Genomic DNA, 54,458 nt, shown 5'->3' on the forward strand with positions numbered 1-54,458 from the left:
AGTTAATGCTGACGCATTAGTGGCCGGATAATATACGCCGCCGCCACGACGGGCCGTTTCGGCCAGCAAGTTACCGGCGCCACTGATTGCCTCATCCCCAAAACCTACAGTAAAGGTGGTAACTGTTTGGGTTCCGGGGGAAACTGAATTAACATCCTTATGTTTCATATAGCCAGCCAGTGCGGCCAGATAGCTGGTTGGCTTGGTTCTGCCAGATCCATAGGCTACTGTCGTACCGTAAGCGGCCTTTTCATCAGTCGACAGTGTATTAATCAGTCCCTGTACAAAGGTATCTGACGCAGAGTCCTGAGTCGGCTCGCCATCGGTAATATAGATGACATAGCCATTATTTGAGCAATTATCGTAGGGAGCCTGATAGGTACCACTCGGGCTCTCGGCTGTTGTATCTCTCGGGCTGCCTTGCAAACCATAAACAACGGCTTTGTTGCCGAAGAACTGGTATGCTTCCCGCAATGTCTCACAGAGTGGCGTATTAGTACTGGCCGTTAATCCTTCGACTCTGTCCAATAGATCTTGCTCCCCTGTTTTACCATTGCTCAATGTAATTTCACTGCCAAGGATATCCCTGATAATACGCCCGCCATTGTTATTCGTATCATCATTTCGGTTGAATATAGCCAAACCAAAATCTACTCCAGGGGTGGAGGAGATCAAGCCTTTTACTGCATCCTTGGCAATACGAAGCCGAGACTGTACTGAATAGCCGGTTGGACCATAATACCAACGAACATAATTAGCTGAATAAAGAGTCACAGCCGTATTACTTGCATTGACCGCGTCTTTCGTAGCAGCGGTATAAAACCATGTTCCTTGGTTATTACTGGTTTTGTCCACTGGGTATCCTGTACCTACGGACCATGAACCTGTATAAGGGTTAGCAGAATTACTCGCTGTCACATCTTGTTTGCAATCAACAAGAGCTATGTTACTTTCTTGGTACCCACTTAGAGAATACCAAGCTCCACGTCCCCTTCCAGGAGGGGTACCATTATTAACTTCATAACTCCATACTTGAGACTGAAAATATCCAATATTTGACAATGGTGTTTTTGAGGTAGCGCAGGCGTTCAACTTATCGGAAAAACGTTTGGTACTGTTGATGGCAGGGATGCTACCGTCTGTGGAAAAATAAATATATTTTTTACTATTTCCAGAGTCAGGATCATTACTCAATGCAGGATAGACGGTGGCAGGATTATAGACCTCTTTAATCTGTTCCATTGTATCAGCCATACTGCCTGAATTATCAAAAATCAGCAAAACCTTGGGTCTAAAATCCCCTGCTTTGTTGAAGTCATAAATAAAAAGCTCGGTATCATCGGCTTTTACCATCGTCGCAGCCAGCACCATGCCGAACCAGCCGAGTGTCATTCCAAGTTGACGTAACCACATATCCTTCGCTCCTATTTGGTGAGCAGTGGCTGTTCTACACCCGCAGCCCAATTCAAGGGACGGGAATATTTTCCATAATTCACATTTGCCTGCAGCTCGACATATTTACAAACAGGAATCACATTGTTACTACTGGCATCGACCTTGCGTTTGCAAATAGTTTCGGTGCGATTCGTGAGGGCTACGGCTGCAGAGACATTGCTGCTATTGACGTTGATAGCTGCACTGGCCCCCATATTGGCGATCAGTGTCGAGAAATTGTTGCTCTGCATCGCCGCCTCAATAATGCCCTCGAGCCGGTGCTCTGCCTGCCGAAAGCTGGCTGCCGCCCCCGCCATCTTGAGATCCTGTCCCGATGATTGCATCACCACCACGGCAATCAGGGTCAGGGGGACCAGAATGATCAAGGCGACAATCAGGGCGACACCACGCTGACTTCTCATGCCCCACCCCCAGCCATCACTGCTAGGTTGCGTAGTGACACACTAGTTTCCAGTAACAAGCGCCGAAAACCATCCCCATTGCCCGATACGCTAGTACTGCCAACCTGATAGACGTTGTTATTCACATAGCTGCTGGATGGTTGTAGAGAACGCACCAAGATAAAGACCCGAGCAGCTACGACCCGCCCCTCACTCCATTCCTGTTCAGTGACATTGTTGGTAGCAACATAACGATCAATGACTCCATCCGGCACCAAGCTGTCGTCAACGCCAAACAAAACCGTCATTCTTTCAATTCCCTCGGCCATGGGGCCGGAAATCAGTACAGAGCCACCATTTGCGGTCAAATAACGTTTCCTCAATTCAGGATTACCGGCAGCATTAGGGGACAGGTAATAGATAAAATGCTGGTATTCCCAGAGTTGACGCTCCGACGGCATAGTGGGTATCGTTTCTCCGCCCTTGAACATCTGGGCAGTCTGTGTCGTCGTGGCGAGATAAAAGCGATTGGCAGTAGCGGCTGCATCGGCCAGAGGAAGACCAATCAGCCGTTTGATGCTGATGACATCCGTATTGGCGATTCGTGAGGTCACAGGAATACAGGAAAATGCACCTCCGACAATCGCTTTATTGTTGTCAATTCGTGTTACCCAGATCGATCTATTTGTCCTATTTGTTCCTACACTGGGCGGTAGACTACCCTGCCCCAAATTATCTAGACAGTCATTCGATGCTGTCACAGCAGATCCACTGCTCAAGGTAACTCCTTGTCCTTCCGCCATAGGCGAACCGGTATAGTCCCCCCAGAAGCCGGCCCATTTCAGGTCCTGGGTGAGCAGGCGCATGGCGATACGGCCATTTTCCTGCAATTCACTTTGATCGAAGGAGTCCTCGGTGGTCGCACGGGACGCCACGAAGATGCTCAGGCCGCCCCCCACCAGAAACACACCGATCAACATGGCGATCAGCCACTCGATCAGGGTAAAGCCATGGGCTTTCATAATGTGGTCGTCAGTACAAACTGACGCCTCTGACGATCTGTTACCGTACTCAGTCCACAGCTGTTTTGCACTGCAGCTGCTGCGCTTGCCCCATCAAACAGGGACTGACGGCCACGCCAGAAAATCCCCACCGTCAGGCTGTTATTAACCCCCCGGATCACGCAACCGGTGGGGGCTTGCAGGGAGGATACCGAGCCGGAGACAGCGGTCCCCAGCAGGGAGCGTTGCCAATAGTAGAGATCGAGCGCTTGTCGATCGCTGCGACTGCAACCCGACATGGTGCCATCGACGTTGGCGCAGTTCGGCATACTCAATATCGCGTTACCGGATACGACGGTCGTTCCTTGGGCAGACCAGCTGTCTTTGTTGATCCGGGCACGCTCCACCAGATCGTTGGCCAGCCAGCTGGCAATGGTGCGCTGGCGTGCCTCATAACCAGCAAACTTGGCCGTCGCCTGCATAGCCACCAGGCCAAGCAGACCAAAGGAGAGCACCACCGCCGCGATCATTACTTCCAGCAGGCTGAATCCAGTTTGATTAAAACGGCGATTCAGTTTCATTGGTTAATCCCAGCAGGCGTTGTTGGTGGTATTGCCAAGCCGGGTGGCACTGCGGGTTCCGTTCTGATCGATGGAGAAAATAATGCAATCGCTATCAGAACCTTGTGCTCCTGAGGCCGTTGCAAACATGGTAAATGTATTGCCGGCAGCCGAGATCACCAGATGATAAAAACCAGAATCTGAGTTATCGGAGATATTCAGCGCAGCACTAGATGCAGCATATTGGTTGAAGTCCATAAAAAAGGTTTCTTGTCTGTTGGCAGCATCCAACAGCATTTTTTTGGCTTCAACACGGTGACTGGTCAGCAGATAGCGTTGATAGGAGGGATAGGCAATAGCACCAAGAATCGCCACAATTGCGACGACAATCATCAATTCAATAAGAGAAAAGCCTCGATAGAGCCCAATCATATCCCATCCTTGGTGACTGGTTGTCTTGACAGTCTAATGCCGGATAGGTCGCAACAACAAATCCGGCATCAGAAACATCGCACTTTATTCTTAGGCCATCCTGGCCACATTTAAATAATTCTAAGCTCGGGCGGTACCTCGAACACGACGTTTTCTTCACGCCCCGGGTGCTCTGTCACTATCTTGCCGCCCAGCTCACGCAGGCGGGCGATGACGTTCTGTACCAGGATGTCGGGGGCAGAAGCGCCTGCCGTCACGCCAATGCGCAGAACCCCTTCCAACCACTGCGGCTCTATCATGGAGGCGTCGTCGATAAGGTAAGCACGCGCTCCCACCTTCTCGGCCAGCTCCCGCAGGCGATTGGAGTTGGAGGAGTTGCGCGAACCGACCACCAGCATGGCATCCACCAGTCCCGCCATCTCCCGTACCGCATCCTGACGGTTCTGGGTGGCGTAGCAGATGTCGTCCTTGCGCGGCCCCTGGATCCTGGGGAAGTGCTTGCGCAGGGCATCGATGACGTCCGAGGTTTCATCCACGCTCAGGGTAGTCTGGGTGACGAAGCAGAGGTCGTCCGGGTTCTTCACGCTGAGCTTGGCCACGTCCTCCGGCGTCTCCACCAGATACATCCCCCCCTCGCGGTTCTCGTACTGACCCATGGTGCCGATCACCTCAGGGTGGCCGGCGTGGCCGATGAGCACGGCCTCGGATCCCTTGCGGCTGGCACGGTGGACTTCCATATGCACCTTGGTCACCAGCGGGCAGGTGGCATCGAACACCTTGAGGGCGCGGGACTTGGCCATCTCACGCACCGACTTGGCGACGCCGTGAGCGGAGAAGATAACGATGCTGTCGTCCGGCACCTCGTCCAACTCCTCGACGAACACGGCGCCCGCTTCTTTGAGCTTGTTCACCACATAGCGGTTGTGCACTACTTCGTGGCGCACATAGATGGGGGCACCAAACTTCTCCAACGCGCTCTCGACGATGCTGATGGCACGATCGACACCAGCACAAAAGCCGCGTGGATTGGCGAGTAGAATATCCATCAGATCACCTCGCTCATATTAATGACACGATCGATGCCAACACGACAGAAGCCACGGGGGTAAGCCTGCAGGATATCCATCAGTGCACCTTCTCCTCGTCATCGACGGCCAAGATCTCCACCTCGAAGGTGACGGTATGACCGGCCAGTGGGTGATTGAAATCGACAGTCACCGACATGCCTTCCACCGCCCGGATGATGCCGGGCAGCTCGCTGCCATTGGGCTGATCGAAGACCATGATGGTGCCGACCTTGGGTTCCACATCGGCGCCGAACTTGGCGCGATCCAGATGGTAGATGTTGTCCGGATTGGAGAGGCCGAAGGCCTGCTCCGGGCTCAAGGTGAAACTCTTGGCTTCACCCTGCTGCAGGCCCAGCAAGCACTGTTCGAAGCTGTCGGTCAGGCTACCATCCCCCATCCGCAGGCGGGCCGGCTTGCCGTGCAGCGCCGTGCTGTCGGCAACCGAACCATCTTCCAGCTTGATAGAAAAGTGAAACAGCACGCTGCTGTCAGCGCCGATGATCTGGCTCATGCCGTCTCTTCCTTCTTTTTCTCACTGCGAAAGCCTTCCAGCACTATCATGGCGGCGCCGATGAAGATGAAGCTGTCGGCCAGGTTGAACGCCGGCCAATGGGCGCGCTGCCAGTAGAAGTCGAGGAAGTCGACCACGTGGCCAAGCACCAGCCGATCGAACACGTTACCAAGGGCCCCGCCGATGATCAGGGAGTAGGCGATGCCACTCCAGCGCTGGGTGACAGACTGCTTGCGCAACCAGTGAATCAGCAGGCCACAGATGGCAAACGCCAGCACCGCGAAGAACCAGCGCTGCCAGCCCCCCTGATCGGCCAGGAAGCTGAATGCCGCCCCCTTGTTGTAGACGTGCACCAGGTTGAAGAAGGGGGTGATCTCCACCCCCGGGTAGCCAAACGGCAGCAGCTTGACCACGGCGAGCTTGCTCCCCTGATCCAGCACGAAGGTCAGCACCGCCAGCCACAGCCAACGCAGGCCCGTTTTGTTATGAATAGCGTTATGAGTCATGTTCATCAGGCAAATTGACGCGTTTCGCCGTCACCCTCGACGTTGGTGACGCAGCGGCCACAGATCTCTTCGTGACCCTTGATGGTGCCCACGTCTTCCACATGGTGCCAGCAACGATCGCACTTGGCGGCGGCAGACTGAGCCACGCTCAGCCACAGATCGTCGCGCTCGGTGGCGACGGCGCCTTCCGGCGCCGCATCAGCGACCACCACCTTGGCCTTGGAGGTGAGCAGCACGAAGCGCAGCTCATCGGCCAGGGCGTTCAGGCGGGTCGCCAGTGCCGGTTTGGCGAACAGGGTCAGCTCGGCCTGCAGGGAGCCGCCGATGCGCTTCTCACCACGGGCCGCTTCCAGCGCCTTGTTGACCTCACCCCGGACTTCCAGGATCTCGGCCCAGAAGGCATCGCCCATCTGCTCGCCGGCATCCAGCCCGAACAGGCCGTCATACCACTCCTCGGTGAACACGAACTCGCCGCGCTCGCCCGGCAACAGGGCCCAGATCTCGTCGGCGGTAAAGCTCATGATGGGTGCCATCCAGCGCACCATGGCCTCGACGATGTGATACAGAGCGGTCTGGCAGGAGCGACGGGCCAGGCTGTCGGCCTTGGCGGTGTACTGACGGTCCTTGATCACGTCCAGGTAGAAGGAGCCCATCTCGATGGAGCAGAACTGCATCAGCTTCTGGGTCACACCGTGGAAGTTGTACTCGTCGAACGCGGTCACGATCTCGGCCTGTACCGCCTTGGCACGACCCACGGCCCAACGATCCACCACCACCATGTCGGCCGGAGCCACCATGTCGGTCGCCGGATTGAAGCCGTTCAGGTTCGCCAGCAGGAAGCGGGCGGTGTTGCGGATGCGACGATAGGCATCGGCGGAGCGCTTGAGGATCTCGTCGGAGACGGTCATCTCACCGGTGTAGTCGGTGCTGGCAACCCACAGCCGCAGGATGTCGGCGCCGAGCTTGTTCATCACGTCCTGCGGGCTGACCACGTTGCCGATGGACTTGGACATCTTGCGGCCCTGACCATCCACGGTGAAACCGTGGGTCAGCACCTGGTTGTAGGGGGCCTTGTTCTTCATGGCCACGCCGATCATCAGGGAGGACATGAACCAGCCACGGTGCTGGTCGGAGCCTTCCAGATACATGTCGGCCGACTTGCCGTTGAACTCGGGGCGGGCATCCACTACTGAGGAGTGGGTCGAACCTGAGTCGAACCAGACGTCCAGGGTATCGGGCACCTTGTCGTACAAGTCGGCGTCGCTGCCAAGCAGCTCGGCCTTGTCCAGATCCCACCAGGCCTGGATGCCAGACTGCTCGACCCGCTTGGCGACTTCGTGCATCAGGCGCACGGATTCCGGGTGCAACTGCTGGGTCTCCTTGTGAACGAACAGGGAGATGGGCACACCCCAGGTGCGCTGACGGGAGATGCACCAGTCAGGGCGGTTCTCGACCATGGCCTGGATACGGTTCTTGCCCCAGGCCGGCACCCAGCCGCTCTGGCCATGCTGGGCGATGCCATCGGTCTCGATGCGCTCGATCTCGGCAAGAGCCTGCTTGCGAAGCCCCTTCTGCTCCATGCTGATGAACCACTGCGGGGTGGCACGGAAGATGATGGGGGTCTTGTGACGCCAGCAATGCGGATAGGAGTGGTTGAACACCTTGTGGTGCAGCAGGGCACCGCGCTCGGTCAACACCTCGACGACAGAGGCATTGGCCTTGAATACGTGCTGGCCGGCGAACAGCTCGGTATCCGGCAGGTAAACGCCGTTGCTGCCCACCGGGTTGGCGACTTCCAGACCGTACTTCTGGCCGACCACGAAGTCTTCCTGACCGTGACCAGGGGCCGTGTGCACGGCGCCGGTACCGGCATCCAGGGTGACATGATCACCCAGCACAACGGGCACATCGAAGTGGTAGAAGGGGTGGTTGAAGCGCAGCAGCTCGAGCGCTGCCCCCTTGGCATAACCCAGATTGTGGTACTTCTCGATGCCAGCGCGGTCCATCACATCCTTGACCAGCTCGGCGGCCAGGATCAGGCGCTCGGGGTTATCCCCTTCCACCTGCACCAGGGCATAGTCCAAGTCGGCGTGCATGGCGATGGCGCGGTTGGCCGGCAGGGTCCAGGGGGTGGTAGTCCAGATCACGGCAGAGAGCGGGCCACGGCCGGTGTGACCTTCAGGGCAGTCAAACTTGGCAGCCACAGTCGCCTCATCGACGGCCTTGAAGCGCACGTCGATGGAGGGGGAGTTCTTGTCGTAATACTCCACCTCGGCTTCCGCCAGGGCGGAGCCGCAGTCGGTACACCAGTGCACCGGCTTGGAGCCTTTGTGCAGGTGGCCGTTCTCGACGATCTTGGCCATGGAGCGGATGATGTTCGCTTCGGTGCCAAAGTCCATGGTCAGGTAGGGATGTTCCCAGTCACCCAGCACGCCCAGACGGATGAAGTCGGTCTTCTGCGCTTCGATCTGGGTCTTGGCATATTTGCGGCACTCGGCGCGGAATTCGGCGGCAGAGACCTTCACACCAGGCTTGCCGACGAGCCCCTCGACCTTAAGCTCGATGGGCAGACCATGGCAATCCCAGCCCGGCACATAGGGGGAATCGAAACCGGAGAGGCCCTTGGACTTGATGATGATGTCTTTGAGGATCTTGTTGACCGAGTGACCGATGTGAATGCTGCCGTTCGCGTAGGGAGGGCCGTCATGCAGAATGAACGAAGGCTTGCCCGCTTTGGCGCGGCGAATAGCGCCGTAAAGATCCTGATCGTACCAACGCTTCAGCATGTTGGGTTCGCGCTTGGCCAGATCGCCACGCATCGGAAACTCGGTTTCCGGCAGATTCAGGGTGTGTTTATAGTCGCTCATCAGTCCTGGGTTCCCTTCTTTGCTAAAAGAGTGCTGGGTAAATTGAATGGTGGCAGCCCGAACCAGGCTCGGGCCGCCAGGGCATCTCGTTCGATCTGCTCTTTCAAGGCGGTGAAAGAGGCAAATTTCTGCTCTTCGCGCAGCTTGTGGCGAAGCAGCACCTTGACCTGCTGACCATATAGATCACCAGAAAAATCAAATAAATGTACTTCCAATCTGGCTTGTGTGCCGCTCAAGGTCGGCCGTACGCCCACGTTGGCAACGCCGGGGAAGGTCTTGCCGGAACATAACACTTCCACCGCGAACACGCCACCGACCGGGATCACCTGCCGCTTGAGGGCCAGATTGGCAGTGGGAAAACCTATGGTACGGCCCAGCTTGTCGCCGTGGGCGACCCGACCGCTGATGGCGTAGGGGCGGCCAAGCATCAGCTCCACCTCCGCCATCCGGCCCGCCTTCAGGGCCTCGCGCACCAAGGTGCTGCTGATCCGCTGACGTTCGATCTGGAAGCTTTGAGTGCTGATTACCTCGAAACCGTAGCGGCGTCCCGCCGCTTCCAGCAGGTGGAAGTCCCCTTCCCGGCCGCGGCCGAAGCGAAAATCATCCCCCACCACCAGATAGTGCACGCCGAGTTTTTCCACCAACAGCTGCTCGATGAAGGCGTTGGCCGTCTGCTCGGCGAAACGATGGGTGAAGTGCACGCACAGCATGCGATCGATCCGCATCCCCCTGAGCGCCTCGTACTTCTCACGCCAGCGGCTGAGGCGAGCAGGGGCATCAGCCCCGGCAAACAGCTCAAGGGGCTGGGGTTCGAACAGCATGACGCAGGCGGGCAGGCCCAGCTCGGTGGCTTTTTCCTGCAGCCGAGCCAGCACAGCGTGGTGCCCCTGATGAACCCCATCGAAGTTACCTATGGTCAATACACAGCCCCGATGACGGGGCTTGATATTGTGAATGCCGCGAATAAGCTCCATCAGTGCCTTGTGCGTTGCTGCCGGGAAATCGGCGGATTATATATCAGGCGGCAGGCAGGGTCAGCCCTCCCCGCCCGATTTCAGGTATCTTGCTCAAATGCTGACGCCAGCGATCCCGCACGAAACAGCAGGATCAGTCCTGCTGCTGACCCGATTTCAGGTGCCTCGGTCGAATGCCGAGCACCAGCAGGACTATCCCGTACAGGGCCCCGCCGAGGCAGAGCAGCAGAGTCAGCTCCAGGCTGGCCTTGCCCATGCTCCAAGCCCCCCATTGGGCGAGATCCGGCGAGAGGTACGCAAGCAGGCCCCCCATCAGCAGGGTCGCCGCCAGCAACTTGAGGCAAAACACCCCGGTCTCGCGGGACGGCCGGTAGACCTTCTGCTCATAGAGTCCCTTGAACAGCAGGGCCGCGTTCAGGGTGCCGGAGCAGGCGGTGGCGAGCGCCAGCCCCACATAGCCGAGCGGATAGATGAAGATGAGGTTGCACACCATGTTGGCCACCATGGCCATCACCCCGATCCGCACCGGGGTTCGGGTGTCCTGGCGGGCGTAGTAACCGGGGGCCAGCACCTTGATCAACATCAGGGAGAGCAGGCCCGTGGTGGAGGCCAGCAGGCTGGCGCTGGACATGCTGACCTCGTGCAGGCCGAACTCCCCGCGCATGAACAGCACCCGCAGGATGGGCTCGCGCAACACGGCGATCCCCACCATGGCGGGCAGGCCCAGCAGCATCACCATCCGCACCCCCCAGTCCATGGTGCGGGAGAAGTCGGCGAGATCCGCATCCACGTGCTTCTTCGCCAGTGCCGGCAGGATCACCGTGCTGATGGCGACCGCAAACAGGCCTAGCGGGAACTCCAGCAGCCGATCCGAGTAATAGAGGTAGCTGATAGCACCGGTCGCCAGGAAAGAGGCGAGCATGGTGTTGATCAGCAAGTTGATCTGGCTGACCGAAACGCCAAACAGCGCCGGGATCATCAGTGTGCGGATCTTGACGACCCCGGGGTGATGCCAACCCCACTTGGGCCACACCAGCATGTTCATCTGGCGCAGGAAAGGATACTGGAACAGGAACTGCACCAGCCCCCCGAGGAAGACCCCGATCGCCAGCGCGATTTCGGGATTGTCCATCAAGGGCGCTATCCACCAGGCGGCCGCAATCATGGTGAGGTTGAGGAACACCGGAGTAAAGGAAGAGACGGCGAAGCGGCCGTAGGTGTTGAGGATGGCCCCCGCCATGGCGGTAAAGGTAATGAACCAGAGATAGGGGAAGGTGATCTTGAGCATCAGGCTGGCCAGCTCGAACTTCTCGGCCGCCGGGCCGCCATGCAGCCAGTCCCAGAACCAGCCCCAGCCAAACAGGGCGGTCAATACCCCCGAGCCCAGTACCCCGAGCAGGGTGACGACGGTGACTATGCCACCCAGGGTCCCCGCCACCGCAGCCAGCAATTCACGCACCTCATCCTCATTACCCTTCTTCTTGTACTCCGTCATCACCGGCACGAAAGCCTGGTTGAAGGCCCCTTCGGCGAACAGGCGACGCAGGAAGTTGGGAATGCGGTTGGCGAAAAAGAAGACGTCTGCGGCCATCCCGGCGCCGAGCAGGTTGGCGATGACCACATCGCGAACCAGGCCCATCACACGGGACGCCAGCGTCATTGCGGACACTATCATGCCGGATTTGATCAATTTCTTACTCAAGACGAAGCCTCTGGAACTGTCAGAATGGAAAGAATGCTGGTAGAATCGGCCGACAGTTTAACCGCCTCCCAACTGACACACCACCGGGGGGCGGTGTTTATTTGCACAAATCATTTGACAATATGTGGTTGGAAGGGCATATTTCCGGGCCTTTTCAATACACTCGCTAAGACAGTTTTAGGAGTTTTACCTTGGCTAATATCAAATCTGCTAAGAAGCGCGCGATTCAGTCAGAGAAACGTCGTCAACACAACGCCAGCCGTCGTTCCATGACCCGTACCTATCTGAAGAAAGTAATTGCTGCCATCGCTTCTGGCGACAAGGCTGCTGCCACTGCCGCTTTCGCTGTTGCCCAGCCGATCATGGATCGTATGGCTACCAAAGGCCTGATCCACAAGAACAAAGCTGCTCGTCACAAGAGCCGCCTGTCTGCCCAGATCAAAGCTATGGCTTAAGCAGCTTCGGCTGTATAAAGCTCAAAAAACCGGCCCTAGGGCCGGTTTTTTATTTCTCTGCGCTGCAGTAAAGCCTGTGCAGCAGCCCTATCATTTCGCGCACCTCATGGCTGCGCAGCGAATAGTAGACCGTCTGGGCCTCCTTTCGCGTCGTCACCAGCTCATCGCGCCGCAGCACCGCCAAATGTTGTGACAGGGCCGATTGGCTCAACCTGAGCACCTCGTTAATTTCCCCCACCGAGAGCTCCCGCTCCAGCAACTGACACAGAATGAACAAGCGCCGTTCATTGGCCAGCGCCTTGAGCAGAGTCACCGCGCGCCCGGCATTCGCCTCCATCTCTTCCAGCTGCATCTCATTCCCTCTCCTGCAAGGCAGGCATAATACCCCCTTGCCCCTTCCATTTAAAACGACAGGGGCGCCGGCTGGATAGCGGTAAAATCCTCCTGCCCGGCAAACAAGAAGGAGAAATCGCTCTCGCACACCCGTTTCACCGCAGGATGTTGGATCATGCGCTCGGCAAAGATGACGTAATACTCTTCCATCAGATCCTGGGTTTCCCCCAGCAGCATGACTCCCTCTCCCTCCAAGATCTCCTCCCGATAGATGGTCGGCGCCATGAAGATGCCCTGATTGAAGAAGCCGAATGCCTTCATCAGCGCCGCATCGTCGAACTCCCCCAGGATGCTGGGAGAGATACCCTGCTGCTCGAACCAGTGGGTCAGCTGGCGGCCCATGGCGGTGCGGCGGCCGGGAATGAGCAGCTTGCGCTCCTCCAGACAGGCGGGGAACGGCAGCGAAGGCAGGGGCGCTTTGCAGAAGAAGCTGACACCGCAGCCACCGAGCCGCTTGGAGAGCAGGCCCGCATGCTGGCTGGAATCCACCGGGCAGTCGGAGAGGATCATGTCGAGCTTGTGCTCGCTCAGTTGCTCCAGCAGCAGCTCGTGGGTCGATTCGAAGCAGCGCAGGTGGATGGAACCGTCGTTGGGGATGACCGAGAGCAATACCCGGCTGGCGAGGCGTTTGGAGAGCGCATCGGCGATGCCGACGTCGAACAGAATCTGGCTCTCCTTGCGGTAGTTGACGATATCCAGCATCTCGTAGGAGAGGCTGAACATCTTGTCGGCATAGCGGAATACCAACTGGCCGAGCTCGGTGGCCTCGAGAGAACGCCCCTTGCGCATCAGCAACTTGCCACCGAGCCGCTGCTCCAGCAGCTTGATCTGGCCGGTGACCGTCTGCGGAGTCAAGAAGAGGGCTTCCGCCGCTTGCGTGACGGAGCCCTTCTTCTGCGTCATCCAAAAGTAATAGAGATGATTGTAATTAAGGTGTGACATCCGATGGGGTTCCCGCGCCAGGCGGGCTCCGGTAGCAGCTGAGTTCAACCGCCAGAATGTCATACATGTCGCTGATCGAGTCAACCTTGTTCGCATCGAACTGCGCCTGCAGGCTGAGCTTGAGTGCAGCCGGCTCCGGCATCCGCTCCCCGCAATAGCGCTTGTTGGACTTCTTGACCCGCTCCCCGGCCCGGCTGCTCAGGGCCCGCTCGGCAAAGGTCTCACCGAACCTGGCCTTGGCTTGTTGCTCCCCCAGCATCAGGGCACCGTCGACCACCCCGTTGAGATAAGCCGAGCAGCCGACCGAGGCCGCATCCTGCTGGCAATCCGTCAGGCTGCCCGCCCAGAGTGTCGGGCTCGCCAGCATGATCAACCATCCCAGTCCTCTCATAACCCCTCCGTGCTCTGATCCGCCTCCCGGTTGGGCAGCGACATCCGCAGGGCGAGATAACCGACCACGGCCGCCAGGCTGGATCCCACCAGGATCCCGAGGCGTGAGTAACTGCCGTAATCCAATCCGCCATGCTCGAACGCCAGCGATGCGATGAACATCGACATGGTAAAGCCGATGCCGCACAGGATGCTGACCGCAAAGATCTGCTTGAAGTTGACCCCGCTCGGCAGCTGGGCGATGCCCAGCTTCACCGCCAGCCAGCTGATGGTGAATACCCCGAGCGGCTTGCCGATGAAGAGCCCCAGCATGATGCCGAGCGGCACCGGGCTTAGCAGGGCCGACAGACCGATCCCGTCCAGCGACACCCCGGCGTTGGCAAAGGCAAACAGCGGCAGGATCAGGTAGGCACACCAGGGATGCAGCACATGCTCCAGATGCTTGAGCGGCGAGGCATAGCGCTTGCCGTTAAGCGGGATCATGAAACCCAGTACCACGCCCGCCAGGGTCGCATGGACACCGGATTTGAGCACCGCCACCCAGAGCACCAGGCCGACCAGCATGTAGAGACCGATCCTGTCCTCGCCACGGCGATTCATCCACAGCAGGGTCAGGATCGCCAGGATGCCGACCGCCAGTGCCGTCAGCGACAGCTGCTGGGTATAGAAGAGGGCGATGATGATGATGACCCCGAGGTCATCCATGATGGCCAGCGCCAGCAGGAACACCTTCAGGCTCACCGGTACCCGCTTGCCCAGCAGCGCCATCACCCCGAGGGCGAAGGCGATGTCGGTCGCGGCCGGAATGGCCCAACCAGCGCGGGCGACATCGTCCGAGTAGTTGAAGAAGGCGTAGATCAGCGCCGGTGCCAGCATGCCGCCCACCGCGGCAATGGCCGGGAAGGTCGCCTGCACCCGGGACGAGAGCGCCCCCTCCAGCATCTCACGCTTGACCTCCAGCCCGACTAGCAGGAAGAAGATCGCCATGAAGCCATCGTTGATCCAGAGCAGCAACGGCTTGTCGATGTCGAGGGCGGCGATGCGCACCTGCACGGGCGTATCCAGGAAGGCCCGATAGTGATCAGCCAGGGCCGAGTTGGCCAAGCCAATGGCCAACAAGGCCGCCAGGATCAGAATAATTCCGGAGGCTGACTCCAGCTTGAGAAATCTCTTGATTACGTCGCTCATGATCTGACTACCCATAAAATTGCATTTTTTTCAGTCTAGAGCGGGAGTGAGTTAATGAAAAATCGTTTCTAACTGCCATTAACAACGAGAAAACCGAAAGCAAAAATAGCCGAGTCTGCTATACCCCGTTTTTACTCGCTTTTTCAAGCCACAGCGGCATTCATAAATTTGAATGGAAATTCATATTTTGGCTGAGTGAATCCCCTCAGTTCTGTTGCCTGGAGGGGGTCACACCACGGTCTGATGGGGATGAGCCACAAATGAGAAAGGCACCCGAGGGTGCCTGTCGATAAGGTGCTGTCGTACCCTATCTTGATGCCGGCGAGGGCCCCGACCTGAGTCAGATGGCGACCGGTGCCTTGATGCCGGGGTGCGGATCGTAGCCCTGGATCTCGAAGTCCTCGAAGCGATAGTCGAAGATGGAGTCAGGCCGGCGCTTGATCACCAACTGCGGCAAGGGGCGCGGCTCGCGGGAGAGCTGCAGCGCGGTCTGCTCCATGTGGTTCGAATAGAGATGCACGTCGCCGCCGGTCCAGACGAAGTCACCCACCGCCAGATCACACTGCTGGGCCACCATGTGGGTCAGCAGTGCGTAGCTCGCGATGTTGAACGGCAGGCCGAGGAAGACGTCACAGCTGCGCTGGTAGAGCTGGCAGGAGAGCTTGCCATCCGCCACGTAGAACTGGAAAAAGGCGTGGCAAGGGGCCAGCGCCATCTTGTCCAGCTCACCCACGTTCCAGGCCGAGACGATGATGCGGCGTGAATCCGGGTTGTGCTTGACGTCCTCCACAGCCCGCTGGATCTGGTCGATGACGGCGCCATCGGCCGCCGGCCAGGAGCGCCACTGGGCACCGTAGACCGGGCCCAGATCGCCGTGCTCGTCGGCCCACTCATCCCAGATGCTGACGCCGTGTTCCTTCAGGTAGGCGGTATTGGTGTCGCCATTGAGGAACCAGAGCAGCTCGTGAATGATAGAGCGCAGGTGACACTTCTTGGTGGTGACCAGCGGGAAACCCTCGGCCAGGTTGAAGCGCATCTGATGGCCGAACAGAGAGACGGTCCCGGTGCCGGTACGGTCGGACTTGACGGTGCCCTCATCCAGGATCTTCTGCATCAGATCGAGATAAGCCCTCATGACTTTGCCTCCTTCGCCACATTACCGAACAGCTGTGGCCGCTTGTAGGCGACCCAGATCATGATGGCACCGATGATGATCATCGGGGTAGAGAGGATCTGGCCCATGCTGATCTCCTGGAAGTAGAGACCGAGCTGGCTGTCCGGCTGGCGCACAAACTCCACCAGGAAGCGGAACAGGCCGTAGAACAGCAGGAACATGCCCGAGATGGCGCCTCGTGGCGGATTTTTACGCCAGAACAGGTTGAGGATGATGAACAGCACTACCCCTTCCAGGGCGAACTGATAGAGCTGGGAGGGATGGCGCGGCTCCGGGCCGGCTTCCGGGAAGATGATGGCCCAGGGCACGTCGGTCACCCGGCCCCACAACTCGCCATTCATGAAGTTGCCGATGCGACCCACCCCCAGCCCGAACGGGATCAGGGGTGCCACGAAGTCGGCCACGGTAAAGAAGTGGCGCTTGGTCTTGTGGGCAAACCAGCACATGGCCGTGATGACCCCGATCAAGCCACCGTGGAACGACATGCCGCCGGTCCAGATCTTGAACAGATAGAGGGGGTCTGCCAGGAAGAGATCGAAGTTATAGAACAGCACATAGCCAATGCGGCCGCCCAGGATCACCCCGAGGAAGCCGTAGAACAGCAGATCCGACACCTCTTCACGGGTCCAGCCGCTGTTCGGCGCATCGGCACGACGCCCCGCAAGCCACATGGCGAAGGCGAAACCAAACAGGTACATGAGACCATACCAGCGTACCGATAGTGGTCCCAAACTGAATGCTACGGGATCAATCTGCGAGAAAACCCAATATCCATCGTGCTGCATGTGCGGCCCCAATCATAAGAAAAGCCGCATTCTCCGATCATTCGTCAGCAGGAACAAGACTGAATATCAATCTGGCAGCTTGGCCTTGTGGCCGGCCCGCAGCAAACCGCCGAGGCCGTGCTCCTCCAGATAGCGCGCAAACAGGCCGCGCAGCACATGAGGGTTGTCGTGCTTGAGGCCATCGGCCAGTATCTTGGTCAATTCGCCGAGATGGGATTGGCGCAGCACGTATTTGATGCGGGAAATGTTGTGGGTATTCATGCTGAAGCGGCGATAGCCCATGGCCAGCAGCAACAGCACACCCACCGGATCCCCGGCCAGTTCGCCGCACACCGAGACCGGCTTCTGGTAGCGATGGGAGGCATCGACCAGCAGTTGCAGGGCGCGGATCACCGCTGGATGGAAGGCGTCGTAGATGTTGGCGACCCGGGCGTTATTGCGATCCACCGCCAGCAAATACTGGGTCAGATCGTTGCTGCCCACCGACCAGAAATCGATGAGGGGGGCCATCTCCGGCAGGATATAGAGGGCGGAGGGCACCTCTATCATCACCCCGAGGCTGGGGTAACGGATCAATGCATTACGGCTGGCCGCCTCTTCCGATACTTCCCGCCAGGCCTGATCCAGCAAGCGGCGGGAGGCTCGGATCTCGCCCACGCTGCTGATCATCGGCAGCATGATGGCCAGGTTGTCCAATCCCTCGCTCGCCCTCAGCATGGCCTTGAGCTGCACCAGGAAGAGCTCAGGGTGATCCAGGGTGAGCCGGATCCCCCGCCAGCCAAGGAAAGGATTTTCTTCGACGATGGGGAAATAAGGCAGTTGTTTATCCCCCCCCACATCCAGGGTGCGCATGCACACCGGCCGATCGCGATAGGTCTCCAGGATGCCTCGGTAGCGGGCAGTCTGCTCCCATTCTGAGGGGAAGCTGTCTTGCAGCATGAAGGGGATCTCGGTGCGATAGAGCCCGACCCCGTCCGCCAAATGGTTGAGGGATATCTCGGTGTCGGCACTGAGGCCGGCGTTCAGCAACAGCGACACCGGCGTGCCGTCGGCCGTCTCGGAGGGCAGGTTGTCGACGCTGCGCACCAGGGTATCGAGTTCCCGCTCCTCATTGAGCAGCTGCCGATACTCGGTCAGGATCACCTGATTGGGTTCGATGAAAAGATCGCCGCTGTAGCCATCGACCACCAGGGTGCGGCCACCGATATCGCCGAGCGGCAGATCCACCCCCATGATGGCGGCCACCCCCATGGCCCGTGCCAGGATGGCGGCATGGGAGTTGGTGCCGCCCTTGAGGGACACCACCCCGCTCAGAAACTCCCGCGGGATCTCGGCCAGTATGGTCGCAGTCACCTCATCGGCGACCAGTACCACGGGCTCCCCTACGGTGAGTTGTTCGGGCTCATCCTGCACCAGGCGGCTGATGAGCCGCTGGGCGATGTCCTTCACATCGGCGGAACGCTCCCGCAGGTAGGGATCCTTCATCCCCTTGAACTGCTCGATCAGGCGATCGCTGATGAGCTTGACCGCAGAGATCGCGGTCCAGTGCTCCTTGCTGACCTTGTTGCGGATCGGCTTGATGTAACCGGGATCGTTGAGCAGGTGCAGATAGATGTCGAAGATGGCGACCGAGTCCTGGCTGTAGCTCTCGCGAAAACGCAGCGCCAGGCTCTCCAGATCGTGGCGCACCTCTTCTACCGCGAGCTCGAGGCGCGCCAGCTGCTTGCCATGCTCTTCGTCTTTGCGCGGGGTGATGCTATTGAGCGCCTTGCGCGGACGCCACACCCAGGCCTTGGCGATGGCGATGCCGCTGGCGCCGGCAATGCCGCGCAGGGGCTTGCTCCAGTCAGTCTTCTGCAACCAGCCCTTGGCCTGGGCCTGGGCGATGCGGGCCGCCAGCTGCGCCGCCAGCGTGACCATGAAGGACTCTTCCCCCTCATCGAACAGCCGACTCTCTTTCTGCTGTACCACCAGGATGCCCACCACCTGGCGTTGATGCATGATGGGGGCGCCGAGGAAGGAGCGAAATGCCTCTTCGGCCACGTCGGGCAGGAACTTGAAGCTGGGGTGGGAAGGCGCATCGGCCAGGTTGATCAACTCTTCGCGCTGACCCACCAGACCGACGATGCCCTGCTCGAACGGCAGCGTGGCCTTGCCCACCGCCGACTCGGCCAGGCCATCGGTGGCCGCCAGTCGATAACGCCGCAGTTCGGGTTCGGCGACGTAAACGGAGCAGCAGTCGACCGTCATGGCGAGCCGGGTCTGGCTCACCAATGCCTGCAAGGCCTGCTCGAGGGTATTGGCCTCGGCCATGCTCTCGACGATGCGTCTGAGTTCCGTCAGCAACTAGTTGTGCTCCTTAGCGCGAGCGGTTACGCCGCCCATCCTTCCGATTAGCCTGCCCCGCCTGCACCAACACAGGCACCGGCATGGCCAGTGGGGCAAACTCCTTCATCACCCGGCGGTAGACTTCCCGCTTGAAGGAGACGACCTGACGAACCGGGTACCAGAAGCTGACCCAACGCCAATCATCGAATTCCGGGTGACCATGACAACCGAACTGGATCCTGGACTCTTTGCCCGGATCGAGTTGTAACAAAAACCATTTCTGCTTTTGGCCAATACAGACCGGTGAACTGTCCCAGCGAACGAGTCGTTTGGGTAAGCGGTACTTCAGCCAGTTGCGACTGATCGCCAAGATGGTCACGTCTTCGGGCTTGAGGCCTATCTCCTCGTATAGCTCACGATACATGGCCTGTTCCGGCGACTCACCATCATCAACCCCCCCCTGCGGAAACTGCCAGGAGTGCTGCCCATAGCGCTTAGCCCACAATACTTGTCCGTCACGGTTACAGATCACGATGCCGACATTGGGACGAAATCCGTCACCATCTATCACGTGATCACCTTATAAAGGCTGAATCTATAAAGAGATTGTTCCACATTCACCCCGTGGCGGCAAACAAGGACTGTCATCTTCCATTCATGAATAACTTGCCATTTCAAGCTAAGTTATAAACAAACGCTAGGATCAGCCGCCATGAGTTGCCCACCCAGACTGTGCATAAGCCTGTGATCAAACGGGTATATACAGTAGTTTCATACCGGGGTACCAAATTATTCCTTATCATACCGCATTCGCCATTAAACAAAATATTCATTTAAATACATGTAGTTAATATTTAAATGCTGGATCAAGATCCATGTCTTTTGCCACCGAGGATCCTCCCCCCGGATTGTGAACAAGTTCGACTGCTCAAAGATCCATCACGGCTGATTTATCCACAAGCTTGGCGCATTATCTGCACCGATATGGCGGGAAAAATCGGTGCACTCTCACATTTTTTTCCGGTGAAGGGGCCACTATGATCACTTTATGCCAGTTATCCAAGATTTCTGTGGATAACTATGTGCAACAGCCAGGCCAAACCCTTGGACAACTCGTTTCAGCGAGGATCCTCCGATCCCAACGGCTGGCATAAAAAGTCAAATTCCTTTAAAATCATCACCATAGATGATTATTGGCAATCTCCCCTCCCCTGTGCACAGTTGGCCAGTGATCGGTTATAAAAACAGCGATCCTCAGCGAAAAGCAGATTTGCTAGACTCATTCATCTCACAGGAGTCCTTCATGCCCACCAGTCCCCAGTCAGAGCAAGAATTATTGGCGCGCGCCTATGCCATGGCGGGGCTTCCCCTGGCCCAGCTCGCCGCCGATGCGAGTATCCCGGTGCCACGGGATCTGCGGCGGGACAAGGGCTGGATCGGCCAGTTGATCGAATGGCAACTGGGCGCCAGCGCGGGCAGCAGGCCGGAGCAGGACTTCCCGGAATTGGGGATAGAGCTCAAGACGATCCCGGTGGATCCTCAGGGCAAGCCGCTGGAGACCACCTTCGTCTGCGTCGCGCCGTTGATCGGTGTCAGCGGCCAGCGCTGGGAAGAGTCGAACGTGCGCAACAAGCTCTCCCGGGTACTCTGGATCCCGGTGGAGGGCAGCCGCGAGATCCCGATCGGCGAGCGCCGGGTCGGCATGCCGCTGCTGTGGAGCCCAAACGAGGAAGAAGATCGGTTGCTGCGTCAGGACTGGGAAGAGTTGATGGACATGATAGTGCTGGGGGAAGTGGAGCAGATCAGCGCCCGCCATGGCCAGGTGATGCAGCTAAGGCCCAAGGCGGCGAACAGCAAGGCCCTGACCCGCGCCATCGGCCGCAACGGCCAGCCGATCCAGACCCTGCCACGGGGTTTTTATCTCAAGATTGAGTTCACCCATCGGCTGCTGCAACGCCACTTCGCCCTGCCCGTTTGATCTTCACTATCAACATTCCTGTCATAAAGTGGTATAAAAATAACCAACACCATTTTCTTCGCAGTCAGTGACAAGGAGGCTACATGCCGATAAACAAGCAGTTTCTCAAGTCGCGTCCCGAGGTCAAGGTGACCTTTGCAGTGGAAAAAGAGGCCGCGGGCGAGGCCGAGCAGATCTTGCTACTGGGGGAGTTCAGCCAGTGGCAACCCATCGAACTCAAACGAATGAAGAACGGGGAATTCAAGACGACCCTCAATCTGCCCACCGATGGTCCCAACCATTTCGAGTACTGTTACCAGCTGGTGCAACCCGGGGGAGAGACCCATTACGACAACGACTGGGCGGCAGATGACTATGTGCCCGGCCCCTTCGGACGTGACAACTCAGTGGTGCGGGTCAGTCAGTAGGCGACGACCAGAACACTGGCGCGTCTGGCCGGTACCCGAATTGCGGACACAAAAAAGGCTCGCCATTGGCGAGCCTTTTCACTACCTGTCGAGCTTTTCGCCGACATGTCGACACCAATTCGAATCGAATTAGTTGAGCTTCTCTTTGATACGAGCAGCTTTGCCGGACAGGTTGCGCAGGTAGTACAGTTTGGCGCGGCGAACATCACCACGACGCTTCAGTTCTACACTGTGGATCAGCGGAGAGTGAGTCTGGAATACACGCTCAACACCTTCGCCGTTGGAGATCTTGCGAACGGTGAAAGCAGAGTGCAGACCGCGGTTACGCTTGGCAATGACGATGCCTTCGAAAGCCTGCAGACGCTCTTTACCACCTTCTTTAACACGAACTTGAACACGTACGGTGTCGCCCTGGGCAAATGCCGGGATGTCGGTACGCAGTTGCTCTTGTTCAAGCTGCTGAATAATCTTGCTCATTGTCTTTCCTTACCTAGGATAAACTGAAAACTCTACTTAGACGCAGTCACGCACTTCGCGGACATATTCGGCAAGAAGTGATTCTTGCTCGTCAGTCAGAGCTAGGTTGTTAATAAGTTCCGGCCTTCTCTGCCAGGTTCGTCCGAGCGATTGCTTGAGCCGCCAGCGCCGAATCACTTCGTGATTGCCGCTTGTCAGCGCCTCCGGCACCGCCAATCCATCCAACAACTCCGGCCGAGTGTAGTGGGGATGATCCAGCAGGCCATCCGTGAAGGAGTCCTGCTCGGCACTGGCCTGATCACCCAGGACCCCTGGGACCAGACGCGAAACCGCATCGATCAGGGTCATGGCAGGCAACTCGCCACCACTTAACACGTAATCCCCGATAGACCACTCTTCGTCGACTTCGGTTTGTATCACGCGTTCATCGATACCTTCGTATCGACCGGCGACCAGAATCAATCTCTGATTCGTCGCCAACTCGGTCACGCCCGCTTGAGTCAGCTTGCGTCCCTGAGGAGAGAGATAGATGACTTTCGCCCCGTCTCCCGCCGCTTGCTTGGCTGCATGAATCGCATCACGCAGCGGCTGCACCATCATCAGCATTCCGGGCCCACCACCATAAGGACGATCATCGACCGTACGGTGTTTGTCGTGGGTGAAATCCCGAGGGTTCCAGCACTCAATCTGCAGCAGGCCACTCTTGACGGCCCGACCCGTTACCCCGTGCTCGGTAATGGCTCGGAACATTTCCGGGAAGAGGCTAATGACCCCAATCCACATAAGAAACCTCCGGCACCCGTGTTAGCGCGGGAAACTAGAAACCAGGATCCCAATCAACTTCGATTGTTCGAGCAGTCAGATCAATGTTCTTGATCACCTGCTCTTCCAGGAACGGAATCAACCGTTCCTTAGCACCAAAGGCATCTTTTACATTGGCCTCAACCACCAACACATCGTTGGAGCCGGTTTCCATCAATTCGGTCACCTTGCCCAGGTCGTATCCCTTGGTAGTCGATACCGAGCAACCAATCAGGTCACGCCAGTAGAACTCACCTTCGGGCAACGCAGGCAACAGATCGGCGGGTACGCCAATCTCGACATTGGTCAATGCCAGGGCATCCTCGCGCACATCGATACCATCGAGCTTGCAGATCAGACCCTTGTTGTGACGCTTCCAGGCCGAAACCTGAATCTCACGCCATACCCCGTTCTGATTGATCAGCCAGGGGTTGTAATCGAAAATCGCTTCGGCAACATCGGTGAAGGAGTTCACTTTAAGCCAGCCCTTGATGCCGTATACGGTACCCAGGGTGCCCAGAACAATAGGTTTTTCCACCTTAACTCCCTACCGTTTGACTGATTAAGCAGCTTTGGCAGCGTCTTTGATCAGCTTGGCAACGCGGTCAGAAACAGCGGCACCAGTAGCAACCCAATGCTCGATACGAGCCAGGTCCAGCTTCAGCTTTTCAGCGTTGCCGGTAGCAACCGGGTTGAAGAAACCAACACGTTCGATGAAACGACCGTCACGGGCGCAACGGCTGTCAGTAACTACTACCTGGTAAAACGGACGCTTTTTCGCGCCACCACGTTGTAAACGAATGGTTACCATATCGTCCTCATTAACATCTAATGAACAAGGCCCGCAAACACGCGGACCCTAGCTTAAAATAAGCCGCGTAATTCTACTTGGATTCGTAATAATTGCAACCAAACCAGCCATTTTTTGCGCAGGATGCATCATGAAAAAGGCCCACATACATCTTGTGGGCCCTTGCGCTGGTTGAATCACTCGGGATCAGAACGGGCCACGACCACCGCCGCCGAATCCGGGTGGCAGCATGTTCTTCATCTGACCCATCATCTTGCGCATGCCACCCTTGCCGGACATCTTCTTCATCATGCGCTGCATCTCGGTGAACTGCTTGAGCAGCTTGTTCACGTCCTGCACCTGCATGCCGGAGCCCGCGGCGATGCGGCGCTTGCGGGAGCCCTTAATGAGATCTGGATGAGCACGTTCCTTGGGCGTCATGGAGCTGATGATGGCCTCCATGCGCACGGTGAGCTTGTCGTCCATCTGATCCTTGACGTTATCCGGCAGGCCGGACATGCCGGGCAACTTGTCGAGCATGCCCATCATGCCGCCCATGTTGCGCATCTGCGCCAGTTGCTCGCGGAAGTCTTCCAGATCGAAGCCCTTGCCACTCTTGACCTTGTTGGCCAGCTTGGCGGCCTTCTCTTTATCGACGGTACGCTCCACCTCCTCAATGAGCGACAGCACGTCCCCCATGCCGAGGATGCGGGAAGCGAGACGGTCCGGGTGGAAGGGCTCCAGCGCGTCTGTCTTCTCGCCCATACCGATGAACTTGACCGGCTTGCCGGTGATGTGGCGCACGGACAGGGCGGCACCGCCGCGGGCGTCGCCGTCCGCCTTGGTGAGGATCACGCCGGTGAGCGGCAGCGCCTCGTTGAACGCCTTGGCGGTATTGGCCGCATCCTGGCCCGTCATGGCATCGACCACGAACAGGGTCTCGACCGGCTTGATGGTGGCGTGCAGATCCTGGATCTCCGCCATCATCTCGCCATCGACGTGCAAGCGACCGGCGGTATCGACGATCACCACGTCATAGAATTTCTTGCGCGCCTGATCGATGGCGGCGGTGGCGATCGCCACCGGCTTCTGGGTCACGTCGCTCGGGAAGAAGTCGACCCCGATGTCGCCGGCCAGGGTCTCCAACTGCTTGATCGCCGCGGGACGATAAACGTCCGCACTGACCACCAGCACCTTCTTCTTACTGCGCTCTTTGAGCAACTTGGCCAGCTTGGCCACGGTCGTTGTCTTACCGGCACCCTGCAGACCGGCCATCAGGATGATGGCCGGCGGCTGGGCGGCCAGGTTGAGCTGCTCGTTCGCCTCGCCCATGACCGAGACCAGCTCGCCATGCACTATCTTGATGAATGCCTGGCCCGGGCTTAAGGACTTGGCCACTTCCTGACCGACGGCCCGTTCCTTGACCCGCGCCACGAAGTCACGCACGACCGGCAGGGCGACGTCCGCCTCGAGCAGCGCCATGCGCACTTCACGCAAGGTATCCTTGATGTTCTCTTCGGTCAGTCGGCCACGGCCGCTGACATTGCGCAGGGTGCGCGAGAGTCGTTCAGTCAAATTCTCAAACATGACGCATTCCGGTTCTTGGCGTAACAAATGGGGTGCATTATACCCCAGTCAGCACTATGAGGACGATGATTCGCCGCACAGCGGCCACCTGCCATCAGCATGGTCAGGCGTAATAGATGAGGCGCATTATACCTCAGTCAACGCCAGAGGACGATTATTCACCGCACGGGGCGGTCACCTGCTACTTATATATGGGCAGTTAGTCCCTGGCACAACTGGCGAGCATATCTTGTGCAAGGTATACTGCCTCTCTTTACTCATAAAGCTTGTTTAACAACGACCTGGTTATGATCGTGATCTCTGTTCTGGCCCTGGCGTTTTACCTGCTGGCCATCATCGCCTCGCTGCATCTGCTGCTCAGTGCCAAGCCCGTCGGGCAAGTGTCGCTGTTTGCCTGCATCGGTCTGGCCCTGACGGCCCACGGTATCGCTGTGGGCAGCGAAGTGCTGGCCACTCAGTCCGGCCAGAATCTCAGCATGCTGAACGTCGCCTCTCTGGTCGCCCTCATCATCAGCTGCTTCATGACCTGCGTGACCCGCCGCTTCAACGGCTGGATCCTGCTGCCCGTGGTCTACAGTTTCTCGGCCTTGCTGCTCGCGGCGAGCGCCCTCATCCCCGGCCGCTACATCACTCACCTGGAGGCCCACCCCCAGTTGCTGCTGCACATCGGGCTCGCCCTGATGGCCTACTCGGTGCTGATGATTGCCTGCCTCTTTGCATTGCAGTTGGCCTACTTGGACAGGCAGCTGAAATCCAGAAAGATCAGCAACCTGCCCGCCATGCCACCGCTCATGACGGTAGAGAGGCGTCTGTTCCAGCTCATCTCGGCCGGCCTGTTCCTGCTGACGCTGTCCATCGCCTCCGGCATGTTCTTCCTCGAAGACATGTTTGCTCAGGGCAAGTCCCACAAGGCGGTCCTGTCGATCCTCGCCTGGTGTGTCTACGTGTTGCTGCTATGGGGCCATCACAGCCGCGGCTGGCGTGGCCGCAAGGTCATCACCCTGAGCCTCGTCGGCAGCGTCATCCTGACCCTGGCCTATTTTGGCAGCCGTTTCGTCAAGGAAGTCTTGCTGAGCTGACGGCCCGTCCATCGCCTCACCATCCAACAGGAGCCTTTTTTGGACAGTATCTCGACGAGCACATTGCTGATTGTCCTCGTTATCTTGATCCTCTTGTCAGCCTTCTTCTCCAGCTCCGAAACCGGCCTGATGTCCCTCAACCGATACAAGTTGCGGCATCTGGCCCAGACCAAACACAAGGCAGCCCGCCGGGTAGAAAAACTGCTGGCCAGGCCGGACCGTCTGCTCGGCCTCATCCTCATCGGCAACAACCTGGTCAACATCCTGGCGTCCGCCATCGCCACCATCGTCTGCATCCGGTTGTTCGGGGATCTCGGCATCGCAATCGCCACCGTAGGCCTGACCCTGGTGGTTCTGGTCTTCGGCGAAGTCACCCCCAAGACCCTGGCCGCCATGTTCCCCGAGAAGATTGCCTATCCGGCCTCCTGGATCCTCAAGGGATTGATGGTCCCCCTCTCCCCCTTCGTCTGGCTCATCAACGGCATCACCACCGTGCTGCTCCGGCTGATGGGGCTGAACCACGCCAAGAATGACTCGCTCAACGCAGAAGAGCTGCGCACCATCGTCAACGAGGCGGGCAGCCTGATCCCCCAGCGCCATCAGGAGATGCTGATCGGTATCCTGGATCTGGACAAGATGACGGTGGAGAACATCATGGTGCCGCGCAGCGAGATCTTCGCCATCGACATCAACGATGACTGGAAGACGATACTGCGTCAGCTGGCTCACTGCGCCCATACCAAGATCCTGCTTTATCGCGACAACATCGATGATGTTGTCGGCTTCTTGCACGCACGGGATGCTCTCAGGCTGGTCGCCAAGGATCAATTCAACAAGTCCAGCCTGCTGCGGGAGGTCGATCCCATCTACTTCATTCCCGAGGGAACACCGCTCAACGTGCAACTGGCCAAGTTCCAGCGCAACAAGGAGCGGATCGGGCTGATTGTCGATGAATATGGGGATATTCAGGGGCTGATCACCCTGGATGACATACTCGAGGAGATAGTCGGTGACTTCACCACCTCCATGACGCCGACCCCGAGCGACGAGATCCACCCCCAGCCGGACGGCTCCTTCCTGGTGGAAGGCTCCGCCAGCATCCGCGAGCTGAACAAGGAGATGAACTGGCACCTGCCCATCGAGGGCCCACGCACTCTCAACGGGGTGATCCTGGAATACCTGGAGGAGATCCCCCAACCGAACATCAGCGTCAGGCTGGCGGGCTATCCCATCGAGATCATTGAAGTTGAGAACAACATGGTGAAAATGGCGCGGATCATGCCGCATCTCTACCGCAACGAATCGGGTTACGAGGATTGAAAAAAGGCTGCCGATGGCAGCCTTTTTCGTCTCACTCGTTTTCTTCGTCCGGCTCCAGCTCAAGCACCAGGGTCGGGATCAGCTCGCCGAACACCTGTTGCAACTCGGCGCGGTTGGCCAGCAAGTCTTGCAGCGTATAGCTGTCCATCACCGCCAGGAAGGCATTCATCGCCTCTTTCAAGGCACTCTTCAGCAGACAGACCGAGACGATATGACAGACCGGCGAGTTGCAGTCTATCCCGTCCAGATTGCCTTCCAGTGCCCGGATCACCTGACCGATATTGACCGTCTCCGGCGCACAGGCCATGCGGATCCCGCCGTTCTTGCCGCGCTGGGACTGCAGATAGCCCAGCTTCACCAGCTGGTTCACCACCTTCACCATGTGATTGCGGGACACGTCGTACAGGGCGGACACCTTGGCCACGCTCGACAGTTCGCCTTCCGGCAGGGTCGCCAGATAGAGCAGGGCTCTCAATCCAAAATCGGTATAGCTAGTTAGTCTCATAGTGCCTGTGGCGCATAGCGCAAGAAATTGATGATTGATCCAGATCAATTAAACATTTAGGATGCAACTTATTAAGTGGCATTTTATATGTTCAATTAAAAAGGACCTCCTATGTTAGACCAAGGCACCATCGCCGTCATCAAAAGCACCATCCCTTTGCTCGAATCGGCGGGGCCGGCCCTCACCCAGCACTTCTATCAACGCATGTTCAGCCACAATCCCGAGCTGAAGGATGTGTTCAACCTGGCCCATCAACGCAGCGGTGGCCAGCCGCTGGCGTTGTTCAACGCCGTGGCCGCCTACGCCAAGAACATCGACAACCTAGGTGCCCTGGCCGGCGCGGTGGAACGCATCGCCCACAAGCACACGGGTTTCCTTATCCAGCCGGAACAATATCACATTGTAGGTAGTCATCTCTTGGCCACGCTCAAAGAATTGGGTGGTAGTGCGGTAACCGACGAGGTGCTGGATGCCTGGGGCAAGGCCTATGGGGTGCTGGCTGGCATCTTCATCGGCCGGGAGAGCGAGATCTATCAGGAGCGAGCCGCGCAGGCCGGTGGCTGGCAGGGTGCCCGCCCCTTCATCATCAAGGAGAAGCGCAAAGAGAGCGAACTCATCACCTCCTTCGTGCTGGCCCCTGCCGATGGCAAGCCCGTACTCGCCTTCAAACCGGGCCAATACCTCAGCATCCAGCTCAACCACCCGACGCTGGAGTATCAGGAGATCCGCCAATACTCCCTCTCCGATGCCCCCAACGGCCGCGACTATCGCATCAGCGTCAAGCGCGAGCCCCAGGGTCAGGTCTCCAACCTGCTGCACGACCAGCTGCAGGCGGGTGACGAGGTGGCGCTGATGCCGCCGACCGGTGACTTCTTCCTGCAGGCCGACGCCAGCAGTCCAGTGGTGTTGCTCAGTGCCGGCGTGGGCCTCACCCCCATGCTGAGTATGCTCAACCAGCGGCTGGCCGAGCCGCAGGCTGCCGACATCCGCTGGCTGCACGCCTGCGAACAGGGCGCCGTCCATGCCTTCAAGGAGGAAATCCAGGCCAAGAGCCGGCAACACGCCCACCTGCAGAGTCGAGTCTGGTATCGCACCCCTGCCGAGCAGGATGTGGAAGGGGAAGATTATGATTTCAGCGGCACCATGGCGCTGGAGCAGGTCACCGACCTCATTCCGGCCCATGCCCACTACTACTTCTGCGGCCCCCTCCCGTTCATGAAGGCGATCAAGGCCCAGCTGCTCGCGCTGGGTGTGCCTGCCGAGCGGATGCACTACGAGGTCTTTGGTCCCCATCAGGATCTATAAGACGCCCGTATCCTGACACGGCGAGATGCAACAAGGCCCACGAACGCAGGTTCGTGGGCCTTGTCATATCCGGCATCACATCAGACAGAGATCAGCGCATCGCCTTGGCGCGGGCGATAGCGTTGGCGGGCATGCGATTGCCGAGCCGGTTCAGCAGGCTCGCCGCCTTCTGGTGAGTGGCCTTGTCACCGATGACGGTGCCGTGCAGCCAGTGATAGGCCTCCTCATAATCCAGCGGACTGCCCATGCCCTGCAGTAGCATCTCGACCCATTCGATCTGTGCCCGCTGGAAGCCAAGGCTGGCCGCCTCTCGCATCAGGGTCTCGGCTCGCGCCAGATCCTTTTGCACCAGTATCCCCTTCCAGTAGTAGCGGCCCAACTGTTCAAGCGCGGGCGCCAGCCCCTGATCGGCCGCCTCCCACATGTATTGCACGCCCATCTGGGCATCGGGCTTGATGCAGACTCCCCAGGCCAGCATGTCACCCCACAGGAACTGGTAGGCGGGGATCTTCATCACGGAGGCGCGCGCCTCTATGTCCTGGGTCAGCTGGCATCTGTCCTGCTTCACCCGGGTCAGATGGCGGCCCTGTTCAATCCAGTTGAGCAGCTCATCCTGCCGATAGAGCTGTACCGCCTGCAGGCCCGTGCTCAGCGGCTCGGGCAAGGGGGCGGATGCCGGTGCCGGTGCTGATGTTGGGGCAGCCGCGGGAGCGGTCGGTATAGGAGCTGACGCTGTCACGACGGGAACAGCCGGCGCCGGAGTGGATAAGGCGGGTATGGATGGCGCAATGGCAGCAGACACCGCAGGCGCCTGAGTTGGCGAGGCAGTCGAGACCGTCTCGGCCCCCTGCAAGGGGAGGCTGCATAAACAGATAAGGCCGACGAGGGTACTGGGTTTCATCATGGAGATCTCCTGCTGCTCTCGGTTATCGGCAGCAAGCGCCATCTCCTTAGTTCCTCTCACTCGGTGATCGGGCAGTCCCCATCATGACAAAGGGGAGCCGAAGCTCCCCTTATGGCTGACGATGCGGCTTATTTGACGAAGTCGACGCCCAGCTGGATGTCGGCCTTCAGGGTGGCCAGCATGCTGTTCATGGACTCTTGCTCGAAGGCGCTCAGCTTGCCGTAGTCCAGTACGGACTCGACGCCGTTCTTGCCAAGCAGGATGGGCTGGGCGAAGAAGGTGGCGTGCTCGCCGTTGCCTTCCACATAGGCACATTCGATGACGTTGGCTTCGCCCTGCAGACCCTTGATCAGGGACAGACCGAAGCGGCAGGCCGCCTGACCCATGGACAGGGTGGCAGAACCGCCACCGGCCTTGGCTTCCACCACTTCGGTACCGGCATTCTGGATGCGCTTGGTCATGGCAGCCGCTTCTTCTGCGGTGAAGCTGGCCCCTTCGATCTGGGACAGCAGCGGCAGAATGGTCACGCCACTGTGGCCACCGATCACGTTGACACGGATCTTGTCGATGTTCAGGCCCTTGGCCTCGGACACGAAGGTCTCGCCGCGGATGACGTCCAGAGTGGTCACGCCGAACAGGCGACGCTTGTCATAGACACCGGCTTTCTTCAGCACTTCGGCGGCGATGGCGACCGTGGTGTTGACCGGGTTGGTGATGATGCCGATCAGCGCCTTCGGGCAGCTGGCCGCGCACTTCTCCACCAGATTCTTGACGATACCGGCGTTGATGTTGAACAGGTCGGAACGATCCATGCCGGGCTTGCGGGCCACACCGGCGGAGATCAGCACGACATCGGCGCCGACCAGAGCAGGGCTCGGATCTTCACCGCAGAAACCTTTTACTTTCACGTCAGTCGGGATATGGCTCAGATCCGCCGCCACGCCCGGGGTGACCGGGGCAATGTCATACAGGCTCAGTTCGGAACCAGCAGGCAGGCGATTTTTCAACAGCAGAGCGAGGGCTTGGCCGATGCCACCGGCGGCACCCAGAACGGCAACTTTCATGATCAACTCCATGTTTCAGCGTAGGTTTAAGGTTGTTTCTAGTTGGATTAAAGCTGTTTCTTATTGTGGGCCTCACCTTAAAGGATCCCCTGCGAAAAAACAATCTGATAACAGTTGTAATCACAGGTTCTGTGAGCCAGGAAACAAGCGGTGATGAAAATGGAGAGGAATCTGCGATAAATGGGAGGAAAGGCACAGATTTCCTGTGCCTCTCTCACCATTAAGAGGTAATTACGGCTGTTTCAAGACTGAAATGCCAGAGCTCGTCTTTCACACCAACGGAAACCAATTGTTAACAATCCATTCATGGTCAGGTAGAGCGCACCGGCCACGGTGAACACCGCCAGGGTGTCATAGGTCTGGGCGTTGAGACGCTGGGCCAGCCCCATAACATCCATGATGGTGATGGTGCTGGCAAGCGAGCTGCCCTTGAGCACCAGGATCACCTCGTTGGAGTAGGCGGGCACCAGCCGGCGAGCGGCGTGACGCGCCTTCATCCACAGGGTCTGTCCGGCCGAGAAGCCGAGCGAGCGACAAGCCTCCACCTCGCCGGCCGGGATGGCGTCGAGCGCCCCCTTGAACAGCCGGGTGGAATAAGCCGCGGTGTTGAAGCCCAGGGCCAGCACGGCGCAGAACCAGGGCTGCTTGAGCAGCGGCCAGAGCGGGCCGGCCTTGAGCCACTCGAACTGACCCGGGCCGTAGTAGATGAGGAAGATCTGGATGAGCAGGGGCGTGCCGGTGAAGATCAGCACCCACAGCTGCACCAGCTGGGTCGCCACCGGAATGCGCCGCTCCAGCACCCAGGTCATGCCAATCGCCAGCAGCACGCCGAGCAACAAACTGAATGCCGTCAGCTGCAGGGTGATCGCCAGACCACCCAGCAGGGTCATGAGATAGTCCTGCATGGTCAGCCTCCGTAATGGCGGATATAAAAGGATGCCTGCTTGGGCCCGAATTCACTCAGCTGACTGACGACGATCGGTTGCAGGGTGGTCACTAATCCCCCCAGCAGGGTCAAGAAATAGTCCTGCATGGTCAGCCTCCGTAACGACGGGTATAGGGGGCCGCCAGTGTGAGATTGAGGCCAAACTCCCTCACCAAGTTCACCAACGGGGTCATGAGATAGTTATTCATCGTCCTTAACCTCCGTAGCGACGGGTATAACGGGCAGCCTGCTTGAGGCCGAACTCACTCACCAGGCTGATGCCTAAGTAAATGAGGGCCGCAGCGGCATACCAGGTGAAGGGTTCATAGGTGCTGGCCGATGCCATCTGCGCCTGACGCATCATCTCGTTCACCCCGATAAGGGAGACCAGGGCCGTGTCTTTGAGCAGCACCAGCCACTGGTTACCGAGCCCGGGCAAGGCGTGGCGCCAGGCCTGGGGCAGCACGATACGAAAGAAGATGTGGCCCCTGCCGAGGCCGAGTGCCAGCGCCGCCAGCCGCTGCCCCGAGGGCACCGCATTGAGCGCGGCCCGCAGGGTCTGGGTGGCGTAGCTGGCAAACAGCAGGGAGAGCGCCAATACGCCGCAGGCGAAGGGACTGAACTCCACATACTCGCCGGTGATGAGGAACAGCACCTGGGTCGAGCCGAAGTAGATGAACAGCACCACCAGCAGCTCGGGCAGGCCACGGATAAGCGTAGTCAGGGTGGCCACCGGCCACACCAACCAACTGCGCTTGCTGAGCTCGGCGGCGCTGAACCCCAGCGCCAGCGCCATGCCCCCGACCAGTGATGCCAAGGCCAGCCCCAGGGTCATCCAGGCTGCGTCCAACAACAGGCTCAACATGGTTTATTTCTGCGCGAAGTATTTGTCATAGATCTTCTGATAGGTGCCATTGGCCTTGATCTCGGCCAGCCCCTTGTTCAGTTGACCCAGCAGCTCCTGGTTGTCCTTGGCCACCGCGATGCCAAAGCCGGTACCGAAGTACTTGGCGTCGGTCACGGGGGCGCCGATCACGCCGTAATCCTTGTGCTGCTTGAGCCAGTCGGCGGCGACGGCGGTGTCGGCGAAGACGCCGTCGGTACGACCGTTCATCATGTCGAGGAAGGCGCTCTGGTAGCTGGCGTAAGGCACGGTCAGCAGGCCCTTGCTGATCCAGTTATCCACCAGGTAGGACTGATGGGAGGAGCCGTTCTGCACGCCGACCGTCTTGTCGACCATCTCTTCCGGGCCCTTGAAGCTGCCCTTCTTGGCCACGAATACGGCGGAGTTTTCGTAATAGATGTCGGAGAAGTCGACCTGGGCGGCCCGCTCCGGGGTCACGTCCATGGCGGCGATGGCGGCATCGTAGCGACGGAATTTGAGGCTGGGGATCAGGCTGTCGAAGGCCTGGTTGTGGAAGCTGCACTCCAGCTTGGCCTGGGCGCAGATGGCGCGGGCCAGGTCGATGTCGAAGCCCTGGAACTCGTTCTTGTCATCCAGGTATTCAAACGGCGCGTAGGTCGCCTCGGTGGCGAACTTGATCTCCTTGGCCAGCACTGAGGTGCTCAGCAGGCCCATGGCGGCGATCAACAGCAGACTCTTTTTCATGACAGCTTCCTTATCGACTCAGTATCAATGCATCAAGAATTCGGCAAACCGGCTGGTTTGCGGGGCCTGGAAGATGGCGGCGCTACCGGACTCGATGATCCGCCCCTTCTCCAGATAGATCACCTGACTGGCCACCTTGCGGGCGAACTCCACCTCGTGGGTCACCACCACCTGGGTGATGCCGGTCTGGCTCAGGGTGCGGATGATCTCCGCCACCTCTTTGGTTATTTCAGGATCGAGTGCCGCGGTCGGCTCATCAAACAGCAGCACCTGCGGATCCATCATCAGGGTACGGGCGATGGCCACCCGCTGCTGCTGACCACCGGACAGGCGCGCCGGCCAGGCGTCGCGCTTGTCGGCCAGTTGCAGCTGGGCGAGCAGGTAGGCCCCCTTGTCGATGGCGGCCTCGCGGCTCATGCCGAGCACCTTGACCGGCGCCTCGATGAGGTTCTCCATCACGGTGAGATGGGGCCAGAGGTTGTACTGCTGGAACACCATGCCCACCTTGCGGCGCAGGGCCTGTGCCTGACGGTTGAATTCCGCCGTCGACAGGGAGGACGGGAAAGAAAATTCATTGTCGCCGATGCGCAGTACACCGGCATCCGGGGTATCCAGCAGGTTCATCATGCGCAGCAGCGAACTCTTGCCTGCACCGCTTGGGCCCAGTAATACCAAGGTCTCGCCGGGAGCGGTCTTGAAGCTGACCTGTTGCAGTACCTGCACCTTGTGCCAGGATTTTTCGATGCCGATTAATTCAATACCCATACAGCCCAATTGAATAAGTTTTCAAAATTTCGTCCTGATTCTAGCGCCAGGTTGGGTGGATGCAAGCTATATTTGAATCAATATGCAGAACAAGCGCCGCTTCCTTGCCAAAACCGGCATATGAATGCAAAATAGCAGCGCTGTTCGTATCTGCCGCCTGAGCGTGACAGGCGGCCACACCCCTCATTCGTGAGTCCAAGATGAAACATAACGACAAGCAAGAAAAACTGGCAAAGGCCTTTAAAGCCCTGCTGAAAGAGGAGCGCTTCGGCTCCCAGGCAGAGATAGTCACTGCCTTGCAAGAGATGGGCTTCGAGAACATCAACCAATCCAAGGTCTCGCGCATGCTGAGCCGCTTCGGCGCCGTTCGCACCCGCAATGCCAAGATGGAAATGGTCTACTGCCTGCCGGTGGAACTGGGTGTGCCCACCACCTCCAGCCCGCTCAAGAACCTGGTGCTGGATGTCGACCACAACGGTGCCCTGGTGGTGATCCACACCAGCCCGGGTGCGGCCCAGCTGATCGCCCGCCTGCTCGACTCCCTCGGCAAGGCCGAAGGGATCCTCGGCACCATCGCCGGTGATGACACCATCTTCATCACCCCGACCAGCGACACCGACATCGAAGAACTCTACCTCTCGGCGCTCGAGCTGTTCGAACAGACTCCTTGATCAGGCAGGCCTTCCCGGCCCTGTGACCTGAACGAAAAATCCCGGCCTAGGCCGGGATTTTTGTTATCTGTGCGGCCTGCATGCCGCCTGACGGGTACGCGGGCGCTGCTGCCACTGCCACAGCTGAGCCGACAGGGTCAGAGATCCATATCAGACCGCTTGCTTAGGCTCATTTCTACAGCGTATTCGTGCTGTCATTTCCCCTGGGATAGCAGGAAATCTTGCGAGGGGGCGAAGAGAGCCACACCAGTCACCGCCTTGGTGAAACGCAGCAGATGATCGTAGTGGCTGCCCTCCCCCTTGTACATGCTGGCCAGCATGGCGTTGAAGTGCTGGGGGGTGCGGCAGCAGGAGATGAAGTAGAGCCCCTGCTCGCGCATGGTGCCCCAGGGCATGCTCTGGCGCAGGATCTCCATGGACTCGCCCTTCGGAGTCTTGAGATTGACCCGCTTGATGTGGGAGGTCAGCGGCTTGTCGGCAGACTCGTATTCGATGTTGTCGACCTTGGTGCGGCCTATGATGTCTTCCTGCTCCTTCAGCGCCAGCTTCTGCCAGTCGGTCAGGGCATGGACCCAGCGCTGCACATGGATGTAGGAGCCGCCGGCGAACTCGCCGCCTTCCAGCAGTGCCACCTCGGCCCTGTGCTCATCCTGCGGGTTCTCGGTGCCATCGACGAAACCGGTGAGATCCCGGCAGTCCAGGTTGCGGAAGCCCCGCACCTCTTCGGCAAGCGTTACCAGGCCCGCCAGCAGCGCCATCACCCGCTGACCGGCGTGATGCAGCACGTCCACCCGGTCGGCACGCAGTTGCACGAACAGATCGAAGGGGGTGTTCGGCGCTTCCTGGCCATTGGCGGACTGCGCCATAAAGCCGCGGAACTGGGGCGGACGGGCGGCCGGATAGATGGCATCCCAGCCTTCGGCGCCCACGGCAACCAGACCGGAAAAACCGGCCGCCGGGAAGTCGGCGGCGACCGCATCCCACAGCAGCGGCAGCTTGGCCAGACGGGCCGCCAACTCGGCGCCGTCACCGGTGCGATTGAACATCAGATAGAGGGCGTGCAGATTCGGCTCTGCGCAGATCCCGGCTTGGGCTTTCATTTCTCTCTCCAAAGACATTGGCTAAAGGCGTGGCGGGATTATAAACCGGAACCGGGCCAATTCCTTGATTTCACATCGCTATCAGGGCAAAGAGTCGAACAGCACCAGAGCATGGGGGGCCACAGTGACCCGCGCCCTCTCCCCCTCCAGCGGCTCGCCGATGCTGGCCTCCAGTAGTTGCTCCCCACACGCCACCAGCACCCGGCAGTGATGGCCGAGGAACTGCTGCTCCCGCACCAGCAAGTCGCCGTCAGCGGCGGCCGTCAACGCCAACTGCTGGGGCCTAAGCATCAGCTGCAGCCGCTCTCCCGGGACGCGACCGTGCGGCTCATGGCCACAGATGACCCCGAGCGCTGTCTGCACGCAGTGGCTGTCCACCACCTCGGCCGCCAGATAGTTGACCCCGCCGAGAAATTCCGCCACGAAGCGGTTCTCGGGGCGGCGATAGAGCTGCTCCGGCTGGCCCACCTGCTCGATATGACCGGCCCGGAACAGCGCCAGCCGATCGGCGAAGGCGAACGCCTCCTCCTTGCTGTGGCTGACGAAGATGGCGCCGATTCCCTGACGCTTGAGCAGGGCGCGGATCTCGAGGATCAGCTTCATTCTCACCTGGGTATCAATGTTGGAGAAGGGCTCGTCCAGCAGCATCAACTTGGGCTTGCAGACCAAAGCGCGAGCGATGGCAACCCGCTGCTGCTGGCCACCGGAGAGCTGATGGGGATAGCGATCCCCCAGCCCCTGCAGGTTGACCAGGGTCAGCGCCTCCTCGATCTGCTGCTGGCGGCTGTCGCGAGGCACCCGAGTCAGCCCGAAGCCGATGTTCTCGGCCACCGTCAGGTGGGGGAAGAGGGCGTAATCCTGAAAGATCATGCCGATGTGGCGGCGCTCAGGCGACACCGTCACACCGGGCCCATCCAGCAGGGTCTCGCCGAGACGAATGCTGCCTTCCGCCAGCGGCAGCAGGCCGGCGACGGCCTTGAGCAGCGTGGTCTTGCCACAGCCGCTCGCCCCGAGCAGGCAGACGATCTCGTTGTCGGCCACCGTCAGGGAGAGCTGTTCCAGCACGTTCTGGCCGTTATAACGGCAGCTTACCTTCTCTACTTGCAAGCAAGACACGACTCGGTTCCTCTCGTTTCATGGCATCCCCGCCGCTGGCCGGGATGCCCTCATATACCCTGATAACGGGCCTAGTGACCCGGGCTGTCCAGGCTGCGGTTGACCCAGATAAGCGGCACCAGCCCCACCAGCACTATGACGATGGCGCCGAGCGCCCCCCGCTCCAGCATCTCGTCCGAGACGAACTGGTAGACGTGGGTGGCCAGGGTCTCGAAGTTGAACGGCCGCAGCAGCAAAGCCGCGGGCAGCTCCTTCATGGATTCGATGAACACCAGCATGGCACCGGCAAAGAGGCCGCGTCTCACCAGGGGCAGATGCACCCGGCGCAGCATGCCCCCCGTCCCCTGCCCCAGGGAGCGGGCCGCCATGTCGAGGCTGGGGGAGACCTTGCCCATGCTGCTCTCCACCGAGCCGATGGCGATGGCCACGAAGCGCACCAGGTAGCCGAATACGATGGCGGTGAGGGTGCCGGTCAGCAGCAGGCCTGGCCCCTGCATCCCGAGCCACTCGGCCAGATCGTTGAGACCAAAATCCAGCGCCGTCAGCGGCACCAGCACCCCGATGGCCAGCACTGTGCCCGGCATGGCATAGCCGGTGGCGGCGATGCGCAGGGGCAGCAGGCTGCGGGTGCCGCCATCGAGGCGGCGGAAGAAGCCGAGCAGCAGGGCTATGGCCATGGCGAGCAGGGCAGTCAGGGCCGAGATGAGCAGACTGTTGCCAGCGAAACGCACGAATTCCGGCGTCCACGACAACTCGAAGTAGCGCACCCCGTAGTCCAGCAGTATGACGAACGGCAGGCCGAAACCGGCCAGCACCAGTCCCCAGCACCAGAGCCCGGCCAGCAGACGGCTGGCCCCCTTGAGGGGGTAGCGCAGGGGCTGCTCATGGCCCATGGATTTCTGGAACACCTGCTGGCGCTGGCGGGAGCGGCGCTCCAGGGCGATGAGCAGCACCACAGCCAGCAACATCAGGCAGGAGAGCCGGGCGGCTGTGGCCAGGCTGCCATAGCCGAGCCAGGTGTCGTAAATGGCCGTCGTCAGGGTGTTGATGGCAAAGAAGTGGACTGTGGCGAAGTCTGCCAGTGTCTCCATCGCCACCAGCGACGCCCCCACCATGATGGCAGGACGGGCCAGGGGCAGGCTGAGGCGACGAAAGCTCTGCCAGGGGGTGCAACCGAGCAATCGGCTGGAGTGGATCAGGCTGACCGACTGCTCCAGGAAGGAGGCGCGCGCCAGCAGATAGACATAGGGGAAGAGCACCAGCGCCAGCACCCAGGCGGCACCGCCGAGGGAGCGGATGGCCGGGAACCAGTAATCGACCGGGCTTTGCCAGTCAAACAGGGATCTCAGCCCCGCCTGCAGCGGGCCCGAGTAGTCGAGCAGGTCGGTATAGACGTAAGCCACTATGTAGGAGGGCATGGCCATGGGCAGCATCAGCGCCCACTGCAGGGCGCGGCGCCCCGGCACCTGGCACATGGCGACCAGCCAGGCGGTGGGCACCCCGAACAGCAGGCTGAGCAGCACTACCCCCAGCACCAGCCCTGAGGTGTTGCCAAGGTAATCGAGCAGTACCGTATCGGCGAGGTGGCGAAACAGGTCTCCGTCTGCCGAGAAGGCAGAGAAGATGAGGGCAAGCACCGGCAAACCCAGCAGCAGGGCGGTGGCCCAGCTGCCGGCAATCCATCCAAAATTTTTCATGAGACCACAGCGATTGATGGGGCCTTAGGCCCCATCTGATTACAAGTCGAATTTCACTTCATCCAGCAGCTGCAAGGCGTCCTTGCGGTGCTTGGCATAGTCGCTGACCGGCAGGGAGTCAGACTTGAAACTGCCCCAGGACTTGACCATGGCGGAAGGCTCGACCCCGGCCTTGACCGGATACTCGGCATTCACGTCCGCATACATGTGCTGGGCGGTGTCGCCAGAGAGGAACTCCATCAGCTTCTGGGCGGCGTCCTTGTTCTTGGCGTACTTGGTCATGGCCACGCCGCTCACGTTGACGTGGGCACCGCGATCAGCCTGGTTCGGGAAGTTGATGTAAACCGCCTCGGCCCAGGATTTCTGCGCCGGGTCTTTCAGCATGGCGCCCAGGTAGTAGCTGTTGCCCAGCGACAGATCGCAGATACCGTCCTTGATCGCCTTGACCTGATCCCGGTCGTTGCCTTGCGGCTTGCGCGCCAGGTTGGCCTTGACCCCTTCCAGCCAGGTCTTGGTGTCCGCCATACCGTGATGGGCAATCATGGACGAAACCAGCGCCACATTGTACTCGTGCTTGCCGCTGCGGGTACAAATTTTTCCTTTGAATTCAGGCTTGACCAGATCTTCGTAGCGGATGGTGTCGAGCTTGCCGAGACGATCCTTGCTGGAGTAGATGGCGCGCACCCGGGTGGTCAGGGCGAACCACTTGTTGTCCGGATCACGATAGATGGAGGGGATGTTCTCCTGCAGTGTCTTGCTGTCCACCGGCTGCACCAGATCCTTGTCCACCAGATCGGTCAGACGGCTGATGTCGACGGTCAGCATCAGATCCGCCGGGGAGAGCTTGCCTTCCCGTTCCAGACGCTCGTTCAGCCCCTCTTTGGCGAACACCACGTTGACCTTGATACCCGATTCCTTCTCGAACTGCTGGATGATGGGCTTGATCAGCTCATCTTGCCGGTTGGAGTAGACGTTCACCTCCCCTGCAGCCAATGCCGACTGGGTGACCAGCGAGGAGAAGAGCAGCGCCAACATCTTCATTTTCATCATCCATTCCTTGTACATGTATCGATTGATAACTATTTTCGTTTGCATTCTGCACAGTCGAGACAACAGTATCAAGGTCGTTTACACAGGTAGGATCACATATTTAACCATCGACCAAACAAAGAGGCCGGATGGAATCCCACCCAGCCTCTCGATGATATATCACTCATTTCGGCCAGACTGGCTGTCCCCGCTCACCCCGACCGACAGGCAGCAAAATGGTCATAAGGGATCACAGTGCCTCGTCGTCGCTCTCACCGGTACGGATGCGGACCGCCTGCAGCAGGTCGTAGACGAAAATCTTGCCATCACCGATCTTGCCGGTATAAGCCGCTTTGCAAATGGCCTCGATCACCCCTTCCACGTTCTCGTCGGCGGTGGCGATCTCCAGTTTAACCTTCGGCAGGAAGTCGACCTGATACTCGGCTCCCCGGTATAATTCGGTGTGTCCCTTCTGACGACCGAAGCCCTTGACCTCGGACACGGTCAGGCCCTCGACCCCCAGGCTGGCGATGGCCTCGCGCACATCGTCCAACTTGAAGGGTTTGATAATCGCAGTAATCAGCTTCATCTGGTTGCTCCCAATCCATGGTATGTCGTGGATAGAGACTTCAATTCTTGTGCCAAGTATTTTTATTGTTTATTTTCATAAAGATAGGCTTTAACCCTTGGGCCATTAGGACCCAGGATCACCAAGGAAGCGCATCTCGCCCCATATTGAGGCACCAAGCTGCACCAGACTCCCTTGATGCACCAAATGAGAGCATCACCCCATGTTAGTCATCTCCAACAGCGTGACCATCCCCTGGCACGAGCTGCAGTTCCAGACCATGCGCGCCCAGGGCGCCGGCGGTCAGCACGTCAACAAGACCGACTCCGCCGTCTGGCTGCGCTTCGATTACCGCGACTCCCCCAGCCTGCCGGATCTCTACAAGGAGGGGCTGGAGAAGCTGAGCGACAGCCGGGTGCACGACGGCTTCATCCAGATCAGGGTCGAGACCCATCGCAGCCAGGACATGAATCGCAAGGAGGCCATGAGCCGGCTGACCGAGCTGCTGAAGAAGGCCGCCTGGCGCCCCAAGGCCCGCCACGCCACCAAGCCGACCCGCAGCTCCCAGCGCAAGCGGGTCGACGCCAAGAAGCGCAAGGGGGACATCAAGTCGGCCCGCGGCAAACCCGTGCTGGAGTGACCTCGACTGCCCACGCCAAGGAATCAACACAGATGAGATACAGCTTCTGCGACAGCGCCCATGGTCCCTTGCTCGTCGCCATCGATCGGGACGGGCTGCGCTATGTGGAGTTCGTGCGAGGTGAGCGGCCCGTGATGCCGGCACCGGAATGGCAGCGGGACGAGGTGGCGCTCGCCCCCTTCATCGAGCAGTTCGAGGCCTACTTCGCCGGCCGGCTGCAACGCTTTGACCTGCCGCTCGCCGCCCGGGGCACCCCCTTCCAGCAATCCGTCTGGCAGGCCCTGTGCGAGATCCCCTACGGCGAGACCACCAGCTATCTGGAGATCGCCCGGGCCATCGGCAATCCCAAGGCGATGCGGGCGGTGGGCGCCGCCAACGGCCGCAATCCTTTGAGCATCATAGTGCCCTGCCACAGGGTCATAGGCCGCAGCGGCGAGCTGATCGGATATGGCGGAGGCCTGCCCATCAAACGCTGGCTATTGGCGCTGGAGCAGGAGAGCAGAGGCTTTGAACTGACCCCACCCGGCGTTTAGCAAAATGAACATAGTATGAAGAATCGCCTCAGAAGGGCTTCAGACAGGAGCTGGCATCATGGCTTCATACTTGGATGGCACGGAACATCCTTCATCCAGGTACCACCCGTGTGACGCTTCCAATCTGTCTTTTTCCCCGCGCCTCCCCAGAGGCGCTTTTTTTTGCCTGTCGTCCGGCCACAAAAAAGCCCGCCGAAGCGGGCCTTGACCGGAAGGTGCTAGCTTCGGGGTCACATCAGAGGGCGAGGAAGAGCCCGGCCAGGGAGGCGCTCATCAGGTTCGCCAGCACCCCCGCCAGAATCGCACGCATGCCGTAACGGGCGATGAAGGCCTTGCGCTCCGGTACCATGGCCCCCAGGCCGCCGATCAGGATCGCCATGGAGGAGATGTTGGCGAAGCCGCACAGGGCGAAGGTGACGATGGCCTTGCTCGAGGCATCCAGGGTCTGATCCTGCACCAGGGCGATGAAGGCGACGAACTCGTTGATGACGATCTTGGTGCCGATCAGGGCGCCGGCCGCCTGAGCCTGATCCCAGGGCACACCGATGAGCCAGGAGACGGGGGCAAACAGCCAGCCCAGGATGATCTGGAAGCTCAGCTCCAGCCCCACCAGATCCCCGGCCCAGCCGATCAGACCGTTGAACAGGGCGATCACCCCGACGAAGGCCAGCAGGGTGGCACCCACCGCCACCGCGATGTTCAGACCCGCCATGGCGCCGTCGGCCGCCGCTTCGATGACGTTGGTCGAGCGCGGCATCTCCACGTCCTGGTGGTGATCCACCTCATCGGCACTGGGGGGCACCAGGATCTTGGCCATGGCCAGACCGGCGGGGGCCGACATGAAGGCCGCCGCGATCAGGTATTTCAGCTCGACGCCGATGCTGGCGTAGCCCACCAGGGTGCCGCCGGCCACCGAGGCCAGGCCGCAGCTCATCACCGCGAAGAACTGGGAATCGGACATCTTGGAGAGGTAGGGCTTGACCACCAGGGGCGCCTCCACCATGCCGACGAAAATGTTGGCGGTGGCGGAGAGGCTCTCGGCACGGCCGGTGCCCAGCAGTTTCTGCAGGCCGCCGCCGAGCAGGGCGATCACCTTGGGCATCAGGCCGATGTGGTAGAGGATGGCGATGAGGGCGGAGAAGAAGATGATGACCGGCAGCACGTTGAACGCGAAGATGAAGCCCAGCTTGAACTTGGCCAGATCGCCGAACAGGAAGGCGATCCCCTCCTGACCGTAGCCGATCACGCTGCTGACACTCTCGCTGACCCCGTTCAGCACGCTCTGACCGGCGGGCAGCCAGAGCACCAGCGCGGCGAAGAGGATTTGCAGACAGAGGGCCAGGCCGACTGTTCGCAACGGGATACGACGACGATTATCAGAGCAGAGTACGGCCATCGCCAGGATACTCAGGATGCCGAGCAGGGCAATCATAGGGATTCCATCTAGTGGGGTAAAAGATGGGCGCGGATTCTGCTCCTCCCGCGTGGTTACTGCAAGCCCGCCTGGTTACGGATCTGTTAGCAAAAACGTTTTCACGATATCGGTTGCGCCAAGGTGCTGATTTGGTTCAATTTTGATATCAGGCGAAAGCCAGTGTTCGTATATGGAAACGATTATTCCTCTGCACCGGACAATTTGCCGCCGAGCCAGGGAGCGAGCCGCTGCTCCCAATAGGGTTCGGGGCCGAAGCTCTCCTTGAGGAAGTCGATGAACAGCCGGATCTTGGGATCCAGATGCTCGCGCCTAGCGTAGACGGCGTGCACCGCCATCTTCTGGTTCGGTCGCCACTGGGGCAGCAGGGGAATGAGCTGGCCTGATTGCAACTCCTTGTCCAGCAAGTAGTTGGCGACATAGGCGATGCCGAGCCCGGCCAGGGCGGCGTCCCGCACCGCCTCCGCCAGATCCACCCGGTAGTTGCCGGCCACCTGCACCGTCTGGCGCTCCTTGCCCTGGCGGAACGACCACTCGTGATAGCGCCGCTCCCGGCTCTGGTAGGTGATGCAGTTGTGCTGGGCCAGATCCTTGGGCTGCAGCGGGGTACCGTGGCTCAGGAGGTAGTCCGGCGAGGCCACCAGCACGAAGTGGATGTCCGCCAGGCGCTGCCCCACCAGCGCCTGGGGCTTGTCCTCATAAGTAGTGATCCAGAGATCCAGCCCCTCATCCACCAGGTTGGTTCTGTGATCGAACAGGGAGACTTCCAGCTCCAGCCCGGGGTAGCGATCCTGAAACGCCTTGAGGCGCGGGATCACGTGCAGTCGGCCGAAGGACTGGCCGACCCCAAGATGCAGCACGCCGCTCACCTTGCCACGGCGCTCCGCCACCATGGAGTCCGCCTCCAGTCCAACCGCCACCAGGGCGCGACAGTGGCGGGCATACTCCTGGCCGAGCTCGGTCAGGGCGAAGCGACGGGTGGTGCGCTGCACCAGCTGGGCACCGAGCTCGGTCTCGAGCTGGGCCAGCTGCTTGCTGATGTGGGACTTGGAGACACCGAGCCGGCGCGCGGCGGCGGAGATGCCCTGCTCACGGACCAAGGCATCGAAGATCACCATTTGGGGAAGGCGTTGCAGCACGGGGTTACCAGATTGAGGGGGATGCCGCCATTATTCCAGAGCCGCCCGGCGAGGCCTAGCGATCGAGGGCCTGTTTCACCGCGGCCAGCAGCGGATCGGCATCCGGACTCTGATTGGCACCGTAGCTCGCGATCAGCTTGCCATCGCGGCCGATCAGGTACTTGTGGAAGTTCCAGCCAGGGGCATCGCCACCGGCGGCGGCCGCCAGTCCCTTGTAGAGCGGGCTGGCATCGTCCCCGCGCACGGCGATCCGGTTGAACATGGGGAAGGTCACGCCGTAGTCGCGCCGACAGACAGAGGCGGTCTTGCCCTCATCCCCGGACTCCTGCCAGAAGTCGTTGGAGGGGAAGCCCAGCACGATCAGCCCCCGTTCCTTGTAACCCTGATAGAGCCGCTCCAGATCGGCGAACTGGCCGCGATAACCACAATAGGAGGCGGTGTTGACCACCAGCACCACCTTGCCCTCGGTCAGCTGACAGAGATTGTGGCGCTGGGTGCTGTTGAGCTCCCTCTGCTCCAGGTTGAAGTAATCGGGACAGGCCGCAGAGGCCGCACTCGCGCCGAGCAATAACAACAGGCTGAACCATTTCATTGACGTGACTCCTCAATTTTTTCGCATCATACGCGAGAACTCGCCATCTGGTTCAGGGATCAGTACAAGGGGATCCCGGTCAGCCAGCCGTGGCCCCAGAAGATCATCAGCGCCGTCAGCGCCAGACCGGCGCCCACGCAGATCCCGGTGCCCTGCCAGTTCGCCTCGGGTCGCGGCTTCTGCCGCCAGTCGCGCACCGAAATCCAGACGATGCTGACCAGCGCCCAGAGCCCCAGCCCACCGAACAACACCAGGGAGCGAGCCTCGCTGTTCACCGCCAGATGGCTGCCCGCCCACAGCAGGGTGCCGATGAGCTGGGGATGCACCAGCCAGCGCCGAAAGTGGTTGGGTCCCTGACCTGCGCAGAGCAGGATCAGCGCGACGGGCATGGTTGCCATCACCAGGGCGTGGCCCCAGGTTGGCAGAAAGTAGAGCGGCAGGGGGCTGGCACTGCGCCAGCCGGCGATGATGCAGGCGATGGCGACGAACACCAGCAGCGAGAAGAGCCCCTTGTAACGCTGCACTCCCAGCCGATCGCGCAGGCGGGCACGGTGGGTCACGGCGAAGCAGGGATAGAGGTGGATCAGGGTAAATAGCACTACCCCCAGGGTCAGCAAGATCATGGGTTGCTCCTCGCACGTTGCCCCTCAGTGTGGGGGGGGATCACTATGCCGCAAAGCATCCGGGCAGAATACAAAAACCACATAAAAGACAGCGGGATAATGAAAAAAGCCGATCCAGGGATCGGCAAGGTGCGTCAGAGCGTTTGCTGCCAGGCAGCCAACCACATCCGCTACACGGGACAGGAAGTGGCCGGCGCCATGCGCCGGCCAGAAGAGGGATTAGTTGCGCAGCATATAGAGGGCGGCCACGTTGCGGGCCGTGAGCTGCAGGTTGGTGGTGGCGGTCGCCAGCGCCTCTGGCAGGGACATGGCGCGGTTGACCACGGCAAACACCGCGTCCAGGCCGTGCTCGTGCACCACGCCGTAATCGTCGGTGAGGCAGCCGGAGATGCCGATCACCGGCTTGCCGAACTGCTTGGCGCAGCGCGCCACCCCGATGGGGGTCTTGCCATGGATGGTCTGGCTGTCGATCCGCCCCTCACCGGTGATGACCAGATCCGCATCGGCCACCGCCTCGGCCAGCTTCAGCGCCTCGATGACGATCTGGATGCCGGGCTTGAGTTCGGCGCCCAGCAACCCCACCAGGGCGGCGCCCATGCCACCGGCGGCGCCCGCCCCCGGGATGGCCTTCACCTGTTTGCCGAGGGCCTGCTCGATGCAATCCGCGTAATGGGCCAGATTGGCGTCCAGCTGGGCCACCATCTCCGGGGTCGCCCCCTTCTGCGGGCCGAACACGGCGGAGGCGCCTTTCGGGCCGCACAGCGGGTTGTCCACGTCACAGGCCACCTCGATGGTGAGGCCGGTCAGGCGAGGATCCAGCCCGCTCAGATCGATGCGCGCCAACTCACTCAAGGCCCCGCCGCCCAGGGCGATGGGGCTGCCATCGGCCTTGAGCAGCTTGCCACCGAGCGCCTGGATCATGCCGGCACCGCCGTCATTGGTGGCGCTGCCACCGATGCCGAGGATGAGGTGGGTCACCCCCATCTCCAGCGCCGCCAGGATCAGCTCACCCGTGCCCCAGCTGGAGGTGAGCAGCGGGTTGCGCCGCTCCGGTGCCACCAGGTGCAGGCCGGAGGCCGCCGCCATCTCGATGATGGCCCGCTCGCCATCCCCCAGCAGGCCGACGAAGCCCTGCACCTTGTTGCCGAGCGGCGCCGTCACTTCGACCGGCAGGATGCGACCACCGGTGGCGTCGATCAGCGACTGTACCGTGCCCTCGCCGCCATCGGCCATGGGCAGCTTGATGTAGGTGGCGTCGGGCAATATCTGCTTGAAACCGGCCTCGATGGCATCGGCCACCGCCATGGCGCTCAGGCTCTCCTTGAATGAATCTGGTGCGATAACAATTTTCATATCAGTTCCTTAGGCGAGACCAAACACGCCAAACATCAGGGTGGAGACGGCTGCAATGGTCAGACCGACGGCAGTTTCGTAGGGGATGAGCTTCAGACGCTCGCTCACGCCCATGTGGACGCTGCCCCCGGTGGCATGGAAGAAGGAGCCGTGCGGCATGTGGTCAAACACGGTGGCACCGGCGTGGATCATGGCGGCGCCGGCCAGGCTGGTGATGCCGAGTTCGATCAGGGTGGAGCTGAACACGTTGGAGGCCACCACGGTACCGGCTGTGGTCGAGGCGGTCGCCAGCGACATCAGGGCACCGGAGATGGGGGCCAGCAGGTAGGAGGGCAGACCGGAGGCGGTCAGGCCGCTGATCAGCACATCCTTCAGACCGGAGTTGGCGATGATGCCCGCCAGGGTACCGGTACCCAGCAGCATGATGGCCACCGGCGCCATGCGGGCCAGACCGGATACCGCAAACTGGTTCACCTTGCTGAACTTGCCCATCATCAGGGCGCCGACCAGGCCGCCGAGCGGCAGGGCGATGAGCGGATCCACGACGATACCGGCCAGCGGGCGCAGGGCCAGCAGCAGGATGGCGACCAGGGGCGCGCTGATGGCGGCCAGGAAGCCAGGCAGCTGGGCACCGTCAAAGCTCACTACCTCGTCGGCGGCGACCTTGCTGCCCTTGTTGTTGAGGCGCTTGGCCAGCCAGTAGGCCATCACCAGACCAAACAGGCCCGGGATGATGCCGGCCGCCATCACCGAGGTGAGCGGCAGGTGGAAGGCGTCGGACGCGGCGATGGCGTTCGGGTTGGGGGACATGACGTTGCCCGCCTTGCCGCCACCTATCATGGCCAGCAGGATGGCGGCCTTGGAGAGGTCGGCACGGCGAGCGATGGCCAGGGCGATGGGGGCGACAGTGATGACGGCCACGTCCACGAACACGCCGACCGCGGTCAGGATCAGGGTGGCCAGCGCCAGCGCCAACAGGGCACGGGTCTCGCCGAGCTTCTTGACGATGGTTTCGGCGATGGTGGTGGCGGCACCGGATTCGATCAGCACGCCGGCCAGCACGCCGGCCGCCAGGATCCGCATCACGGCGGTGGTGATCCCCTGGGCGCCGCCGATCATCAGGGCGACGGTCTGGGTCAGGTCGGCTCCGCCGATCAGGCCACCGGCCAGGGCACCGACGATCATGCCGTAAGCGGGCGGCACCTTCTTCAGGATGAGGAAGATGGCGATGGAGAGCGCAGCGAGAGCACCGAGCGCGGATACAGGGATCATGACGGGCACCTTGAGTGGGAGTAAGTGGTGGCCATTATGGTGATCCCGGGTCGGAAAGCTTTGGCCGAAAAGCCAAAGCTTTCGTTTTCATATCGTCACTTTTTGTTCATATGAACAAATCAACCGTCGAGATTGAGCCCGAGATAGAGCAGGAACTTGTCATCTAACTTGTTGAAATTTAACCCTGTTATCTGTTCTATCCGGGTCAGCCGGTAACGCAGGGTATTGGGATGAATGAACAAGGCATCGGCACAGGGATGCAGATCACAATCCTGCAAGAAATATTGGCGCAGCGTCTTTTGCAGCGTTCCCTTTGCATCCTCTTGCGCCAGCCTGAGCAGGGGGGCCCGCAGCTGATCCGCCTGCCAGGAGTCCGCCAGGCTGCCGAGCAGCACCGGCAGCCGGTAATCCTCGAAGAAGTAGACCTGCTTGCGCGGCGCCTGGCGCATGCCACGGCGCAGGGTGTCGCGGGCGGTCTGATAGGAGCGGGCCAGGCCATCGATCCCGGAGAAGTAATCACCCACCCCGATGCGCACCTTGAAATGGGGAATGCGGGCCAGCAGCTGCTTGATGCGGCTGCGCTCCTGCGCCGATTGCCAGACGCCGTCGCTGAGCTGGGCCGGCTTGAGCACCACTATCTCGTCCAGGCCGTTGATGGCCACCAGGTTGTCCCGCTCCGGGTACTCCAGCAGATGCACCAGCTCCCGCAACCGGGCGGGATCGGCCTCCTCCAGCGTCAGCACGGCCACCACCCGAGGCTGGGCCAGATCCAGCTCGAGGAAGCGGGCCGCCTGCTGCAGCTGATCGACCCGCCCCTCGCCACGGATGAGCTGCAGCACCAGCTCCTCCTTGTGGCGCTTGTCCCACTGCAGTTGCTCGGTCAGCGCCGCCTGCTCGAGGATCAGCTCGGCGGTCATCCGCACCAGCTCGGCGTAAGCGCGCACTTCCTCCGGATCCCCCGAGATGCCGATGACCCCGAGCAGCTCCCCCTGATAGGCGATGGGCAGGTTGATGCCGGGTCGCACCCCCTTGAGCTGCTGGGCGGTGGCCTCGCTGATCTCCACCACCCGGTTCTCGGTCAGCGCCAGCACGGCCCCCTCGTGGCGCTGGTGCAGCCGCTCCGGATTGCCGGAGGCGATGATGAGGCCACGTTCATCCATCACGTTGACCGAGAATGAGAGGATCTTCATCGCCCGGCTGACGATCTGCCGGGCCAGGGTATCATTTAGCTGCATGGGCTCTCCTGATCTCGTCGGAGGCGATGATGGGGCCCTGCTCTCCCTCGTTCACATCGACCGGGAACCACAGGATCTTTATCGCCAGACTGACAATCCGATGAGCGAGCGCGTCATTTAACTGCATGGGATCTCCGAACAAAAAACGAGGTAACGCTGCAAAGATGTCACATCATCAAGACAAGCGCGGGGGGGATCGCTAGAATAGGCCACTTTACCTCAGGTGTGCCCCACCATGGATCACGAATCGGCGCCAGACGCCACGCCGTGGTGATGGCCCCACCCTTTCGCTATGGACCCCGCTATGGACTATGAATTTCGCCGCGACCCGTTCGGTGGCTATCGCGCCCGGTTCTCCATGGGCCATGAAGCCATCGGCCAATGGCTGATCGACGAGGTGGGCAAGGATGAGGAGAAACTCGATGAGCTGTTCACCATCATCGACCGGCTCTCCAGCCGCGCCCTGGTCGAATACAGCCTGCCCGGCGGCGACTATTCGCTGTTGCTCACCCATGAAGAGGCGGAGGTGAAAGCCAACGTCCTCAATATCTCGCTGGACGAGGATCTCGACGATCTCGCCTACTACGATGATGAGCAACTGGCCATGTGCGGGCTGGAAGATTTTGCCCAGGTGCTTGCCTCCTGGCGCGCCTTTATCCGCAACGAGGATATGGGCTGAATAACCGTGATGATCGGGCAAACTGCCCGCCGCAAACCAACAGGATTGACTATGTCTATTTACGATTTTGATGACGAACTGCCGGAAGACGAAGAACAGGAATCCACCAAGAAAGCCGTCCCCCCCAAGAAGAAGGGCAAGCAGGTGATGAACACCCAGGTCAACCTGAGCCCGCGCGATGCCAGCCGTCTGAACGGCATGCACGTGGAGGCCATCGCCACCCTGGACGACGTCAGTCTGCCGAAGAACGTCATCTTCAAGGCTGGCCTGATCGCCCTTGGCGAGCTGGAAGCCACCAAGCGGGCCGATATCATCGCCCGCGTGATCGCCGAATCAGGTCGATAAGCCAGCGACCAAGCGTATCGATAGCATCATCGCCCGCGTGATCGCCGAATCAGCTCGATAAGCCAGCGACCAAGCGTATCGATAGCATCATCGCCCGCGTGATCGCCGAATCAGGTCGATAAGCCAGCGACCAAGCGTATCGATAGCATCATCGCCCGCGTGATCGCGGAATCTGGCCGATAAGCATCTGCGTTGAGTCAGAAAATCAGTCTTTTATGCCGCCAGGATGCCAATGAATGGCACAAGGTCGCTACTGAGATAGCCATAGCCGGAGCCTCTGCTCCGGCTTTTTTGTATCCCGACACGCCCGCCTTGACCGGCAGTACAGGGATCCGACCCGTCTATTGACCCTTGTGTCACGGCATGGCGGCTCGTTAAGGTGCGTCCCCTCAAAGATGAAAGGAGACTCAATGCTGCCACTATCTGATGCCCTGATCTGGGGAACCCTGGCGCTCGCCGTGCTGCTCTGCCTCGCTCGTCAGCAGAAGCCTGGTCTGCTCCTGCTCGGGGTGGCCCTGCTGGCCGCGCTCTGGTTTGAGCGACTCAGCCCCATCGCCCTGCTGGCCAGCCTCGCCGGCCTGTTGCTGGCCTGGCGAACCCCCAGGCTGTCCATGCCCTGGCGCGGGGTGTCACTCGGCCTGGTGCTGCTGTGGGCCATCGCCCTGACGCTGCATCTGGTGCCGGGTTTTGACAACCCCAGGGTGCTGGATCGGGTGCTGGCGGGCCCCGCCAGCGTGCCCTTCAGCCTCTATCTCAACCTGGACAAGCCGCTGATCTTCTTCGGTCTGCTGCTGGCCTGGCCCGCCCTGCTCGGCCCGGGTGGGCCGATTCGCTGGCGACCGCTGGCCCTGCTCATCCTGCCACTGGCGGCCCTGTTGCTCCTCGCCTGGCAACTCGGCGCCCTCAAGCCGGAGCTGGGTCTGCCTCACTGGTGGTGGCTGTTTGCCCTCAACAACCTGCTGTTCACCTGCGTGGCGGAGGAGGCACTGTTTCGGGGCTTTATCCAGCAGGCCATCGCCAAGCGCCGTCAGATCTGGGTGGGCATCCTGATCGCCAGCCTGCTGTTCGGGGCCGCGCACCTGGCCGGTGGCCCGCTGCTAATGCTGTTTGCCGCCCTGGCGGGAGCCTGCTACGGGCTGGCATTCCTGTGGAGCGGACGGCTGAGTGTCGCCATCCTGCTGCATTTCCTGTTCAACTTCGCTCACCTGGCCTTCTTCACCTACCCGCTGGCCAGCCGCTGAGGCCACTGGCATCGCCTTTTGGGCGAACGACGGACAAAAAAATGCCCCGAACACAGGTTCGGGGCATTTTTCATCGACCCGGATCAGTCGACGTAGAAGGTCTGCTGGAAGGTCAGGGTCTGCTGCTGCCCCTCCCCTATGATCTTCAGGGTGAACTGGTAGGTGTCCTCATTGCGATAGGGCAGCACCGCCAGATAGTAGATGGACTCCCCCTCCTTCACCTCCTGAAAACTCAGGGTGCGGATGGTACCGGTCAGGTTCTTGGCCTCGCCGCTGATGCCAACCGCCTGGGCTACCCCTTGCTTGTTCTGCACCGCGATATTGATGATGCCGTTATAACGGCTGCGCTCCAGACCGTAGGCCTTGGCCACCTCGGGGGTGAGGAAGCTGGAGTTGAAGGCGTTGTAATGCACCTGCCAGGGGCCCAGCTCCTTCATCTGTTCGGCCCGCAATGGCAGCGTCATCAACAGTGCCAACAGGCAGCTAATCCAGGCTGTTTTCATGATGTCATCCTTCTCGTGTTCCGCTCTCCAGCAGGGCTTCAATCTCGGCGGGGATCTGCCTTGGCGCCTCTATGGTGACCGTCTTGTGCCGCCCAAGCTCCCCCCGCACGATGCGAACCTGCCCCTTGGCCACCTTGAATTGCTTGGCCAGGTACTTGATCAAATGGCCATTGGCCTGGCCATCCACCGGCGGTGCCGTGATGGCCACTTTCAACTCGTCGCCATGCAATCCGACGATCTGATCCCGGCTCGCCTTGGGCTGGATCATCAGATGCAGCGTCAGCCCGTCCCCCTCTTGCAGGACGGCTGGCATCAGATCATCCACCACAGCTGGCCGAACAGATCTCCTAACAGATAGTTTATGGCCTGCAGCGCGATAAAGGCGACCAGCACCGAAAGATCCAGCCCACCCAGGGCCGGCAGGATACGGCGGATCGGCGCAAGGAAGGGCTCGGTCAACTGATGCATCACGTATTCGATGGGGTTGCGGCCTTGGCTGACCCAGCTCAGGATGGCGCGGATCAACAGCACCCAGAAGATCATGGAGCCCGCTTTCTTCAGCACGGTGAGGAAGGCGAACAGGCTGAGGGTGAGCCAGTCGGTCAACAGCACGTTCATGCTCTTGAGCAGCGCCAGCTTGGCGAAGGCGATGACCAGGGCCAGCAACACCGAGGCCATGTCCAGCCCGCCGAAGCCGGGAATGACGCGGCGCAGCGGGATCACCAGCGGATTGGTCAGCTTGACCACCATCTGGCTCATGGGATTGTAGAAATCGGCGCGGGCCCACTGCAGCCAGACGCGCAGCAACACCACCATGAGGTAGATATCGAAAATCGTGTTAATCAGAAAGTAAGCGGTGTTCATCCGGGCTCCTGTTCAAAAAAAGGTTCAGAAAAGAGTTTCCATTTCGGCGGCTCGGGTGACGGCCGCCTGCATGGCACGCGCGGTCAGCGGCATCAGCCCCTGCTCCTGGAAGGTCTTGACGGCCTCGGCCGTGGTGCCGCCCTTGCTGGTCACTTGCTCGCGCAGGGTCTGCAGGGAGAGCTGCGGGTTCTGCTCCACCATGGCGGCAGCCCCGAGCGCGGTCTGCTGCACCAGCAGGCGAGCCTGCTCCGGTGAGAAGCCCATGGCCTCGGCCTCTTCGGCGATCGCCTGCATGAACAGGAAGAAGTAGGCCGGCGCACTGCCCGCCGCCGCGATGACGCCGTTGATGCCTGACTCCTGCGAGGTCCAGAGGGTCTTGCCCACAGACTGCATCATCTGCTCGGCAAAATCGCGATCCTCCTGCCCTATGGCAGGCGGCGCATACAGGCCCGTCATCCCCAATCCCAGCAGGGAAGGGGTGTTCGGCATGGTACGAATGATGCGCCCATGACCCCCTGCCATCTCCTGCAACCGCTCGACCTTGATGCCGGCGGCGATGGAGATGAGCAGCCTGCCTTCCAGCGAGCCCAGCTCGGCGACCAGGGAGCTAAGCATGCCCGCCATCAGCTGTGGCTTGACCGCCAGCACTATGACATCGCTCGCCCGGGCCGCCTCGGCGTTATCCTGAGTGACGCGGATACCAAACTGGCTGGCCAGTGCGTCGAGTTTGGGACGGCTCGGGTTGGCGGCCAGGATCCGATCCGCCGGATAGCCCGCCTGCACCAGGCCGGCAATGATACTGCGGCTCATGTTGCCCGCCCCGATAAAGGCGAGGATCTTATGCTGCATCTTGCTCTCCTGCTGATGAAATGACTGCGGAGCCCTGCGTGCCCGCCCCGATAAAGGCGAGAGTTCTATGCTGCATCAAACGCTCCTGAATTGATGACGTGAACGCGGACAGGTCTGCTTACCCTGCAGGCGCGCTGCATTCACTGTGCCTGTTTATGAGTAATCACGGGCACCGAAGATGGCGGTGCCGACCCGCACCATGGTGCTGCCATGGGCGATCGCCGGCTCGAGATCCTCGGTCATGCCCATCGAGAGGGTGTCGACGCTCGGGTATTGTCGCGCAAGTTCGGTGAACAGAGTCTGCATACGCCGCATCTGCACGGCCAATACCGCTTCGTCGCTGGTGTGCTC

General features: G+C 60.1%; 62 protein-coding genes (1 of these 62 running past the window's edge). 12 read left to right on the forward strand and 50 right to left on the reverse strand.

The window, feature by feature from the left end; translation table 11 throughout:
- From LG30_RS22465 to murJ, 11 genes are all read right to left on the reverse strand, one after another.
- The coding region (locus tag LG30_RS22465) for a vWA domain-containing protein (protein ID WP_476500312.1) at nt 1-1,413 on the reverse strand (1,413 nt) is incomplete at its 3' end.
- Between the two features lie 11 nt (nt 1,414-1,424).
- Nucleotides 1,425-1,856 (reverse strand): type IVa pilus pseudopilin TppD, encoded by a 432-nt coding sequence (gene tppD, locus LG30_RS0102710; protein ID WP_033129178.1) that lies wholly within the window; start codon nt 1,854-1,856, stop codon nt 1,425-1,427.
- The gene (locus LG30_RS0102715; RefSeq protein WP_081965965.1) at nt 1,853-2,857 is read right to left on the reverse strand and encodes a PilW family protein; all 1,005 of its coding nucleotides are present in this window, start codon (nt 2,855-2,857) and stop codon (nt 1,853-1,855) included. Before LG30_RS0102715 ends, tppD begins: the two co-directional genes overlap by 4 nt.
- Nucleotides 2,854-3,417 carry a type IV pilus modification protein PilV gene (pilV, locus tag LG30_RS0102720; protein WP_033129179.1) on the reverse strand — a complete coding sequence of 188 codons (564 nt, stop codon included), beginning with the start codon at nt 3,415-3,417 and terminating at the stop codon, nt 2,854-2,856. Before pilV ends, LG30_RS0102715 begins: the two co-directional genes overlap by 4 nt.
- Nucleotides 3,418-3,420: 3 nt before the next feature.
- Nucleotides 3,421-3,828 (reverse strand): type IVa pilus pseudopilin TppA, encoded by a 408-nt coding sequence (gene tppA, locus LG30_RS0102725; RefSeq protein ID WP_033129180.1) that lies wholly within the window; start codon nt 3,826-3,828, stop codon nt 3,421-3,423.
- A 110-nt stretch (nt 3,829-3,938) separates the two neighbouring features.
- Nucleotides 3,939-4,874, reverse strand: coding sequence for a 4-hydroxy-3-methylbut-2-enyl diphosphate reductase (gene ispH, locus LG30_RS0102730; protein WP_033129181.1), 936 nt, complete (start codon nt 4,872-4,874; stop codon nt 3,939-3,941).
- Nucleotides 4,875-4,953: 79 nt separating this feature from the next.
- Nucleotides 4,954-5,406, reverse strand: a complete 453-nt coding sequence (gene fkpB, locus LG30_RS0102735) for an FKBP-type peptidyl-prolyl cis-trans isomerase (RefSeq protein WP_033129182.1) — start codon at nt 5,404-5,406, stop codon at nt 4,954-4,956.
- Nucleotides 5,403-5,918 (reverse strand): signal peptidase II, encoded by a 516-nt coding sequence (gene lspA, locus LG30_RS0102740; RefSeq protein WP_033129183.1) that lies wholly within the window; start codon nt 5,916-5,918, stop codon nt 5,403-5,405. Before lspA ends, fkpB begins: the two co-directional genes overlap by 4 nt.
- Nucleotides 5,918-8,779, reverse strand: coding sequence for an isoleucine--tRNA ligase (ileS, locus tag LG30_RS0102745; RefSeq protein WP_033129184.1), 2,862 nt, complete (start codon nt 8,777-8,779; stop codon nt 5,918-5,920). The genes lspA and ileS overlap by 1 nt, the downstream gene beginning before the upstream one ends.
- The gene (ribF, locus tag LG30_RS0102750; RefSeq protein WP_033129185.1) at nt 8,779-9,753 is read right to left on the reverse strand and encodes a bifunctional riboflavin kinase/FAD synthetase; all 975 of its coding nucleotides are present in this window, start codon (nt 9,751-9,753) and stop codon (nt 8,779-8,781) included. Before ribF ends, ileS begins: the two co-directional genes overlap by 1 nt.
- A gap of 133 nt (nt 9,754-9,886) precedes the next feature.
- Nucleotides 9,887-11,455 (reverse strand): murein biosynthesis integral membrane protein MurJ, encoded by a 1,569-nt coding sequence (murJ, locus tag LG30_RS0102755; RefSeq protein WP_033129186.1) that lies wholly within the window; start codon nt 11,453-11,455, stop codon nt 9,887-9,889.
- Between the two features lie 191 nt (nt 11,456-11,646).
- On the opposite strand from murJ, the gene rpsT reads away from it, so the two are divergent.
- Entirely contained in the window at nt 11,647-11,910 is a 264-nt protein-coding gene (gene rpsT, locus LG30_RS0102760; protein WP_033129187.1) for a 30S ribosomal protein S20, read from the forward strand.
- A gap of 49 nt (nt 11,911-11,959) precedes the next feature.
- On the opposite strand, the gene LG30_RS0102765 is transcribed toward rpsT, so the two are convergent.
- The 8 genes from LG30_RS0102765 to rppH all read right to left on the reverse strand — a co-directional run bounded on the left by LG30_RS0102765 (nt 11,960) and on the right by rppH (nt 19,681).
- Nucleotides 11,960-12,262 carry an ArsR/SmtB family transcription factor gene (locus LG30_RS0102765; RefSeq protein WP_033129188.1) on the reverse strand — a complete coding sequence of 101 codons (303 nt, stop codon included), beginning with the start codon at nt 12,260-12,262 and terminating at the stop codon, nt 11,960-11,962.
- A gap of 50 nt (nt 12,263-12,312) precedes the next feature.
- On the reverse strand, nt 12,313-13,245 hold the full coding sequence (gene nhaR, locus LG30_RS0102770; RefSeq protein ID WP_033129189.1) for a transcriptional activator NhaR: 933 nt from the start codon (nt 13,243-13,245) through the stop codon (nt 12,313-12,315).
- On the reverse strand, nt 13,232-13,612 hold the full coding sequence (locus LG30_RS0102775; protein ID WP_193354246.1) for a hypothetical protein: 381 nt from the start codon (nt 13,610-13,612) through the stop codon (nt 13,232-13,234). Before LG30_RS0102775 ends, nhaR begins: the two co-directional genes overlap by 14 nt.
- Nucleotides 13,613-13,632: 20 nt before the next feature.
- Complete coding sequence (nhaA, locus tag LG30_RS0102780) at nt 13,633-14,823, reverse strand: Na+/H+ antiporter NhaA (protein ID WP_033129242.1); 1,191 nt, start codon at nt 14,821-14,823, stop codon at nt 13,633-13,635.
- 340 nt (nt 14,824-15,163) lie between these two features.
- Nucleotides 15,164-15,958, reverse strand: coding sequence for a thymidylate synthase (gene thyA, locus LG30_RS0102785; protein ID WP_033129191.1), 795 nt, complete (start codon nt 15,956-15,958; stop codon nt 15,164-15,166).
- Nucleotides 15,955-16,782 carry a prolipoprotein diacylglyceryl transferase gene (gene lgt / locus LG30_RS0102790; protein WP_033129192.1) on the reverse strand — a complete coding sequence of 276 codons (828 nt, stop codon included), beginning with the start codon at nt 16,780-16,782 and terminating at the stop codon, nt 15,955-15,957. The genes thyA and lgt overlap by 4 nt, the downstream gene beginning before the upstream one ends.
- 66 nt (nt 16,783-16,848) lie before the next feature.
- Nucleotides 16,849-19,128: a phosphoenolpyruvate--protein phosphotransferase gene (gene ptsP, locus LG30_RS0102795; RefSeq protein ID WP_033129193.1), complete on the reverse strand. Its 2,280-nt coding sequence runs from the start codon at nt 19,126-19,128 to the stop codon at nt 16,849-16,851.
- A gap of 13 nt (nt 19,129-19,141) precedes the next feature.
- Nucleotides 19,142-19,681 carry an RNA pyrophosphohydrolase gene (gene rppH, locus LG30_RS0102800; protein WP_033129194.1) on the reverse strand — a complete coding sequence of 180 codons (540 nt, stop codon included), beginning with the start codon at nt 19,679-19,681 and terminating at the stop codon, nt 19,142-19,144.
- A 732-nt stretch (nt 19,682-20,413) separates the two neighbouring features.
- On the opposite strand from rppH, the gene mutH reads away from it, so the two are divergent.
- Together mutH and LG30_RS0102810 are read left to right on the forward strand one after the other, a co-directional pair.
- Complete coding sequence (gene mutH, locus LG30_RS0102805) at nt 20,414-21,088, forward strand: DNA mismatch repair endonuclease MutH (protein WP_033129195.1); 675 nt, start codon at nt 20,414-20,416, stop codon at nt 21,086-21,088.
- A gap of 83 nt (nt 21,089-21,171) precedes the next feature.
- Nucleotides 21,172-21,495, forward strand: a complete 324-nt coding sequence (locus LG30_RS0102810; RefSeq protein WP_033129196.1) for an isoamylase early set domain-containing protein — start codon at nt 21,172-21,174, stop codon at nt 21,493-21,495.
- A 129-nt stretch (nt 21,496-21,624) separates the two neighbouring features.
- Here LG30_RS0102810 and rplS read toward each other — a convergent pair whose 3' ends face one another.
- From rplS to ffh, 5 genes are all read right to left on the reverse strand, one after another.
- Nucleotides 21,625-21,972: a 50S ribosomal protein L19 gene (gene rplS, locus LG30_RS0102815; RefSeq protein ID WP_005313505.1), complete on the reverse strand. Its 348-nt coding sequence runs from the start codon at nt 21,970-21,972 to the stop codon at nt 21,625-21,627.
- A 36-nt stretch (nt 21,973-22,008) separates the two neighbouring features.
- Nucleotides 22,009-22,755, reverse strand: coding sequence for a tRNA (guanosine(37)-N1)-methyltransferase TrmD (trmD, locus tag LG30_RS0102820; protein ID WP_033129197.1), 747 nt, complete (start codon nt 22,753-22,755; stop codon nt 22,009-22,011).
- Between the two features lie 34 nt (nt 22,756-22,789).
- Nucleotides 22,790-23,311 carry a ribosome maturation factor RimM gene (rimM, locus tag LG30_RS0102825; protein WP_033129198.1) on the reverse strand — a complete coding sequence of 174 codons (522 nt, stop codon included), beginning with the start codon at nt 23,309-23,311 and terminating at the stop codon, nt 22,790-22,792.
- A 24-nt stretch (nt 23,312-23,335) separates the two neighbouring features.
- A complete protein-coding gene (gene rpsP / locus LG30_RS0102830) occupies nt 23,336-23,584 on the reverse strand; it encodes a 30S ribosomal protein S16 (RefSeq protein ID WP_033129199.1) in 249 nt (82 codons plus the stop codon).
- A gap of 186 nt (nt 23,585-23,770) precedes the next feature.
- Nucleotides 23,771-25,150, reverse strand: a complete 1,380-nt coding sequence (gene ffh, locus LG30_RS0102835) for a signal recognition particle protein (RefSeq protein WP_033129200.1) — start codon at nt 25,148-25,150, stop codon at nt 23,771-23,773.
- A gap of 287 nt (nt 25,151-25,437) precedes the next feature.
- On the opposite strand from ffh, the gene LG30_RS0102840 reads away from it, so the two are divergent.
- A complete protein-coding gene (locus LG30_RS0102840; RefSeq protein ID WP_033129201.1) occupies nt 25,438-26,229 on the forward strand; it encodes a cytochrome C assembly family protein in 792 nt (263 codons plus the stop codon).
- Nucleotides 26,230-26,268: 39 nt separating this feature from the next.
- Nucleotides 26,269-27,549: an HlyC/CorC family transporter gene (locus LG30_RS0102845; protein WP_033129202.1), complete on the forward strand. Its 1,281-nt coding sequence runs from the start codon at nt 26,269-26,271 to the stop codon at nt 27,547-27,549.
- Between the two features lie 31 nt (nt 27,550-27,580).
- Here the strand turns inward: LG30_RS0102845 and LG30_RS0102850 are convergent, their stop codons facing one another.
- Nucleotides 27,581-28,054, reverse strand: coding sequence for an Rrf2 family transcriptional regulator (locus tag LG30_RS0102850; protein WP_033129203.1), 474 nt, complete (start codon nt 28,052-28,054; stop codon nt 27,581-27,583).
- 111 nt (nt 28,055-28,165) lie between these two features.
- Here LG30_RS0102850 and hmpA point away from each other — a divergent pair, with 111 nt between their 5' ends.
- Nucleotides 28,166-29,359: an NO-inducible flavohemoprotein gene (gene hmpA / locus LG30_RS0102855; protein ID WP_033129204.1), complete on the forward strand. Its 1,194-nt coding sequence runs from the start codon at nt 28,166-28,168 to the stop codon at nt 29,357-29,359.
- A gap of 91 nt (nt 29,360-29,450) precedes the next feature.
- Here hmpA and LG30_RS0102860 read toward each other — a convergent pair whose 3' ends face one another.
- From LG30_RS0102860 to LG30_RS0102885, 7 genes are all read right to left on the reverse strand, one after another.
- Nucleotides 29,451-30,023, reverse strand: coding sequence for a tetratricopeptide repeat protein (locus tag LG30_RS0102860; RefSeq protein ID WP_161785788.1), 573 nt, complete (start codon nt 30,021-30,023; stop codon nt 29,451-29,453).
- A gap of 368 nt (nt 30,024-30,391) precedes the next feature.
- A complete protein-coding gene (gene mdh / locus LG30_RS0102865) occupies nt 30,392-31,327 on the reverse strand; it encodes a malate dehydrogenase (protein WP_033129205.1) in 936 nt (311 codons plus the stop codon).
- Between the two features lie 242 nt (nt 31,328-31,569).
- On the reverse strand, nt 31,570-32,232 hold the full coding sequence (gene artM / locus LG30_RS0102870; RefSeq protein WP_033129206.1) for an arginine ABC transporter permease ArtM: 663 nt from the start codon (nt 32,230-32,232) through the stop codon (nt 31,570-31,572).
- A 2-nt stretch (nt 32,233-32,234) separates the two neighbouring features.
- Nucleotides 32,235-32,360, reverse strand: a complete 126-nt coding sequence (locus tag LG30_RS22855; protein ID WP_274518482.1) for a hypothetical protein — start codon at nt 32,358-32,360, stop codon at nt 32,235-32,237.
- A gap of 106 nt (nt 32,361-32,466) precedes the next feature.
- On the reverse strand, nt 32,467-33,117 hold the full coding sequence (gene artQ / locus LG30_RS0102875; RefSeq protein WP_033129207.1) for an arginine ABC transporter permease ArtQ: 651 nt from the start codon (nt 33,115-33,117) through the stop codon (nt 32,467-32,469).
- A 3-nt stretch (nt 33,118-33,120) separates the two neighbouring features.
- Nucleotides 33,121-33,861: a transporter substrate-binding domain-containing protein gene (locus LG30_RS0102880; RefSeq protein ID WP_033129208.1), complete on the reverse strand. Its 741-nt coding sequence runs from the start codon at nt 33,859-33,861 to the stop codon at nt 33,121-33,123.
- A 24-nt stretch (nt 33,862-33,885) separates the two neighbouring features.
- Complete coding sequence (locus LG30_RS0102885) at nt 33,886-34,626, reverse strand: ATP-binding cassette domain-containing protein (RefSeq protein WP_033129209.1); 741 nt, start codon at nt 34,624-34,626, stop codon at nt 33,886-33,888.
- A 200-nt stretch (nt 34,627-34,826) separates the two neighbouring features.
- Between LG30_RS0102885 and argR the strand changes: the two genes are divergently transcribed.
- Complete coding sequence (gene argR / locus LG30_RS0102890; RefSeq protein ID WP_005308670.1) at nt 34,827-35,297, forward strand: transcriptional regulator ArgR; 471 nt, start codon at nt 34,827-34,829, stop codon at nt 35,295-35,297.
- A 194-nt stretch (nt 35,298-35,491) separates the two neighbouring features.
- On the opposite strand, the gene LG30_RS0102895 is transcribed toward argR, so the two are convergent.
- From LG30_RS0102895 to glnK, 5 genes are all read right to left on the reverse strand, one after another.
- On the reverse strand, nt 35,492-36,397 hold the full coding sequence (locus tag LG30_RS0102895; RefSeq protein WP_033129210.1) for a Dyp-type peroxidase: 906 nt from the start codon (nt 36,395-36,397) through the stop codon (nt 35,492-35,494).
- Nucleotides 36,398-36,478: 81 nt separating this feature from the next.
- Nucleotides 36,479-37,513, reverse strand: coding sequence for an ABC transporter ATP-binding protein (locus LG30_RS0102900; protein WP_033129211.1), 1,035 nt, complete (start codon nt 37,511-37,513; stop codon nt 36,479-36,481).
- Nucleotides 37,514-37,584: 71 nt separating this feature from the next.
- The gene (locus LG30_RS0102905) at nt 37,585-39,210 is read right to left on the reverse strand and encodes an ABC transporter permease (RefSeq protein WP_033129212.1); all 1,626 of its coding nucleotides are present in this window, start codon (nt 39,208-39,210) and stop codon (nt 37,585-37,587) included.
- Between the two features lie 39 nt (nt 39,211-39,249).
- A complete protein-coding gene (locus LG30_RS0102910; protein WP_081965967.1) occupies nt 39,250-40,257 on the reverse strand; it encodes a Fe(3+) ABC transporter substrate-binding protein in 1,008 nt (335 codons plus the stop codon).
- A gap of 232 nt (nt 40,258-40,489) precedes the next feature.
- Nucleotides 40,490-40,828, reverse strand: a complete 339-nt coding sequence (gene glnK, locus LG30_RS0102915; protein ID WP_033129214.1) for a P-II family nitrogen regulator — start codon at nt 40,826-40,828, stop codon at nt 40,490-40,492.
- Between the two features lie 202 nt (nt 40,829-41,030).
- Between glnK and arfB the strand changes: the two genes are divergently transcribed.
- Both arfB and LG30_RS0102925 read left to right on the forward strand, forming a co-directional pair.
- Nucleotides 41,031-41,447, forward strand: coding sequence for an alternative ribosome rescue aminoacyl-tRNA hydrolase ArfB (gene arfB / locus LG30_RS0102920; protein WP_033129215.1), 417 nt, complete (start codon nt 41,031-41,033; stop codon nt 41,445-41,447).
- Between the two features lie 32 nt (nt 41,448-41,479).
- A complete protein-coding gene (locus LG30_RS0102925; protein WP_033129216.1) occupies nt 41,480-41,980 on the forward strand; it encodes a methylated-DNA--[protein]-cysteine S-methyltransferase in 501 nt (166 codons plus the stop codon).
- A 235-nt stretch (nt 41,981-42,215) separates the two neighbouring features.
- Here the strand turns inward: LG30_RS0102925 and LG30_RS0102930 are convergent, their stop codons facing one another.
- The 8 genes from LG30_RS0102930 to LG30_RS22320 form a co-directional block, all read right to left on the reverse strand.
- Nucleotides 42,216-43,412, reverse strand: a complete 1,197-nt coding sequence (locus tag LG30_RS0102930; RefSeq protein ID WP_033129217.1) for a NupC/NupG family nucleoside CNT transporter — start codon at nt 43,410-43,412, stop codon at nt 42,216-42,218.
- 182 nt (nt 43,413-43,594) lie between these two features.
- A complete protein-coding gene (locus LG30_RS0102935) occupies nt 43,595-44,530 on the reverse strand; it encodes a LysR family transcriptional regulator (RefSeq protein ID WP_033129218.1) in 936 nt (311 codons plus the stop codon).
- Nucleotides 44,531-44,606: 76 nt separating this feature from the next.
- On the reverse strand, nt 44,607-45,143 hold the full coding sequence (locus tag LG30_RS0102940) for a glutathione peroxidase (RefSeq protein WP_033129219.1): 537 nt from the start codon (nt 45,141-45,143) through the stop codon (nt 44,607-44,609).
- 59 nt (nt 45,144-45,202) lie between these two features.
- A complete protein-coding gene (locus LG30_RS0102945) occupies nt 45,203-45,766 on the reverse strand; it encodes an NnrU family protein (protein WP_033129220.1) in 564 nt (187 codons plus the stop codon).
- A 219-nt stretch (nt 45,767-45,985) separates the two neighbouring features.
- The gene (locus LG30_RS0102950; RefSeq protein ID WP_033129221.1) at nt 45,986-47,119 is read right to left on the reverse strand and encodes a glycerate kinase; all 1,134 of its coding nucleotides are present in this window, start codon (nt 47,117-47,119) and stop codon (nt 45,986-45,988) included.
- Between the two features lie 9 nt (nt 47,120-47,128).
- Nucleotides 47,129-48,391: a GntP family permease gene (locus LG30_RS0102955; protein ID WP_033129222.1), complete on the reverse strand. Its 1,263-nt coding sequence runs from the start codon at nt 48,389-48,391 to the stop codon at nt 47,129-47,131.
- A gap of 119 nt (nt 48,392-48,510) precedes the next feature.
- Nucleotides 48,511-49,626: a sugar diacid recognition domain-containing protein gene (locus tag LG30_RS0102960; protein WP_033129223.1), complete on the reverse strand. Its 1,116-nt coding sequence runs from the start codon at nt 49,624-49,626 to the stop codon at nt 48,511-48,513.
- Nucleotides 49,613-49,753, reverse strand: coding sequence for a hypothetical protein (locus LG30_RS22320; RefSeq protein WP_161785789.1), 141 nt, complete (start codon nt 49,751-49,753; stop codon nt 49,613-49,615). The genes LG30_RS0102960 and LG30_RS22320 overlap by 14 nt, the downstream gene beginning before the upstream one ends.
- A gap of 177 nt (nt 49,754-49,930) precedes the next feature.
- Between LG30_RS22320 and LG30_RS0102965 the strand changes: the two genes are divergently transcribed.
- The 3 genes from LG30_RS0102965 (at nt 49,931) to LG30_RS0102975 (ending at nt 51,891) form a co-directional block, all read left to right on the forward strand.
- Complete coding sequence (locus LG30_RS0102965) at nt 49,931-50,305, forward strand: YacL family protein (protein WP_033129224.1); 375 nt, start codon at nt 49,931-49,933, stop codon at nt 50,303-50,305.
- Between the two features lie 51 nt (nt 50,306-50,356).
- Nucleotides 50,357-50,650, forward strand: a complete 294-nt coding sequence (locus tag LG30_RS0102970) for a hypothetical protein (RefSeq protein ID WP_033129225.1) — start codon at nt 50,357-50,359, stop codon at nt 50,648-50,650.
- Nucleotides 50,651-51,060: 410 nt separating this feature from the next.
- Entirely contained in the window at nt 51,061-51,891 is an 831-nt protein-coding gene (locus tag LG30_RS0102975; RefSeq protein ID WP_033129226.1) for a CPBP family intramembrane glutamic endopeptidase, read from the forward strand.
- Nucleotides 51,892-51,974: 83 nt separating this feature from the next.
- Here LG30_RS0102975 and LG30_RS0102980 read toward each other — a convergent pair whose 3' ends face one another.
- From LG30_RS0102980 to LG30_RS0103000, 5 genes are all read right to left on the reverse strand, one after another.
- On the reverse strand, nt 51,975-52,394 hold the full coding sequence (locus LG30_RS0102980) for a DUF4426 domain-containing protein (protein WP_033129227.1): 420 nt from the start codon (nt 52,392-52,394) through the stop codon (nt 51,975-51,977).
- 4 nt (nt 52,395-52,398) lie between these two features.
- Nucleotides 52,399-52,707 carry a DUF167 family protein YggU gene (gene yggU / locus LG30_RS0102985; RefSeq protein WP_033129228.1) on the reverse strand — a complete coding sequence of 103 codons (309 nt, stop codon included), beginning with the start codon at nt 52,705-52,707 and terminating at the stop codon, nt 52,399-52,401.
- Nucleotides 52,707-53,258: a YggT family protein gene (locus tag LG30_RS0102990; protein WP_033129229.1), complete on the reverse strand. Its 552-nt coding sequence runs from the start codon at nt 53,256-53,258 to the stop codon at nt 52,707-52,709. Before LG30_RS0102990 ends, yggU begins: the two co-directional genes overlap by 1 nt.
- 24 nt (nt 53,259-53,282) lie before the next feature.
- Nucleotides 53,283-54,107 (reverse strand): pyrroline-5-carboxylate reductase, encoded by an 825-nt coding sequence (gene proC, locus LG30_RS0102995; protein WP_033129230.1) that lies wholly within the window; start codon nt 54,105-54,107, stop codon nt 53,283-53,285.
- 153 nt (nt 54,108-54,260) lie between these two features.
- Nucleotides 54,261-54,458, reverse strand: partial view of a YggS family pyridoxal phosphate-dependent enzyme gene (locus LG30_RS0103000; protein WP_033129231.1) — the final stretch only. The gene runs 504 nt beyond the window's last position; only the last 198 of its 702 coding nucleotides appear in the window; the start codon falls outside the window, past its right edge; it ends in the stop codon at nt 54,261-54,263.

Source organism: Aeromonas aquatica, from assembly GCF_000764655.1.
GTDB classification, from domain to species: Bacteria; Pseudomonadota; Gammaproteobacteria; order Enterobacterales; family Aeromonadaceae; genus Aeromonas; species Aeromonas aquatica.

What these genes read in the sequence shown, in the direction of transcription:
- tppD (WP_033129178.1), bottom strand. Translation starts at nt 1,856, where the DNA reads ATGAGAAGTCAGCGTGGTGTCGCCCTGATTGTCGCCTTGATCATTCTG.
- LG30_RS0102715 (WP_081965965.1), bottom strand. Translation starts at nt 2,857, where the DNA reads ATGAAAGCCCATGGCTTTACCCTGATCGAGTGGCTGATCGCCATGTTG.
- pilV (WP_033129179.1), bottom strand. Translation starts at nt 3,417, where the DNA reads ATGAAACTGAATCGCCGTTTTAATCAAACTGGATTCAGCCTGCTGGAA.
- tppA (WP_033129180.1), bottom strand. Translation starts at nt 3,828, where the DNA reads ATGATTGGGCTCTATCGAGGCTTTTCTCTTATTGAATTGATGATTGTC.
- ispH (WP_033129181.1), bottom strand. Translation starts at nt 4,874, where the DNA reads ATGGATATTCTACTCGCCAATCCACGCGGCTTTTGTGCTGGTGTCGAT.
- fkpB (WP_033129182.1), bottom strand. Translation starts at nt 5,406, where the DNA reads ATGAGCCAGATCATCGGCGCTGACAGCAGCGTGCTGTTTCACTTTTCT.
- lspA (WP_033129183.1), bottom strand. Translation starts at nt 5,918, where the DNA reads ATGAACATGACTCATAACGCTATTCATAACAAAACGGGCCTGCGTTGG.
- ileS (WP_033129184.1), bottom strand. Translation starts at nt 8,779, where the DNA reads ATGAGCGACTATAAACACACCCTGAATCTGCCGGAAACCGAGTTTCCG.
- ribF (WP_033129185.1), bottom strand. Translation starts at nt 9,753, where the DNA reads ATGGAGCTTATTCGCGGCATTCACAATATCAAGCCCCGTCATCGGGGC.
- LG30_RS0102765 (WP_033129188.1), bottom strand. Translation starts at nt 12,262, where the DNA reads ATGCAGCTGGAAGAGATGGAGGCGAATGCCGGGCGCGCGGTGACTCTG.
- nhaR (WP_033129189.1), bottom strand. Translation starts at nt 13,245, where the DNA reads ATGTCACACCTTAATTACAATCATCTCTATTACTTTTGGATGACGCAG.
- LG30_RS0102775 (WP_193354246.1), bottom strand. Translation starts at nt 13,612, where the DNA reads ATGCTGGCGAGCCCGACACTCTGGGCGGGCAGCCTGACGGATTGCCAG.
- nhaA (WP_033129242.1), bottom strand. Translation starts at nt 14,823, where the DNA reads ATGAGCGACGTAATCAAGAGATTTCTCAAGCTGGAGTCAGCCTCCGGA.
- thyA (WP_033129191.1), bottom strand. Translation starts at nt 15,958, where the DNA reads ATGAGGGCTTATCTCGATCTGATGCAGAAGATCCTGGATGAGGGCACC.
- lgt (WP_033129192.1), bottom strand. Translation starts at nt 16,782, where the DNA reads ATGCAGCACGATGGATATTGGGTTTTCTCGCAGATTGATCCCGTAGCA.
- mutH (WP_033129195.1), top strand. Translation starts at nt 20,414, where the DNA reads ATGCCCACCAGTCCCCAGTCAGAGCAAGAATTATTGGCGCGCGCCTAT.
- LG30_RS0102810 (WP_033129196.1), top strand. Translation starts at nt 21,172, where the DNA reads ATGCCGATAAACAAGCAGTTTCTCAAGTCGCGTCCCGAGGTCAAGGTG.
- rplS (WP_005313505.1), bottom strand. Translation starts at nt 21,972, where the DNA reads ATGAGCAAGATTATTCAGCAGCTTGAACAAGAGCAACTGCGTACCGAC.
- trmD (WP_033129197.1), bottom strand. Translation starts at nt 22,755, where the DNA reads ATGTGGATTGGGGTCATTAGCCTCTTCCCGGAAATGTTCCGAGCCATT.
- rpsP (WP_033129199.1), bottom strand. Translation starts at nt 23,584, where the DNA reads ATGGTAACCATTCGTTTACAACGTGGTGGCGCGAAAAAGCGTCCGTTT.
- ffh (WP_033129200.1), bottom strand. Translation starts at nt 25,150, where the DNA reads ATGTTTGAGAATTTGACTGAACGACTCTCGCGCACCCTGCGCAATGTC.
- LG30_RS0102840 (WP_033129201.1), top strand. Translation starts at nt 25,438, where the DNA reads ATGATCGTGATCTCTGTTCTGGCCCTGGCGTTTTACCTGCTGGCCATC.
- LG30_RS0102850 (WP_033129203.1), bottom strand. Translation starts at nt 28,054, where the DNA reads ATGAGACTAACTAGCTATACCGATTTTGGATTGAGAGCCCTGCTCTAT.
- hmpA (WP_033129204.1), top strand. Translation starts at nt 28,166, where the DNA reads ATGTTAGACCAAGGCACCATCGCCGTCATCAAAAGCACCATCCCTTTG.
- mdh (WP_033129205.1), bottom strand. Translation starts at nt 31,327, where the DNA reads ATGAAAGTTGCCGTTCTGGGTGCCGCCGGTGGCATCGGCCAAGCCCTC.
- artM (WP_033129206.1), bottom strand. Translation starts at nt 32,232, where the DNA reads ATGCAGGACTATCTCATGACCCTGCTGGGTGGTCTGGCGATCACCCTG.
- LG30_RS22855 (WP_274518482.1), bottom strand. Translation starts at nt 32,360, where the DNA reads ATGCAGGACTATTTCTTGACCCTGCTGGGGGGATTAGTGACCACCCTG.
- artQ (WP_033129207.1), bottom strand. Translation starts at nt 33,117, where the DNA reads ATGTTGAGCCTGTTGTTGGACGCAGCCTGGATGACCCTGGGGCTGGCC.
- LG30_RS0102880 (WP_033129208.1), bottom strand. Translation starts at nt 33,861, where the DNA reads ATGAAAAAGAGTCTGCTGTTGATCGCCGCCATGGGCCTGCTGAGCACC.
- LG30_RS0102885 (WP_033129209.1), bottom strand. Translation starts at nt 34,626, where the DNA reads ATGGGTATTGAATTAATCGGCATCGAAAAATCCTGGCACAAGGTGCAG.
- argR (WP_005308670.1), top strand. Translation starts at nt 34,827, where the DNA reads ATGAAACATAACGACAAGCAAGAAAAACTGGCAAAGGCCTTTAAAGCC.
- LG30_RS0102895 (WP_033129210.1), bottom strand. Translation starts at nt 36,397, where the DNA reads ATGAAAGCCCAAGCCGGGATCTGCGCAGAGCCGAATCTGCACGCCCTC.
- LG30_RS0102905 (WP_033129212.1), bottom strand. Translation starts at nt 39,210, where the DNA reads ATGAAAAATTTTGGATGGATTGCCGGCAGCTGGGCCACCGCCCTGCTG.
- LG30_RS0102910 (WP_081965967.1), bottom strand. Translation starts at nt 40,257, where the DNA reads ATGAAAATGAAGATGTTGGCGCTGCTCTTCTCCTCGCTGGTCACCCAG.
- glnK (WP_033129214.1), bottom strand. Translation starts at nt 40,828, where the DNA reads ATGAAGCTGATTACTGCGATTATCAAACCCTTCAAGTTGGACGATGTG.
- arfB (WP_033129215.1), top strand. Translation starts at nt 41,031, where the DNA reads ATGTTAGTCATCTCCAACAGCGTGACCATCCCCTGGCACGAGCTGCAG.
- LG30_RS0102925 (WP_033129216.1), top strand. Translation starts at nt 41,480, where the DNA reads ATGAGATACAGCTTCTGCGACAGCGCCCATGGTCCCTTGCTCGTCGCC.
- LG30_RS0102930 (WP_033129217.1), bottom strand. Translation starts at nt 43,412, where the DNA reads ATGATTGCCCTGCTCGGCATCCTGAGTATCCTGGCGATGGCCGTACTC.
- LG30_RS0102935 (WP_033129218.1), bottom strand. Translation starts at nt 44,530, where the DNA reads ATGGTGATCTTCGATGCCTTGGTCCGTGAGCAGGGCATCTCCGCCGCC.
- LG30_RS0102940 (WP_033129219.1), bottom strand. Translation starts at nt 45,143, where the DNA reads ATGAAATGGTTCAGCCTGTTGTTATTGCTCGGCGCGAGTGCGGCCTCT.
- LG30_RS0102945 (WP_033129220.1), bottom strand. Translation starts at nt 45,766, where the DNA reads ATGATCTTGCTGACCCTGGGGGTAGTGCTATTTACCCTGATCCACCTC.
- LG30_RS0102950 (WP_033129221.1), bottom strand. Translation starts at nt 47,119, where the DNA reads ATGAAAATTGTTATCGCACCAGATTCATTCAAGGAGAGCCTGAGCGCC.
- LG30_RS0102955 (WP_033129222.1), bottom strand. Translation starts at nt 48,391, where the DNA reads ATGATCCCTGTATCCGCGCTCGGTGCTCTCGCTGCGCTCTCCATCGCC.
- LG30_RS0102960 (WP_033129223.1), bottom strand. Translation starts at nt 49,626, where the DNA reads ATGCAGCTAAATGATACCCTGGCCCGGCAGATCGTCAGCCGGGCGATG.
- LG30_RS22320 (WP_161785789.1), bottom strand. Translation starts at nt 49,753, where the DNA reads ATGCAGTTAAATGACGCGCTCGCTCATCGGATTGTCAGTCTGGCGATA.
- LG30_RS0102965 (WP_033129224.1), top strand. Translation starts at nt 49,931, where the DNA reads ATGGACTATGAATTTCGCCGCGACCCGTTCGGTGGCTATCGCGCCCGG.
- LG30_RS0102970 (WP_033129225.1), top strand. Translation starts at nt 50,357, where the DNA reads ATGTCTATTTACGATTTTGATGACGAACTGCCGGAAGACGAAGAACAG.
- LG30_RS0102975 (WP_033129226.1), top strand. Translation starts at nt 51,061, where the DNA reads ATGCTGCCACTATCTGATGCCCTGATCTGGGGAACCCTGGCGCTCGCC.
- LG30_RS0102980 (WP_033129227.1), bottom strand. Translation starts at nt 52,394, where the DNA reads ATGAAAACAGCCTGGATTAGCTGCCTGTTGGCACTGTTGATGACGCTG.
- yggU (WP_033129228.1), bottom strand. Translation starts at nt 52,707, where the DNA reads ATGCCAGCCGTCCTGCAAGAGGGGGACGGGCTGACGCTGCATCTGATG.
- LG30_RS0102990 (WP_033129229.1), bottom strand. Translation starts at nt 53,258, where the DNA reads ATGAACACCGCTTACTTTCTGATTAACACGATTTTCGATATCTACCTC.
- proC (WP_033129230.1), bottom strand. Translation starts at nt 54,107, where the DNA reads ATGCAGCATAAGATCCTCGCCTTTATCGGGGCGGGCAACATGAGCCGC.